General features: G+C 71.5%; 50 protein-coding genes and 1 pseudogene (1 of these 51 cut by a window edge). 26 read left to right on the top strand and 25 right to left on the bottom strand.

Annotation, left to right across the window (positions count from 1 at the left end):
* The coding region (locus ABD269_RS33365; protein ID WP_344124055.1) for a hypothetical protein at positions 1-286 on the bottom strand (286 nt) is incomplete at its 3' end.
* Between the two features lie 149 nt (positions 287-435).
* Entirely contained in the window at positions 436-1236 is an 801-nt protein-coding gene (locus ABD269_RS33360; protein ID WP_344124088.1) for a hypothetical protein, read from the bottom strand.
* Positions 1237-1520: 284 nt separating this feature from the next.
* Here ABD269_RS33360 and ABD269_RS33355 point away from each other — a divergent pair, with 284 nt between their 5' ends.
* From ABD269_RS33355 to ABD269_RS33345, 3 genes are all read left to right on the top strand, one after another.
* Positions 1521-2771, top strand: a complete 1251-nt coding sequence (locus ABD269_RS33355; protein WP_301888450.1) for a glycosyltransferase family 4 protein — start codon at positions 1521-1523, stop codon at positions 2769-2771.
* On the top strand, positions 2768-3775 hold the full coding sequence (locus ABD269_RS33350; protein ID WP_344124052.1) for a hypothetical protein: 1008 nt from the start codon (positions 2768-2770) through the stop codon (positions 3773-3775). The genes ABD269_RS33355 and ABD269_RS33350 overlap by 4 nt, the downstream gene beginning before the upstream one ends.
* A gap of 75 nt (positions 3776-3850) precedes the next feature.
* Entirely contained in the window at positions 3851-4021 is a 171-nt protein-coding gene (locus tag ABD269_RS33345) for a hydrophobic protein (RefSeq protein ID WP_301888454.1), read from the top strand.
* An 81-nt stretch (positions 4022-4102) separates the two neighbouring features.
* On the opposite strand, the gene ctaD is transcribed toward ABD269_RS33345, so the two are convergent.
* A complete protein-coding gene (gene ctaD / locus ABD269_RS33340; RefSeq protein ID WP_344124049.1) occupies positions 4103-5788 on the bottom strand; it encodes an aa3-type cytochrome oxidase subunit I in 1686 nt (561 codons plus the stop codon).
* Positions 5789-6266: 478 nt separating this feature from the next.
* On the opposite strand from ctaD, the gene ABD269_RS33335 reads away from it, so the two are divergent.
* On the top strand, positions 6267-6482 hold the full coding sequence (locus ABD269_RS33335; protein WP_301888458.1) for an I78 family peptidase inhibitor: 216 nt from the start codon (positions 6267-6269) through the stop codon (positions 6480-6482).
* Between the two features lie 81 nt (positions 6483-6563).
* Here the strand turns inward: ABD269_RS33335 and ABD269_RS33330 are convergent, their stop codons facing one another.
* Positions 6564-7577, bottom strand: coding sequence for a phosphatase PAP2 family protein (locus ABD269_RS33330; protein ID WP_301888460.1), 1014 nt, complete (start codon positions 7575-7577; stop codon positions 6564-6566).
* Between the two features lie 272 nt (positions 7578-7849).
* Positions 7850-9034 carry a hypothetical protein gene (locus ABD269_RS33325; protein ID WP_425573032.1) on the bottom strand — a complete coding sequence of 395 codons (1185 nt, stop codon included), beginning with the start codon at positions 9032-9034 and terminating at the stop codon, positions 7850-7852.
* Positions 9035-9200: 166 nt separating this feature from the next.
* Here ABD269_RS33325 and ABD269_RS33320 point away from each other — a divergent pair, with 166 nt between their 5' ends.
* Complete coding sequence (locus ABD269_RS33320) at positions 9201-10820, top strand: MFS transporter (protein WP_344124044.1); 1620 nt, start codon at positions 9201-9203, stop codon at positions 10818-10820.
* A gap of 221 nt (positions 10821-11041) precedes the next feature.
* Positions 11042-12235, top strand: coding sequence for an acyl-CoA dehydrogenase family protein (locus ABD269_RS33315; protein WP_344124042.1), 1194 nt, complete (start codon positions 11042-11044; stop codon positions 12233-12235).
* Between the two features lie 96 nt (positions 12236-12331).
* On the opposite strand, the gene ABD269_RS33310 is transcribed toward ABD269_RS33315, so the two are convergent.
* A complete protein-coding gene (locus tag ABD269_RS33310; protein WP_116211017.1) occupies positions 12332-12769 on the bottom strand; it encodes a cell division protein SepF in 438 nt (145 codons plus the stop codon).
* A 274-nt stretch (positions 12770-13043) separates the two neighbouring features.
* Between ABD269_RS33310 and ABD269_RS33305 the strand changes: the two genes are divergently transcribed.
* The 4 genes from ABD269_RS33305 to ABD269_RS33290 all read left to right on the top strand — a co-directional run bounded on the left by ABD269_RS33305 (position 13044) and on the right by ABD269_RS33290 (position 18968).
* Positions 13044-14258, top strand: coding sequence for a DUF5685 family protein (locus tag ABD269_RS33305; RefSeq protein WP_344124039.1), 1215 nt, complete (start codon positions 13044-13046; stop codon positions 14256-14258).
* Positions 14259-14691: 433 nt separating this feature from the next.
* The gene (locus tag ABD269_RS33300; RefSeq protein ID WP_344124037.1) at positions 14692-16584 is read left to right on the top strand and encodes an FAD/NAD(P)-binding protein; all 1893 of its coding nucleotides are present in this window, start codon (positions 14692-14694) and stop codon (positions 16582-16584) included.
* Positions 16585-16629: 45 nt separating this feature from the next.
* Positions 16630-17664, top strand: coding sequence for an LLM class flavin-dependent oxidoreductase (locus ABD269_RS33295; RefSeq protein WP_344124035.1), 1035 nt, complete (start codon positions 16630-16632; stop codon positions 17662-17664).
* The gene (locus tag ABD269_RS33290; RefSeq protein WP_344124033.1) at positions 17661-18968 is read left to right on the top strand and encodes an NtaA/DmoA family FMN-dependent monooxygenase; all 1308 of its coding nucleotides are present in this window, start codon (positions 17661-17663) and stop codon (positions 18966-18968) included. The genes ABD269_RS33295 and ABD269_RS33290 overlap by 4 nt, the downstream gene beginning before the upstream one ends.
* Positions 18969-18994: 26 nt before the next feature.
* On the opposite strand, the gene ABD269_RS33285 is transcribed toward ABD269_RS33290, so the two are convergent.
* The 11 genes from ABD269_RS33285 to ABD269_RS33235 form a co-directional block, all read right to left on the bottom strand.
* Positions 18995-19381: a hypothetical protein gene (locus ABD269_RS33285; protein WP_344124031.1), complete on the bottom strand. Its 387-nt coding sequence runs from the start codon at positions 19379-19381 to the stop codon at positions 18995-18997.
* Complete coding sequence (locus ABD269_RS33280; protein ID WP_301888475.1) at positions 19378-19644, bottom strand: hypothetical protein; 267 nt, start codon at positions 19642-19644, stop codon at positions 19378-19380. The genes ABD269_RS33285 and ABD269_RS33280 overlap by 4 nt, the downstream gene beginning before the upstream one ends.
* 131 nt (positions 19645-19775) lie before the next feature.
* On the bottom strand, positions 19776-20819 hold the full coding sequence (locus ABD269_RS33275) for a CinY protein (RefSeq protein ID WP_344124029.1): 1044 nt from the start codon (positions 20817-20819) through the stop codon (positions 19776-19778).
* A gap of 46 nt (positions 20820-20865) precedes the next feature.
* Complete coding sequence (locus tag ABD269_RS33270; protein ID WP_344124028.1) at positions 20866-21750, bottom strand: ABC transporter permease; 885 nt, start codon at positions 21748-21750, stop codon at positions 20866-20868.
* The gene (locus tag ABD269_RS33265) at positions 21750-22724 is read right to left on the bottom strand and encodes an ABC transporter ATP-binding protein (RefSeq protein ID WP_344124027.1); all 975 of its coding nucleotides are present in this window, start codon (positions 22722-22724) and stop codon (positions 21750-21752) included. Before ABD269_RS33265 ends, ABD269_RS33270 begins: the two co-directional genes overlap by 1 nt.
* Before the next feature lie 34 nt (positions 22725-22758).
* Positions 22759-23661, bottom strand: coding sequence for a Nif11-like leader peptide family natural product precursor (locus ABD269_RS33260; RefSeq protein ID WP_344124026.1), 903 nt, complete (start codon positions 23659-23661; stop codon positions 22759-22761).
* A gap of 41 nt (positions 23662-23702) precedes the next feature.
* Entirely contained in the window at positions 23703-26930 is a 3228-nt protein-coding gene (locus tag ABD269_RS33255; protein WP_344124025.1) for a type 2 lanthipeptide synthetase LanM family protein, read from the bottom strand.
* Between the two features lie 134 nt (positions 26931-27064).
* Positions 27065-27304 (bottom strand): cinnamycin family lantibiotic, encoded by a 240-nt coding sequence (locus ABD269_RS33250; protein WP_301888487.1) that lies wholly within the window; start codon positions 27302-27304, stop codon positions 27065-27067.
* A 26-nt stretch (positions 27305-27330) separates the two neighbouring features.
* Complete coding sequence (locus ABD269_RS33245) at positions 27331-27744, bottom strand: DurN family substrate-assisted peptide maturase (RefSeq protein WP_301888489.1); 414 nt, start codon at positions 27742-27744, stop codon at positions 27331-27333.
* A gap of 122 nt (positions 27745-27866) precedes the next feature.
* Entirely contained in the window at positions 27867-28517 is a 651-nt protein-coding gene (locus tag ABD269_RS33240; RefSeq protein ID WP_344124024.1) for a response regulator transcription factor, read from the bottom strand.
* Complete coding sequence (locus ABD269_RS33235; RefSeq protein ID WP_344124022.1) at positions 28514-29650, bottom strand: sensor histidine kinase; 1137 nt, start codon at positions 29648-29650, stop codon at positions 28514-28516. Before ABD269_RS33235 ends, ABD269_RS33240 begins: the two co-directional genes overlap by 4 nt.
* Before the next feature lie 132 nt (positions 29651-29782).
* On the opposite strand from ABD269_RS33235, the gene ABD269_RS33230 reads away from it, so the two are divergent.
* Entirely contained in the window at positions 29783-30610 is an 828-nt protein-coding gene (locus ABD269_RS33230) for a class I SAM-dependent methyltransferase (protein ID WP_344124019.1), read from the top strand.
* A pseudogene (locus tag ABD269_RS33225) lies at positions 30514-31077 on the top strand (DedA family protein); the annotation flags it as partial. The gene ABD269_RS33230 and the pseudogene ABD269_RS33225, both read left to right, overlap by 97 nt.
* A 169-nt stretch (positions 31078-31246) precedes the next feature.
* Here the strand turns inward: ABD269_RS33225 and ABD269_RS33220 are convergent.
* Entirely contained in the window at positions 31247-32056 is an 810-nt protein-coding gene (locus ABD269_RS33220; RefSeq protein WP_301888494.1) for an AfsR/SARP family transcriptional regulator, read from the bottom strand.
* Positions 32057-32294: 238 nt separating this feature from the next.
* On the opposite strand from ABD269_RS33220, the gene ABD269_RS33215 reads away from it, so the two are divergent.
* The 3 genes from ABD269_RS33215 (at position 32295) to ABD269_RS33205 (ending at position 35660) form a co-directional block, all read left to right on the top strand.
* Positions 32295-33212: a S1 family peptidase gene (locus tag ABD269_RS33215; protein ID WP_344124017.1), complete on the top strand. Its 918-nt coding sequence runs from the start codon at positions 32295-32297 to the stop codon at positions 33210-33212.
* Between the two features lie 176 nt (positions 33213-33388).
* Positions 33389-34216, top strand: a complete 828-nt coding sequence (locus tag ABD269_RS33210) for a slipin family protein (RefSeq protein WP_344124015.1) — start codon at positions 33389-33391, stop codon at positions 34214-34216.
* A 367-nt stretch (positions 34217-34583) separates the two neighbouring features.
* Positions 34584-35660, top strand: a complete 1077-nt coding sequence (locus ABD269_RS33205; RefSeq protein ID WP_344124013.1) for a S1 family peptidase — start codon at positions 34584-34586, stop codon at positions 35658-35660.
* Positions 35661-35745: 85 nt separating this feature from the next.
* Here the strand turns inward: ABD269_RS33205 and ABD269_RS33200 are convergent, their stop codons facing one another.
* Positions 35746-36207, bottom strand: coding sequence for a subtilase-type protease inhibitor (locus ABD269_RS33200; RefSeq protein ID WP_301888498.1), 462 nt, complete (start codon positions 36205-36207; stop codon positions 35746-35748).
* A 414-nt stretch (positions 36208-36621) separates the two neighbouring features.
* Between ABD269_RS33200 and ABD269_RS33195 the strand changes: the two genes are divergently transcribed.
* Genes ABD269_RS33195 through ABD269_RS33180 form a run of 4 tightly spaced genes read left to right on the top strand, consistent with a single transcriptional unit; the run spans position 36622 to position 42066 of the window.
* Positions 36622-37593: an ABC transporter permease gene (locus tag ABD269_RS33195; RefSeq protein WP_344124009.1), complete on the top strand. Its 972-nt coding sequence runs from the start codon at positions 36622-36624 to the stop codon at positions 37591-37593.
* A 48-nt stretch (positions 37594-37641) separates the two neighbouring features.
* Positions 37642-39429, top strand: coding sequence for an ABC transporter substrate-binding protein (locus ABD269_RS33190; RefSeq protein ID WP_344124006.1), 1788 nt, complete (start codon positions 37642-37644; stop codon positions 39427-39429).
* A 1-nt stretch (position 39430) separates the two neighbouring features.
* Positions 39431-40423 carry an ABC transporter permease gene (locus ABD269_RS33185; protein WP_344124004.1) on the top strand — a complete coding sequence of 331 codons (993 nt, stop codon included), beginning with the start codon at positions 39431-39433 and terminating at the stop codon, positions 40421-40423.
* Positions 40420-42066 (top strand): dipeptide ABC transporter ATP-binding protein, encoded by a 1647-nt coding sequence (locus ABD269_RS33180; RefSeq protein WP_344124002.1) that lies wholly within the window; start codon positions 40420-40422, stop codon positions 42064-42066. Before ABD269_RS33185 ends, ABD269_RS33180 begins: the two co-directional genes overlap by 4 nt.
* Here ABD269_RS33180 and ABD269_RS33175 read toward each other — a convergent pair.
* The gene (locus tag ABD269_RS33175) at positions 42046-42951 is read right to left on the bottom strand and encodes a terpene synthase family protein (RefSeq protein WP_344124000.1); all 906 of its coding nucleotides are present in this window, start codon (positions 42949-42951) and stop codon (positions 42046-42048) included. The genes ABD269_RS33180 and ABD269_RS33175 overlap by 21 nt on opposite strands.
* A 129-nt stretch (positions 42952-43080) precedes the next feature.
* The gene (locus ABD269_RS33170; RefSeq protein WP_344123998.1) at positions 43081-43527 is read right to left on the bottom strand and encodes a hypothetical protein; all 447 of its coding nucleotides are present in this window, start codon (positions 43525-43527) and stop codon (positions 43081-43083) included.
* A gap of 314 nt (positions 43528-43841) precedes the next feature.
* Between ABD269_RS33170 and ABD269_RS33165 the strand changes: the two genes are divergently transcribed.
* Together ABD269_RS33165 and ABD269_RS33160 are read left to right on the top strand one after the other, a co-directional pair.
* A complete protein-coding gene (locus ABD269_RS33165) occupies positions 43842-44669 on the top strand; it encodes a helix-turn-helix domain-containing protein (RefSeq protein WP_425573035.1) in 828 nt (275 codons plus the stop codon).
* Complete coding sequence (locus ABD269_RS33160; RefSeq protein WP_344123994.1) at positions 44666-44884, top strand: DUF397 domain-containing protein; 219 nt, start codon at positions 44666-44668, stop codon at positions 44882-44884. The genes ABD269_RS33165 and ABD269_RS33160 overlap by 4 nt, the downstream gene beginning before the upstream one ends.
* Before the next feature lie 266 nt (positions 44885-45150).
* On the opposite strand, the gene ABD269_RS33155 is transcribed toward ABD269_RS33160, so the two are convergent.
* The gene (locus tag ABD269_RS33155) at positions 45151-45588 is read right to left on the bottom strand and encodes an NUDIX hydrolase (RefSeq protein WP_344123992.1); all 438 of its coding nucleotides are present in this window, start codon (positions 45586-45588) and stop codon (positions 45151-45153) included.
* A 24-nt stretch (positions 45589-45612) separates the two neighbouring features.
* Positions 45613-45960 carry a sulfatase-like hydrolase/transferase gene (locus ABD269_RS33150; protein WP_344124084.1) on the bottom strand — a complete coding sequence of 116 codons (348 nt, stop codon included), beginning with the start codon at positions 45958-45960 and terminating at the stop codon, positions 45613-45615.
* A 179-nt stretch (positions 45961-46139) separates the two neighbouring features.
* On the opposite strand from ABD269_RS33150, the gene ABD269_RS33145 reads away from it, so the two are divergent.
* From ABD269_RS33145 to ABD269_RS33135, 3 genes are read left to right on the top strand one after another with little or no spacing between them, the layout of a single operon-like run.
* Entirely contained in the window at positions 46140-47285 is a 1146-nt protein-coding gene (locus ABD269_RS33145; protein WP_344123990.1) for a tyrosine-type recombinase/integrase, read from the top strand.
* The gene (locus tag ABD269_RS33140; RefSeq protein WP_344123988.1) at positions 47282-49804 is read left to right on the top strand and encodes a tyrosine-type recombinase/integrase; all 2523 of its coding nucleotides are present in this window, start codon (positions 47282-47284) and stop codon (positions 49802-49804) included. Before ABD269_RS33145 ends, ABD269_RS33140 begins: the two co-directional genes overlap by 4 nt.
* Positions 49801-50376, top strand: a complete 576-nt coding sequence (locus ABD269_RS33135) for a DUF6262 family protein (protein WP_344123986.1) — start codon at positions 49801-49803, stop codon at positions 50374-50376. The genes ABD269_RS33140 and ABD269_RS33135 overlap by 4 nt, the downstream gene beginning before the upstream one ends.
* Before the next feature lie 273 nt (positions 50377-50649).
* On the opposite strand, the gene ABD269_RS33130 is transcribed toward ABD269_RS33135, so the two are convergent.
* Both ABD269_RS33130 and ABD269_RS33125 read right to left on the bottom strand, forming a co-directional pair.
* A complete protein-coding gene (locus ABD269_RS33130; protein ID WP_344123984.1) occupies positions 50650-51219 on the bottom strand; it encodes a hypothetical protein in 570 nt (189 codons plus the stop codon).
* Between the two features lie 263 nt (positions 51220-51482).
* Positions 51483-54503: a CHAT domain-containing protein gene (locus ABD269_RS33125; RefSeq protein ID WP_344123982.1), complete on the bottom strand. Its 3021-nt coding sequence runs from the start codon at positions 54501-54503 to the stop codon at positions 51483-51485.
* Between the two features lie 58 nt (positions 54504-54561).
* Here ABD269_RS33125 and ABD269_RS33120 point away from each other — a divergent pair, with 58 nt between their 5' ends.
* Together ABD269_RS33120 and ABD269_RS33115 are read left to right on the top strand one after the other, a co-directional pair.
* A complete protein-coding gene (locus ABD269_RS33120; RefSeq protein ID WP_344123980.1) occupies positions 54562-55029 on the top strand; it encodes a hypothetical protein in 468 nt (155 codons plus the stop codon).
* Between the two features lie 2 nt (positions 55030-55031).
* Positions 55032-55898, top strand: partial view of a hypothetical protein gene (locus tag ABD269_RS33115; RefSeq protein WP_344123978.1) — the 5' portion only. It continues 69 nt past the right edge of the window; 867 of the gene's 936 nt are visible here — the first part of the coding sequence; its start codon is at positions 55032-55034; its stop codon lies off the right edge, out of view.

The following is a 55898-nucleotide window of genomic DNA, read 5'->3' as shown; positions in this document are numbered from 1 at the left end:
CATGCCCGCCGCGCTGCCGCCCGTAGTACGTGTCCCAGGCGGCGGTGTACCCCGAGTGGCCCGGATACGCGGGCTGGCCGCCGAGCTGGCCGAAATGGCCCTGCCCGCCGTACTGGCCGTAGGCGACCAGCTGGTGGCCGAACCCCGCGAACCTCAGTTCCTCCTCGCCCGAGCGGTCGAAGGGGAGCGCCCGGAACGAGCGACGGTACTCGGCGTAGAGCGCGTCGTAGATCGGGGTCACCGATGCGGTGTGGCTCTGCGGGGCGGTGTCGCGGGGTGGGCGCATACCGGGGATGTGATGGGGGTACGGGATCCGGGGGGCAGGCTCGTATGAGTGCACATCTGAGCCAACGAGTCCGTGGCCCGGGGGATGCGGGCCGGGCGGGGAATGGCCCGTGGCGGTGTGACGCATGGGCAGCGGGAGCACGGTGTGACTCACGTGCCCGCGAGCGGCATCGACGTGGCGACCAGCTGCCCCCGCGCGGCGGCGCGGTCCAGCGCCTCGCGGAGCAGGTCCTCCCGCGGCTGCTGCCCGATCGTGCCGACGGGCGCCGCGAAGACCAGCACCTTCTTCGACTTGTTGACCGCCGAGCGCCACTCCGGGGCGACCTCCATCGCCTGGTGCGCCTGCCACCACGCCGACGGGGTGCCCCCGCCGGTGCCCGGCTGGAGGATCGCGTGCAGCCGGCCCACGGCCAGCAGCACCGACCAGCCCGGGGTGGGCGTCGGCACCTGGTCGACGGCGGCGACCGGGGAGAAGCCCTGCTCGATCAGGAGCGGCAGGAAGACGTCGACCGGCCCGGTGGTGCCCGGCCGGGCGATGGGCGCGAGCGGCTCGACGACCAGCGCGGGGTGCAGCTCCCCGTCGATCAGGACCAGCCCGCTGGTCACCCCCAGCTCGGCCTGGACCGGCCCGTCGGTGCCGATGGGGACCACCGGCGGCCCCGCCGGGTTCTGCTCCGGGCCGCCCTCGCCGGTGATGGACCGGACGGCGCCCTGGAGCTGCTCCTCGGAGACCGGGACGACCTGGGAGGGGATGCAGGCCGCGTGCGCGAAGGCGAGCACGGCCGTCTCCTCGCCGACGAAGAGCACCGTGCTGGTGGGCTCCCGCTCGGTGTCGCCTGGGGTACGGCAGGAGGTGCAGTCGTAGCTGCCGGGGGCGTTGTCGCCGCCGAGCAGGCGGTCGGCTTCCTCGTCGCCGATCTCGGCGCGGACGTCTTCACTGACGTCGAGCATGCGAGGCACGGGTGGCTCCTCGAACTGGGTGCGTGTGCGCCGGGCGGTTCCCGGCTCTCGGGAAGACAACGGACGATCCGTGGCAGGGGTCACGCTCCGGCACCGGGTGCCCGGCGCGGCCCGGCGACGACGGCCGAAAGTTCCCGGTCCGGGCTACCGATTCGCCATCGCTTGCAGAACGAGTTGGTGATCGGGGCCAACCCCGGAGCCCTCCCCGCGGTCTAATGTCTCGGTAGGCGGGCTGCACCGAATGTCCGCGGCGAAACGGCTGCATACGGGGACGAATGCACATCTCATTCCTGATTCACAACGCGTACGGCATCGGTGGCACGATCCGCACCACGTACAACCTCGCGGGCACGCTCGCCGAGCAGCACGACGTGGAGATCGTCTCCGTCTTCCGCCACCGCGAGGAGCCCGTCTTCGCGCCGAGCGGCAAGGTGCGCCTGCGCCACCTGGTGGATCTCCGCAAGGGCACCCCGGGCTACGAGGGCGACGACCCGGAGTACGAGCGGCCCGCCACCGTCTTCCCCGCCGCCGAGGGCCGCTACAAGCAGTACAGCGCGCTCACCGACCGGCGGATCGCCGAGCACCTGCGGAGCCTGGACTGCGATGTCGTCGTCGGCACCCGGCCCGGCCTGAATGTGCACATCGCCCAGCAGGCCCGGCGCGGTGTCGCCCGGGTCGGCCAGGAGCACCTGACGCTCGGCACGCACTCCCCGCAGCTGAAGCTGGCCCTGCGCACGCACTACCCCCGGCTCGACGCCGTCACCACCGTCACCGAGGCCGACGCCGCGACCTACCGCAAGCTGATGCGGCTGCCCGGTGTGCGGGTGGAGGCCGTCCCCAACAGCATCCCCGCCCCCGCCCTCGCCCCCGCAGACTCCACCGGCAAGTGGGTGATCGCGGCCGGCCGGCTCGCCCCCGCCAAGCGGTACGACCTGCTGATCCGCGCCTTCGAGAAGGTCGTCGCCGAGCGCCCCGACTGGCGGCTGAGGATCTACGGCGCGGGCGCGGAGCGGGCGAAGCTGCGCGCGCAGATCGACAAGCGCGGCCTCTACAACCACGTCTACCTCATGGGCCCCGCCACCCCGCTCGACGCCGAGTGGGTCAAGGGCTCCATCGGCGCGGTCACCTCCAGCCTGGAGTCCTTCGGCATGACCATCGTCGAGGCGATGCGCAGCGGGCTGCCCGTGGTCTCCACCGACTGCCCGCACGGCCCAGGCGAGATCATCGACAACGGTGTCGACGGACTGCTGGTGCCCACCGGCAAGGCCGACGCGATCGCCGCCGGCCTGCTGAAGCTGATCAACGACGACGACCTGCGGCGGCGCATGGGACAGGCGGCCCTGAAGAGCTCCGCCCGCTTCGACCCCGCCGAGGTCGCCGGGCGCTACGAAGCGCTCTTCACCGACCTGGCCTCGCGCGGCGCCCTGCGCGGCTCGCTGCACCGCACCCGGGGAGCCCTGCTCAGCAGCGCGCTGCGGACCAAGGACAGGAGCCGCACCGCCCTGCGGAAGGGGCGGACCGCATGACGCCCCCCACCGGTCCCGCCGAGCCCCGAGAGCACACCTCACCCGACGAACCCACCGGCCCGTCCGGCACCCCGCACGCGGCCAGCACCCCCGAGGAGCCCACCATCGTGTCTGCCCCTCCCCAGCCCTTCGGCGTGGAGGACCCGAGCGTCGACTGCATCGCGGACTCCGCGGGCGGTCTCACCTTCGACCTCGACGCCCCCGGTCTCGCCGACACCCCGGGCGACTGGTCCGCGGCCCTGGTGCTGCGGCGCCGGGCCGGCGCCGCGGAGACCGGTGAGCCCGAAGAGGTCAGGCTGCCGCTCGCGCCCGACGGGGGCGGCCGGCTGCGCGCCGTCCTGCCCAGCACCGTCGCCCTCCCCGAGGGCCGCTGGGACGTCTACGCCGCCTGCGCCGACGCCGAGCCCCGGCGCCTGGTGCCCGGCCTCGCCGACCTCCGCTCGCTGGTCGACCGCAGACCCGGCCCCAGCACCTCCCCGCTGGCGGTCCGCATCCCGTACGCGACCAAGCACGGCAACCTCTCCCTGCGCAGCTGGCTGCGCGGACCGCACGCCGAGGCCGGTGACCTCGTCCTCGACGCCACCGGCATGACCCTGCACGGCCGTCTCTACCGGGCGGCGGACCCCGCCGCCTGGCTCGCCGGCGCCGTGGTCGAGGCCCGCCTGCGCCGGGACCCCGACCGGGTCCGTACGGTGCCCGTCGCCCCGGCCAAGGAAGAGGGCGCCGACGACCAGGACTTCACCTGCACGCTCCCCTTCGCCGCGCTGGCCGAGGAGTGGCAGGGCGGGCTCGACGTCTGGGACCTGTGGGTGCGCGGCGCCGACGGCTCCGCGACCGCCCGTATCGCCCGCATCCTGGACGACGTCGCGGACAAGAAGCAGATCTTCACCTACCCGGCGCAGACCGTCGACGCCTCGTACGCCCCCGCGCAAGCCGGCCCGTACTACACGGCCGACAACGACCTCGCGCTCCGGGTCGACGAACGCCCGCCCACCGTGCGCTGATCCACCGGCCCGCGGCCCTGTGCGGAGTGTGGCCGGAGGACGAGGGGGCACTCGCATCCATGGAGGTGCGAAATCATGGTTCCTGTCCTTCTCGTCCTGTTGCTGGCCCTGCTGCTCTTCGGAGCCGGCTTCGCCATCAAGATTCTCTGGTGGATCGCGCTCGCGGTCCTGGTGATGTGGCTGCTCGGCTTCCTCTTCCGGTCCACGGGGTCCGGGGGTTCGAGGGGCCGCTGGTACCGGTGGTGAGCAATGCCCCTTGACGCCTCACAGGGGCACGAACGCATCGCGGCCTGCCGCCGACGTCCTCGGCGGCAGGCCGACGCGCGTTCAGGGCCCGGCCGGCTCGGGCTCCGCCACGGCCGGCGACTGCGACTGCTCCACCGCGTCCGGGTGGTGGAGGTCGAAGGCCGGTGACTCCGAGCGGATCCGGGGCAGCGCGATGAAGTTGTGCCGGGGCGGCGGGCAGGACGTCGCCCACTCCAGCGAACGGCCGTAGCCCCAGGGGTCGTCGACCTCGACCCGCTTGCCGTACCGCGCGGTCTTCCAGACGTTGTAGAGGAACGGCAGCGTCGACAGGCCCAGCAGGAACGCCCCGATCGAGGACACCGTGTTGAGCGTGGTGAAGCCGTCGGCCGCCAGATAGTCCGCGTACCGCCGGGGCATGCCCGCCACGCCCAGCCAGTGCTGGACGAGGAACGTGGTGTGGAAGCCCACGAACAGCGTCCAGAAGTGGATCTTCGCCAGCCGCTCCTCGAGCATCTTCCCCGTGAGCTTGGGCCACCAGAAGTAGAAGCCCGCGAACATCGCGAACACCACCGTCCCGAACACCACGTAGTGGAAGTGCGCCACCACGAAATAGGAGTCCGTGACGTGGAAGTCCAGCGGCGGTGACGCCAGGATCACGCCCGTGAGCCCGCCGAAGAGGAAGCTCACCAGGAAGCCGACCGCCCACAGCATCGGCGCCTCGAAGGACAGCGACCCCTGCCACATCGTGCCGATCCAGTTGAAGAACTTCACCCCGGTCGGCACCGCGATCAGGAAGGACATGAAGGAGAAGAACGGCAGCAGCACCGCGCCGGTGGCGAACATGTGGTGCGCCCACACCACCACCGACAGCGCCGTGATCGCCATCGTGGCGCCGACGAGCATCACATAACCGAAGATCGGCTTCCGGGAGAACACCGGGATGATCTCCGAGATGATGCCGAAGAACGGCAGCGCGATGATGTAGACCTCGGGATGGCCGAAGAACCAGAACAGGTGCTGCCAGAGCAGCGCCCCGCCGTTCTGCGGCTCGAAGATCTGCGCCCCGAACCGCCGGTCCGCCTCCAGGCAGAGCAGCGCCGCCGCCAGCACGGGGAACGCCAGCAGCACCAGGATCGAGGTGAAGAGGACGTTCCAGGTGAAGACCGGCATCCGGAACATCGTCATCCCGGGCGCGCGCATGCCGATGATGGTGGTCAGGAAGTTCACCGCGCCCAGGATGGTGCCGAAGCCCGACAGCGCCAGGCCCATGATCCACATGTCCGCGCCGGTGCCCGGCGAACGGACCGCGCTGCTCAGCGGCGCATAGCCGGTCCAGCCGAACGCGGCGCCGCCCTCGGGCATCAGCAGGCTGCTCACCACGATCAGCCCGCCGAAGAGGTAGAGCCAGTACGCGAGCATGTTCAGCCGGGGGAACGCCACGTCCGGCGAGCCGATCTGCAGGGGCATGATCGCGTTGGCGAAGCCCGCGAAGGCCGGTGTCGCGAAGAGCAGCAGCATGATCGTGCCGTGTGCGGTGAACGTCTCGTTGAACTGCTCGTTCGACATGAACTGAAGGCCCGGGCGCGCCAGCTCGGCGCGCATCAGCATCGCGAGCAGCCCGGCCGCCATGAAGAAGCAGAACGACGTGATCAGATAGAGATGGCCGATCTTCTTGTGATCGGTGGTCGTCAGCCAGTCCACCACGATCCGGCCGGGCTTCCGCTCCCGGACCGGACCGGCGGCCGCGTGCGCGGTGTCCGTCCCCATCTGTGCTCCCTCGATGTCATCGTCGACGGGCTTTCGGGCTCACGCCATGATGCTCGCCGCGCGTCCGTAGCGCGAGGGTGCGTCAGGTACGGGTGGGGTGCCCCGTGCATGGCCGCCCGGCAAGGAAACCCCTGCGGAGCAATGCATTCCGGATAACTGGACACGGGCCGGAACGGGAGTGCGGAAGCCGGCCCGTAAATGCGGAGGAAGTATTTACGGGCGGCGGCGCCCGGGGGAATTCCCGGGGCGATTCCGGGAGTTGTCGAGGATATTCCGGGAAGGCGTTGTGCATTTACGGGCGAAGCCCTGTGAAGGCGGGGCGGCAGGGGCGGGAAGGCTCGTACGAGTGATACCGGGCCCGGTAAACAGGCGGGAGTTCTCTGTGACACAAGTGTGACCGGTGGCGGACCCGGAGCGCACGAGTCCGTGCCCGGGGGCGGCGCTACCGCGGCCGGGCCCCGGCGCCTACGGTGGCGTCATGGCACCTCTCCCGAACGTCCCCGCCGATCCCCACGACGACCTCGACGCCTATGTCGGGCTCGAGGTCGCGCGCGCCTCCGAGCGGGCCCGGACGCGCGGCTGGGCGACCGTCCGCACGCTGCCCCCCGGCTCGATCATCACCATGGAATACCAGGTCGGCAGGCTGAACTTCGAGGTCGTGGACGGCGCCGTACGGCGCTGCTGGAAGGGCTGACCGGTCCCGCGAACGCCACTGCGGCCCCGGAAGCCCCTGTCGGGGTTCCGGGGCCGCAGTGGTGGTGCGTACCCGCTTCGCTCAGCTGCCGACGGTGCGGCCGCGGCCCGTGGCCGGGCCGAGCGGTGCCGTCCGCGGCGTGCGGTCCGGGCTGGGCGGGCGCCGGCTGCCGCTGGGCGTGACCGGCGTCCGCTCGGAGCGGACCGTGTGCGGCTTGGGGGACAGGTGCGGCCGACCGTCGGGCACGCGCGCGGCGGAGCCCGCCGTACGGCCGCCGACGCCCACCGGCTCGCGGACGGGCCGCTGGTCGTCGGCCGCGGGGCGCGGGCCGCCGATCGCGACGGGAGCGAGCTGCGCGGGTGCGAGCGCGGTGCGGCGCAGCCGGTGCCAGACGGCCAGCAGCCAGGCCTCGGCGCGGGCCATCGGCGCCTCGAACCAGGGCAGGGCCAGCAGCACCAGCAGCCCCGCGCTCCAGCCGAGCGTCACATCGCTCATCCAGTGGGTGCCGAGATAGACGGTCGTCATCCCGACGCCGAGCGCCAGCATCGCGGCGATCACCGAGGAGATCCGGCGGGTCCGCGGCGTGGTGGCCAGATAGGCGAGGACGCCCCAGGTCACCACGGCGTTCGCGGTGTGGCCCGAGGGAAATATGTCGCCGCCCGCGAACATCTCGTTCGAGCCGATCGCGGTGGCGTAGTGCGGACCGAGGCGCCCCATGCCGATCTTGGCGGCGCCCACCGTGGCGTTGAGCAGCAGCAGCGAGGTGCCCAGCACCAGCAGCGGCCGCAGCGTCTTCTGCTTGTAGGTGCACCAGCCCAGCCAGGCGGCCACCGCGACGGCGGTCGGGCCGCGCTGGCCCAGGACCACGAAGTAGTCGAGGAAGGTGTGGATCTCCGGCCACTGCTTGTACGGGCGGAAGAGCATGACCTGCCAGTCGAACCGGACCGGCCAGGACGTGGTGAGCACGCCGACCACGATCGCCAGATAGACCACGGAGGTCGCCGCGAAGATCCCGAGACGGGTCCGGGTCATCCGCGGCCGCACGGGCTCGGTCGGGCGCTCCTCCAGGCGGACGAGCTCATCGTTGGTACGCACCCAATCGACGTTACATTGCGTGACAGGAGGGTTCGGCCGATCGAGGCTCTTTGTGATGACGATGTGATGTGGAATGCGTCTCAAACATGACTTACGGCACGTTTGATTCCACGGAATAAGAAGCGCTTAAAGAAGCCCGGATCCACGGCAGTTGACGGCGTCCTCGTATTGTTTCTTTTTGTACGCCGTCGTTTATCACCGATTGGCCGATGCGTTCCACGACGTTTCCCGCACCGCCGCCGGACAACCCGGCCGCGGCACGGGCGATTTGATCACGGCGGGCCCGAACCGTGCAGCCAGAACGCCCCGTACACAGCGGACACGAGAACCACAGGAGCCACCGTCAGCACCGCCCGCACCGTCCGCAGCCGGGCGACGGCCACCGCGAGCGGCAGCAGCAGCGGGAAGGCGGGCATCATCAGCCGCGGCTTCGAACCGAAGTAGCCCTTCGCCGTCAGCGCCAGCAGCAGCACCGTCCCCCCGTAGACGAGGAGCGGCAGCGGCTGGCGCTGCCGCACCCCCTTCGCGTACAGCCACACCACCAGGGCCACACCGATCAGCAGCCCGACGCCCGCGGGCCACGCCGGGCCCGCCAGCCGGCCCGCGACGAAGGAGCCGAAGGCCACGCCCCCGTCGAAGCCGTTGCCCCAGCCGCCCTGCACATCCAGATAGCCGGTCACGCTCCCGGTCCGTACGCCGACCCAGGCGACGTACGCGAGCCAGCCGAGCGGCGCGAGCACCGCACCCAGCAGCATCCGGGCACCGGGCTTGCGGCGCTCCCGCCACAGGACGGCCGCCGCCGTGATCCACACGGCCGCGACCACGGCCGCACCCACCGGCCGGGTCAGCCCGGCCAGCGCGGCGAGCGAACCCGCCCACACCCACCGCCCGGTGAGCACGCAGTAGACGCCCCACGCGGCCAGCGCGGTGAACAGCGATTCCGAGTACGCCATCGACTGCACGATGCCGACCGGCAGCGCCGCCCACAGCGCCGCCAGCGCGATGCCCGCGCGCCGGCCGTGGCAGCGGTCGCCGATCAGGAAGACCGCCCACGCCGCGCACAGCGAGGACACGGCGCTGACCACCAGGCCCGCGTCCGCCGCGGACAGCGGGAAGAGGGCCGAAAGACCCCGTTCCAGCCACGGCAGCAGCGGGAAGAACGCCAGATCCGAGTGGACCTTGTCACCCCCCAGATGAAGGGTGTAGCCGTAACCGTCCTCGGCTATGCGGCTGTACCAGAGCGAGTCCCAGCGCGCCGAGAGCAGCTGGTGCGGGTCCTTCCCGTCGACCGCGCCCCACACCGCCAGCACCACCAGGCCCAGCGCGCGCACCCCCGCGTACACCAGCAGGGCGGGGGCGGCGTGCCGCAGCGCCCCGCGCACCCGCGGAGCGGCCGCCACGGAGCCCGCCCCGGCGTCCGTACCGGCGGGAGAAACGAGATGAGTCACCCGGCCCATTGTCCAGCACGCGCGGCACGCCCCCCGCGGGCGGACCGCGGCGTGACCGGGCGCACGGATCCCTGCCCGGGACTCGCGTACTCTGTCGACTCACTCGCCCTCGATCCCGCCGGTCCACGTCCCCTCGGACCGCGGACGGGCGCGAGCGCACGACACGGAGGTGTGCATGTCCGGGACGACCACGGCCGGGCCCCGACGGGCCGCGGGCGTTCCCCGGCAACGGATCCGGCGCGGGCCCTGGCTCCCGCCGCGACCCGGCCGGGAACGCGGCGCCGGGGCCAACCGCTGGACCGTGCTCGTCGTCCTCTGCGTCAGCCTGCTGCTCGTCGCCGTCGACGCGACCGTGCTGCACGTCGCCGTCCCCGCCGTCACCGAGGACCTGCGCCCCGGCGCCGTCCAGCTGCTGTGGATCGTCGACGTCTACCCGCTCGTCTGCGCCTCGCTCCTCATCCTCTTCGGCACCCTCGGCGACCGCGTCGGCCGCCGCCGGGTGCTGCTGCTCGGCTACGGCCTCTTCGGCGTCGCCTCCGCGCTCGCCGCCCTCGCCACCGGCCCCGACGTGCTCATCGGGGCCCGCGCGCTGCTCGGCGTCGGCGGCGCGATGATCATGCCGGCGACGCTCTCGATCCTCCGGCAGGTCTTCCCCGACCGGCGCGAGCGAGCCCTCGCCGTCGGCGTGTGGAGCGCGGTCGCCGCCGTGGGCGCGGCCCTCGGGCCCCTGCTCGGCGGCTTCCTCCTCGAACACTTCTGGTGGGGCTCGGTCTTCCTCATCAACATCCCGCTGATGGCCGTCAGCCTGCCCGTCGGGCGCTGGCTGCTGCCCGAGTCCACCGGCGAGCGCAACGGGCCGTGGGACGTGCTCGGCGCGCTGATGGCCGCCTTCGGCCTCTTCGGGCTCGTCCTCGCCGTGAAGCGGCTGGGCGGCGGCGAGCCGCCGCTGACCCTCGCGACACTCGTGCCCGCCGTCGTCGGCGGGGGCCTGCTGGCGCTCTTCATACGCCGGCAGCGGCGGCGCGAGCATCCGCTCGTCGACCTCAGGATGTTCGCCAGGCCCGCCTTCGGCACCTCCGTGGGCTGCATCGTGCTCGCCATGCTCGCGCTCGTCGGGCTGGAGCTGATCGCCGCGCAGTACCTCCAGCTCGTCCTCGGGCTCACGCCCCTGGAGACCGGGCTGCGGCTGCTGCCGCTCACCCTCGCCGCGATGGCCGCCGGCCTCCTCGGCTCCCGCCTGCTGCACCTGCTCGGGCCGCGCACGATGGTCGGACTCGGCTTCGTCCTGACCGCCGCCGCCGTCGTCTCCCTCACCGCCATGGGCGCGGACGACCGCCCCACGCTCCTCTGCGCGGTCTTCGTCCTGCTCGGCTTCGGCCTGGAGACCACGCTCTTCGGGGCGTACGAATCGATGCTCAGCGAGGCGCCGCCGGAGTCCGCGGGCGGGGCGGCCGCGATCGGGGAGACGTCCTACCAACTCGGCGCGGGCATCGGCATCGCCCTGCTCGGCAGCGTCATGAACGCCACGTACGCGCCCGGCGTCGCCGGAACGCGGGGTGTGCCGTCCGAGGCCGCGACCGCCGCGAGCCACTCCCTGGGGGAGGCCTACGAGGTCGCCGACCGCCTGCCCGCCCCAGCGGGTCCGGCTCTGCGGGTGGCGGCGCGCGATGCGTTCGTTCACGGCCTGCATGTGACGCTGTTGCTCAGTGCGGGGCTGCTGTTGCTCGGGGCGGTGGCTGCGCTTCGCCTGCCGCGGGCGATGGATTGCGGGGGCGACTCCGTGGAGGAGCGGTAGGGGGCGCCGGTGCTCGGGTGCGGGTTTCGTTGCCGCCTGCGGCGGGAGCGGCCTGCGGCCGCGTCCTCAAACTCCCCCAGCTACCTCCCCCAGACTCCGTCCGGGGGTGCCCCCAGAGGTGCCCCCACGGGCTGAATTTGCGCACCCGGCAAGGGAGTCTGGACGGCCGACGGCAGGCGGAATAGCGTCGGGGCGACCCGATGATCACCCGGAGGCCGGTCATGTCCGTGAATGCAGCCGTACGCAAGCCCTTCGACCCCCGAGACCCCCTCGGCATCGACGACCTGCTGTCGCCCGAGGACCTCGCCGTCCGGAACACCATGCGGCAGTGGGCCGCCGACCGCGTCCTGCCGCACATCGCCGAGTGGTACGAGCGCGGCGAGCTGCCCGTCATCAGTGAACTCACCCGCGAGCTCGGTGCCATAGGCGCCCTCGGGATGTCGCTCACCGGCTACGGCTGCGCGGGCGCGAGCGCAGTCCAGTACGGCCTGGCGTGTCTGGAGCTGGAGGCCGCGGACTCCGGCATCCGCTCGCTCGTGTCCGTCCAGGGCTCCCTCGCGATGTACGCGATCCACCGCTTCGGCTCCGAGGAGCAGCGGCAGCGGTGGCTGCCCGGCATGGCCGCGGGCGAGATCATCGGCTGCTTCGGGCTGACCGAGCCCGACCACGGCTCGGACCCGGCCGGCATGCGGACGTTCGCCAAGCGCGACGGCACCGACTGGGTGCTGACGGGCCGCAAGATGTGGATCACCAATGGTTCGGTGGCGGGCGTCGCCGTCGTCTGGGCGCAGACCGACGCCGGGATCCGTGGTTTTGTCGTACCGACGGACAGCCCCGGCTTCTCCGCGCCGGAAATCACCCATAAGTGGTCACTGCGTGCCTCGGTCACCAGCGAGCTGATTTTCGACGAAGTGCGGCTTCCGGCCGACGCGGTCCTGCCGGAGGCGGAGGGGCTGCGCGGCCCGCTCAGCTGCCTGAGCCACGCCCGCTACGGCATCGTCTGGGGCTCGCTGGGCGCTGCCCGTACGAGCTTCGAGTCGGCGCTGGACTACGCGCGGACCAGGGAGCAGTTCGGCCGTCCCATCGGCGGTTTCCAGCTCACCCAGGCGAAGCTCGCCGACATGGCGGTGGAGCTGCACAAGGGTCTGCTGCTGGCCCACCACCTCGGGCTGCGGATGGACGCCGGGTCGCTGCGGCCGGAGCAGGTCAGCTTCGGGAAGCTCAACAACGTGCGCGAAGCGATCGAGATCTGCCGCACGGCCCGGACGATCCTCGGCGCGAACGGGATCTCCCTCGAATACCCCGTCATGCGGCACGCGACGAACCTGGAATCCGTGCTCACGTACGAGGGCACGGTGGAGATGCACCAGCTGGTGCTGGGCAAGGCGCTCACCGGCCTGGACGCCTTCCGGTGAGCACCGGCCAAGGAGCGGTGTCCCCCTGACACCTCTCCTCGGCTCGTCCCTCCCTCGGTTCCGGCCCCTCGGTTCCGGCCCCTCGGTTCCGGCCCCTCAGTTCTGGTTGAAGAAGCCCCCGTTCGCGCGGCGTCCCGCCTCGCCGCTGAGGACCTGGTAGTCCGCGGGGGTCAGCAGGAAGACGCGGTTGGCCACGCGCTCGATCGAGCCGCGCAGCCCGAACGTCAGCCCGGCCGCGAAGTCCACGACCCGCTTGGCGTCGTTGGGTTCCATGCCGGTGAGGTTCACGATCACCGGTACGCCCTCGCGGAAGAGCTCGCCGATGCCACGGGCGTCCCGGAAGCCGTCCGGGGTGACCGTGGCGATGCGGGTGCCCTGTTCCTGGGCCACCTCGTCCGCCACCCGCACCTTCGGGTTGGTCACCCAGGAGTCGCCGGGCTCGGGCCCCTCGGCGTAGTCGTCGTCGTAATAGCGCTCGTCATCGCTGTCGTCGACGAGGCCGAGCCAGGCACTCGCCTTGCGCACCGATCCCATGGACGCCTCCTCTCACACGCGGTGTGGTCCGACCGCTTCCCTATCGTCGTCCATGTTGTGGATGGTGTGCCAAGTGGATAGCCGCCAAGCGTGGATTTCGTGACGCATCTGGTGCAAAGCGCTTGGCGGTGCGTCAGATCGCCCGAGAGGTCCGTCACACGCTGCGGACCTGGGCATATGTGGGTTCCGGGGGTGGTCCGCGGGCTGCGGACCGGTGTGGTTGTCCGGTGATTAGGATGCCCGGGTCCATCCACACCACACACGGGGGCCGGAATTGTTCGGGATCGTCAGACCATGCCGTCATCGGCTGTCCGAGTCGATGCGCGCGGAGTGGATGGCCCATCTCTGCGGGCTGTGCCTGGCGCTGCGTGGAGATCACGGGCAATTCGCCAGAGTGGCCACAAATTATGACGGACTGGTGATTTCGGTTCTGGTCGAGGCGCAGTCGCCGCGCACCGGGGGCGCGGACGCGTGGCGGCGCACGGCCGGTCCCTGTCCGTTGCGCGGGATGCGGACCGCCTCCGTCGCGCGCGGCGAGGGTGCGCGGCTGGCCGCTTCCGTCTCGCTCGTCCTGGCGTCGGCGAAGATGCGGGACCATGTCGCCGACGGCGACGGGCTCTTGGCGCGGCGTCCGGTCGCCGCGGCCGCCCGCAAGGTCGCCGCGAAGTGGGACCGGGCCGGCGCCCGTACGGGTTCGGACCTCGGCTTCGACACGGCGGTGCTCGTGGACGCGGTCGAACGGCAGGCGGGGATCGAGGCCCTGGCCGGTTCCGGCACCCCGCTGTTGGCGATAACCGAGCCGACCGAGACGGCGACCGCCGCGGCCTTCGGCCACACCGCGGTGCTCGCCGGGCGCCCCGCCAACCGGGCGCCGCTGGAGGAGGCGGGGCGGCTCTTCGGCCGGCTCGCGCATCTGCTGGACGCCGTCGAGGACCTGGAGGAGGACGCCGCGGGCGGCGCGTGGAACCCGATCGCCGTGACGGGGACCGGCCTCGCCGAGGTGCGACGGCTGTGCGACGACGCGGTGCACGGCGTGCGGCTCGCGCTGCGGGAAGTCGACTTCGCGAGCAAGGGGCAGGGCAGGCTCGCACACCTGCTGCTGGCACACGAGTTGGAGCGCGCCGTCGACCGCGCGTTCGGCACGGCGGGGTGCGGTCACCGGCACGACGAGGACCCCGGCGGTGACGTACGGCACGGCGCGCAGGGCTGGTTCGGCCCGCCGCCGGTCATGCCGCCCGGCGCGCCGCCCGAGCCGCCGAGGCAGGGGCGGCGGCGCGGGCCGGTCCACGGCTGCGCGGTGTGGGCCGCGCTCTTCTGCACCTGCCAGGTGTGCTGCACGGACTACACCGACCCCTGGAACGGGAAGAAGCGCGACGCCTGGTGTGACAATTGTGACTGCGACTGCAGCGGCTGCGACGGTTGTGGCGACTGCTGCAATTGCTGTGACTGTTGCAGCAATTGTGACTGTGACTGCGGATGTGACTGCTGAGCGGCCCACGGCGGACGTGAGCGGGGCGGTGCGAGGGGAGGGGTGCGGCCTGACTGCCGCGGTGTGAAGGCGCGGGGCCCGCCCGGAGTGTCGGTCGGCCCCGAGGGGATCAGGAGGCGGTACGGGAAGCCGTACAGCGTCCTGCGAGGAGAACAGGGGAACACGGACACGAAGCGGACCACACCCGACCGAAGTCGATGTGGTCCCGAGTGACCAGCCGTTGCCCTGAGTGCATGCGACAAGTGGAACAGCCATCCGTTTCCGCGTCAATGCCGTTATGGCGCGCTGCCCGCATGCTGGACAGGGAAATGGACATGCTTGACAGCAGGCCAGGGACCCGGATTAGCCTCGGGGTCCGGTCGCGCTGAGGGGCGCGGCCCGGTGTGAAGGCGTCAACTCCCGTGTTCGATCCCCGCATCCACGGAGCCTTCGCATGTCCGCGCACCCGGATACCCCCATCGCCCCACCCGTCCCCTCCCTCGTCATCGTCGGCGCGGGACCCCGTGGCACCGGCCTGGTCGAACGGATCGCCGCCAACGCCCCCGAACTCCTCGCGGGCGCCCGCCTCGACCTGCACCTCGTCGACCCGCACCCGCCCGGCGGCGGCCGGGTCTGGCGGCGCGACCAGTCGCCGCTGCTGTGGATGAACTCCATGGCCGAGGACGTCACGATGTACACCGACGACACCGTGCGACAGCGCGGCCCCGTACGGCCCGGACCCTCGCTCGCCGAGTGGGCCGCCCTCGCCGCCGACGGCGTCATACCCGGACTCGACCCCGAAACAGTCGGCGAAGCCCGTGAGTTGACCGACCGCACCTTCCCCAGCAGGCGGCTCCAGAGCGCCTATCTTGGCTGGGTGTACGGACGGGCCGTGGCCGGCCTGCCGGCCGGTGTCGTCGTCCACGAGCACCGCCGGCGCGCCTTACGGCTCTCCGGACCCCGCGACGGACGCCAGCGCGTATGGCTGGAGGGACGGGCCGAACCCCTGACCGCCGACCTCGTCGTGCTCGCCCTCGGCCACCTCCCCGCCGCCCCCGACGCCGAACAGGCCGCGCTCGCCGACTTCGCAGCCCGGCATGAACTCACCTACCTTCCGCCCGAGTTCACCGCCGACAGCGACCTCGACGGGCTGCGCCCCGGCGAGGACGTCCTCGTCCGCGGCTTCGGGCTCGCCTTCGTCGACCTCATGGTGCTGGTCACCGAGGGCCGCGGCGGCACCTACACCGACGACGGCACCGGCACGCTCACCTACCACCCCTCCGGGCGGGAGCCCGTCCTGCACGTCGGATCGCGGCGCGGCGTCCCGTACCGCTCGAAGATCGACTACCCCTTGCGGGGCGAACAGCCGCCGCTGCCCCGCTTCCTGGGCCCCGCCGAGGTCGAGGAGCTGCGCCGCCGCCCCGGGCCGCCGGACTTCCGCCGCGACATCTGGCCCCTGGTCGAGAAGGAGCTGGGGTTCGCCCACTACCACCGGCTGTTCACCGCGCACCCGGAGCGCACCCGCGTCGCCTGGGCCGACTTCGAGGCCAAATACGCCCTGTGCGACCCCGGCAGCGCCGAACTCGACGCGCTCGTCTCCGCGTCGGTGCCCGACCCCGCCGACCGGCTCGACCTGGCCGCCCTCGACCACCCGCTGGCCGGGCTGCGCCACCCCTGCGCCGAGTCGCTCCAGGACGGCATCCGGGCCCACATCGCGGCCGACCTCGCCCGCCGCGAAGACCCCCGGCACAGCTCCGACCTGGCCGTCTTCCTCGGCCTGCTCTCCGCCTACGGCCAACTCCTGGACCTCGGCGACATCGGCACCTGGTGGCACGGCTTCTTCAACTACCTCGCCTCCGGGCCGCCCGGCCCCCGGCTGCGGCAGCTCCTCGCCCTCTCCCGGGCCGGATGCGTGCGCTTCCTCGGCGCGGACGCCGAGTTCACCGCCGACCCCGGGCGCGGGACCTTCCGCGCCCACAGCCCCGGCGTGCCCGGCGCGGTGACCGAGGCGCGGGTCCTCGTCGAGGCGCGGCTGCCCCCGCCCTCGGTCGCCCGCTCGGGCGACCGGCTGCTGCGCGGCCTGGCCCGCGAGGTCACCGTGACCCCCGCCGGGCTGCTCGCCGTCAGCCCCGACGACGGCCGGATCCTCGACCGGGACGGCCGCCCGCACCCACGGCGCTTCGCCCTCGGCCCGCACACCGACGCCCGCGCGAGCGGCGCCTTCACCCGGCCGCGCACCAACGGCCCCGCGTTCCGGCAGAACGACGCCACGGCACGGGCCGCGCTCGCCGCCGTACGGGAACTGCTCCCGCACGGCGCGCGGGAGCACCTCCCGGCCGGAGCCTGACCGCACACCCGCCACCGACACGTTCCTCACACCCCAGGGAACCCCATGTCCCCACTCGTGCCCACCCGGCCGCTCCACCTGGCCGTCGCCCTCGACCGGCCCGACGCCCGCGACGCCGAGCCGTACGCCCGCACCGCACGCCTCGCCGAGCACGGCAAGCTCGACTTCGTCACCCTCGGCGACACCCTCGGCCCGCCCCGGCGGGGGGAGCGCCGCCTCGACGCCCTCGCCGTGCTCGCCCGGATCGCGCCCGTCACCGAGCGGATCGGACTGGTGCCGACGGTCACCACCACCCACACCGAGCCCTTCCACGTCTCCTCGGCCGTCTCCACCCTCGACTGGGTCAGCGGCGGCCGGGCCGGCTGGACCGTCGACGTCTCCACCGGCGAGGCCGACGCCCGCCACTTCGGCCGCAAGGCCGCCGCGCCCGCCCCCGAACTGTGGCAGGAGGCCGACGAGGTCGCCGACGTCGTCACCCGGCTCTGGGACAGCTGGGAGGACGACGCCGAGATCCGCGACGTGGCCACCGGCCGCTTCGTCGACCGCGACAAGCTCCACTACGTCGACTACGAAGGCACCGCCTTCAGCGTCCGCGGCCCCTCCATCGTCCCCCGGCCCCCGCAGGGCCACCCCGTCATCGCCGTCGACGCCACCGACCCCCTGCCCCGCACCACAGCCGCCCGCCGCGCGGACATCGCCTACGTACGGGTCAAGGACACCGCGAACCCGGGCGCGGTCCGCGGCGTCCGCGACGAACTGCACCGGCGCGCCCGCGCGTTCGGCCGGGACCCCGGCCGGATCGTCGTCCTCGCCTCCCTGCCCGTCGCGCTCTACGCCGCGGCCGACGCCGTGGCCCTCGCCGACCTGGCCGGGGCCTGGTACGCGGACCGTGTCGTCGACGGCTTCCACTTCCGGCCGGAGAACCCCGACCGGGACCTCCCGCTGCTCGTCGACGGGACCGTCCCCGTGCTCCAGCACCGCGGACTGCTGCGCTCCTTCTACCCGGGCGGCACGCTCCGCGAGCACCTGTGCCTGCCCCGCCCCGCCAACCGCTACGCCACCGCGAGGGAGACCGCATGACCAGCCGCACGCGGCGCAGGCAGATGCACCTCGCCGCCCACTTCCCCGGCGTCAACAGCACCACCGTCTGGACCGATCCGGGCTCGGGCAGCCAGATCGACTTCGCCTCCTTCGTCCACCTCGCGCGCACCGCCGAGCGCGGCCTCTTCGACTTCTTCTTCCTCGCCGAAGGGCTGCGGCTGAGGGAGCACAAGGGGCTGATCCACGACCTCGACGTCGTCGGCCGCCCCGAGTCCCTCACCGTGCTCAGCGCCCTGGCCGCCGTCACCGACCGGATCGGCCTGGCCGCCACCGTCAACGCCACCTTCAACGAGCCCTACGAACTCGCCCGCCGCCTCGCCTCCCTGGACCACCTCAGCGGCGGGCGCGCCGCCTGGAACGTCGTCACCTCCTCCGACGCCTTCACCGGCGAGAACTTCCGGCGCGGCGGCTACCTCGACCGGGCCGACCGCTACACCCGCGCCGCGGAGTTCGTCGCCACCGCCCGCGAACTCTGGGACTCCTGGACGCCCGACGGCGTCCCCCGCCCCTTCGCCCACGCGGGCGAACACTTCGCCATCTCGGGGGAGTTCGACGTGGCGCGCGCCCCGCAGGGGCACCCCGTCGTCATCCAGGCCGGCGACTCCGGCGAGGGCCGCGAGTTCGCCGCGGCAGCCGCCGACGTCATCTTCACCCGGCACGGCACCCTGGAGGCGGGCCGCGCCTTCCACGCCGACGTCAAGGGCAGGCTCGCCGCGTACGGCCGCGCCCCCGACGACCTCAAGATCATGCCCGGTGTGACCGTCGTCCTCGGCGACACCGCCGCCGAGGCCCAGGAGAAGGCCGCCGAGATCCGCAAACAGCAGGTCTCCCCGCAGACCGCGCTGCTCACCCTGGAACAGGTCTGGGGCCGCGACCTCTCCGCCTACGACCCCGACGGACCGCTCCCCGACATCGACCCCGACCCCGGCGCCGAGCTCGCCCAGGGCCGGGTCAAGATCGGCGACCCCTTCGCCGTGGCCGCCCGCTGGCGCGCGGTCGCCGAGGCGAAGGGGCTCTCCATCCGGCAGACCGTGATCGAGACCTCCGGCCGGCAGTCCTTCATCGGCACCCCGGAGGCGGTCGCCGCGCAGCTGGACGAGTCCGTCACGACGGGCGCCGCCGACGGCTTCATCCTCATCCCGCACCTGACCCCGGGCGGGCTCGACGACTTCGTCGAGCGCGTCGTACCGCTGCTCCAGGAGCGCGGCGCGTTCCGTACGGAGTACACGGGCCCGACGCTCCGCGACCATCTGGGGCTCCCGCTGCCCGAAGAGAAGGGCTGACGGCTGTGAGCGTCGGCGCGTGGCCGTCAGCGGTTGAGGTCGAGGAAGGGCACTCCGTGCCCCGCGTACGCCTTCGGCTCGACCGTGGCGATCAGTGCGTCGGCGCCCCGGTCCGGGAGGTGGCCCACGGCGTGGATGGCGGCCGCGATTCCCGGGGCGACACCGTCCCTGCGCAGTCGGGCGACCATCAATAGTGCCGGGTAGTCGAAGCCGACGGTATGGATGACGTCGAGCCGGCCGATGTGCTCGGCGATCCCCAGAAGTTCCAGATCGGCCTCGAGAATCGACAGGACCGGTGCCCACAGCCGCGTCTCGGGCTCGAAATGGGCGCGGTGCACGAGTGCGGAGACCTGCCGGTTCCCGGAAAGGGCGAGCAGCGCGGGGGTGTCGAGGACGAGATGGTGCTGGATCACGCGGCGACATCCCGCTGCCGCTGCGCGAGAGCGTCGCGGAGCTTGCGTCCCATCGCGGCGCTCTCCTCGTCCGTCACCTCCACGCCGAAGTGCTCGGCCAGATAGGCGCGGGTCTGCTCCGCCCGCTCGTGGCGCTCCTCATCGGTGAGCGTGGTCTCCGCGAACTCCTGCACCAGGGAGCGGATCGAGGTCCCGCGGGACTCGGCGATGACCGCGAGGCGATCACGTACCTCGGCCGGGACTCGGATCATGGCATCAGACATGACTGGAGTATACGACGATGTATACGTCCTGGGCGTCACCCGGCCGTGTGACCGCGAGCCCCCTCCCCGGGCGCGGAGCGTTCGCGGCCCGGGCCGGGGGTGGTCCATCGGGCCATCAGGCCCGCGGTCCCTCACGCGCAGTCGCCCACCGGGTCGTCGTGGGTCAGGGCGCAGACGAGCTGTTTGCCGTGGGGCTGCTTCTCCAGCAGCTGCCGGAGGTCGTGCCACTGGCGGCGCGTCTCGGTGACGGCGCCCTGGACCGCGTGGCTGAAATTGTCCGACACCTTGCCGCGCGGGGTGGTGGGCGCGGAGGCGGCGCCCGTGGCCGGGTCGATCAGGCCGTTGTCCTTGTTCATGTCGTCGGAGTGCTTGATCCGGCCGTCGCAGCTGCCCAGCAGGTAGAAGCAGCCCGTCGACAGGTCGGTGGGCACCTCGGCGGGCGCGGGCGGGGCGGCCGCCGTCAGGTCGAACAGCGGGGACGGCGCGGTGCGGTTCAGCCCGGGCGGATTGTGCGGGCCCACCGGCCGGCCGCCGTCGGGCCGGTCGGTCCAGTTGCTGTGCGCGTAGAAGTCCTGCACGCCGTGCAGGGCGTTGCCGAAGGCGAGGATCGTCCTGCACTTGGCGCGCCGCTCCGAGGAGCTCTGGACGAAGTCGCAGTCCGAGGCGAGCCCGACCTGGTCGGGCCGGACCGCCCCGCCGCCGTCCACGAGGGCGCCGGCCGTGCCCGGGGCGTCCTGGAAGCGCTGCTGAAGATAGGCGATGCACGTCCGCAGCGCCTTGGTGGCGGCGTCGCGGCTCTGGGGGTAGGCCTTGCCGCCGTTGTACTTGGGGTCGAGATAGTCGGCGTTGTCGCAGTGCGCGCCCGCCTGCTCCAGCTGGGTCCGGTCCGGGGCGCCGACGGCCCCGAGGCCCTTGCCGCTGATGAGCTGCGCGTTGTCCCCGGCGAGCTGGGCCAGCGACGTGGGCTCGAAGCAGCTCCCGTCGGAGGAGGCGCCGGGGGCGCAGGCCAGAGCGGCGCGGGTGATCCGCTCGTGCTCGTGGTTCTGGCCCAGGGTGCCGTACGTGCCGAAGGCGTGGGCGGAGCCGGCCGGGGCGACCAGCAGGGCGGAGGCCGCGAGCCCCACCGCCGCGACCAGCCGGCCCGGCCGCCGCGCCGCCGTCGAGTTGTCTGCCATGGATGAACTCCTCGGGATTGTCGGATGGTTGGGGCCGGGGCGGCGCTCAGTCGGTCCGGCGGAAGCAGCGGCCCGCCAGGAGCAGCCCCACGAGGGTGGTGAGGGCCACCACGGCCAGCGACACGCCCGCCGGGACCTGCCAGCCGCCCCAGGTGACGTGGTCGAAGTAGTCGGCGGTGGGTCCGTGGTGGAAGGCCATCACCGTCTGCCGCATGCCGTCGACCGCGTACGTCAGCGGGTCGACCAGGGAGAGAGCCGCCATCCAGCCCGGCATCGCGCTCACCGGGAACATCATTCCGGACAGGAACGTCAGCGGCAGGAACAGGGCCGTGAGCACCACGTTGAAGGTCTGCACCCGCCGGACGCCGACGGCGAGCGCCGCCGCCAGGACGGTCATCGACAAGGAGACCAGCAGCAGTTCGGCCAGCAGGGCCGCGAACAGGTCGATGCGGTACGGCACTCCGGCCAGCCCGGCACTGGCCAGGACCACCAGGGCCTGGCAGGTGGAGACGGTGGCACCGCCCAGGCACTTGCCGATCAGCAGAGTGATCCGCGCGACCGGGGCCACGAGCATCTCCCGCAGGAAGCCGCTCTGCCGGTCCCAGACGATCGAGGAGCCGACCGCGACCGCGGGCTGCTGGATGGACATCACCAGCACGCCGGGGAAGAGGAACAGCAGGTAGTCGTCCGAGGTGTTGGAGCCGGCGACGAGGCGGGCGAGGCCGATGCCCAGGATGTAGAGGAACAGCATCGGCTGGACCAGGGAGGCCGCCACCCTCGGCAGGTCCCGCCAGAAGTGCTTCATCTCCCGGCGCCAGACCATGCGGCCCGCGCGCAGTTCGGCGGCGAGGCGGCGGGCGCGGCGGCCGGGCTCCGCCGCGGCGGCGGGCTCCGGGCGGCGGACGTCGCGGCCGGTCGTGGCATGGGTCATCAGTGCTCTCCTGCCGGGTCGGCGCCCGGGGGCGACGCGTCGTCGCGAAGGCCGCGACCGGTGTGGTGGAAGAACACGTCGTCCAGGGTGGGCCGGATGACGGTGACCTCGTGGACGAGGACGCCGAGCCCCGAGCACAGGGCCGGCACCGCCCGGGCCCCGTCCTCGGCCCGGACCCGCAGGCCGCCCTGGAACGCCGTCGCCTCCAGGCCGAAGCGCTCCCGCAGCGCCCGCGCCGCAGCCGTGTCGTCCTCGGTGCGCAGCTCGATCCGGTCGGCGCCGACCACGGACTTCAGCTCGGCCGGTGTGCCCTCGGCCACGATCCGGCCGCCGTCGATGATGGCGATCCGGTCGCAGCTCTCGGCCTCTTCGAGATAGTGGGTGGTGAGGAAGATCGTGGTCTCCTCGCGCGCCCGGATCTCCGAGAGGTACGTCCACACGTGCGCCCGGGTCTGCGGGTCGAGCCCGAGGGTGGGCTCGTCGAGGAACAGCAGCCGGGGCTGGTGCAGCAGCCCGCGGGCGATCTCCAGCCTGCGCCGCATCCCGCCGGAGAACGTGCGCACCAGGCTGTCGCGGCGCTCGGTCAGCCCGACGAGGCCCAGCATGGCGTCGACGCGCGCCGGGAGCGTGGCCGTGGGCAGGGCGTAGAGGTCGGCGTGGAAGCGCAGGTTCTCCGCCGCGGTCAACTCGCCGTCGAGCGTGCTCTCCTGGAAGACCAGCCCGATGGCGCGGCGCACCTCGTGCGGGGCGCCGCGGGTGTCGTGGCCGGCTATCTCGATGCGCCCGGCGCTGGGCGCGGCCAGGGTGCACAGCATCGCGATCGTGGTGGTCTTGCCCGCGCCGTTCGGGCCGAGGAAGCCGAAGGTCTCGCCCTGGGCCACGGTCAGGTCGATCCCGCGCACGGCCTGCACGTCCCCGTACGTCTTGGTCACCCCGCGCGCGTGGACGGCGGGCGGTGCGGATCCTGCCGGCACCTGTTCTCCTCACTTCGTTCGCGGATCGGTTCCGTCAAGCGGGCAGTCGCAGGCGGTGCATCCAGTCGTCGGGGACGGCGAATCCGAAGCTCCAGCGGTGGCGGTCCGTGGGGTTGACGATGCAGTGCCAGAACAGCTTCTCCGGGTCCTGCTCGATCCTGAAGAAGCGGACGGTGCGGGGGCTCTCGGGGAGCGTGACCACCTCCTGGGTCCGCGGGTTCATATAGCGGAAGAACGAGGACTGCGCGGGATCGCCGAACGGCCGGTCGGTGTCGATGACGTACATCCGCCAGCCGGGCTGGTCCTCATTGGTGTGCCACAGCCGGTAGCCGGACGGCGGGTACCACAGCGAGCCGGAGAACCGCACCTCGCCGCCGAAGACGCGCTCCAGGGCCGTGACGACCCGGTTCTTGGCGGCCAGGTAGTCCCCGTAGCCCGGGTGCGCCACGTGCTCGTCGAGGTTGACGAGGTGGAAGCCGCGGTTGACGGGCAGGCCCGAGCCGTTGAGCCGCGCGGGCTCCGCCGTGGCCTTGCGGTACCAGGCGCGGAAGCGGGGGTCCGCGGGCGAGAGGGAGGTGGACCACATGTCCTCCTCCCGGAAGTCCGCGGCGAGTTCCGCGAGGTCCACCGAGGGCGGCCGGATCTTCAGCCGGGGGAGCTCCGCGGCGACCGGCTCGAAGCCCGGCAGGTCGGCGATCCGGTACTCGTAGTGGAGGAAGGAGGTGTCGGCCGGGGGCGGGCCGGGCCGCGCGGGCGCGGGCGCGCCGTCCGCCAGGGAGGCCGACGCCGCCATCAGCTCCTTGGCGCTGAAGGAGTATCCGTTGCGCCGGCCGAGCAGCACGATCTCCTCCAGCCCCGTCATCGCCTTCAGCTGCTGCGCCAGGTCCCCCGGGTCCCGGGTCGACAGGAGGAACTCCGTGCAGGATTCGACGGACATGCGGGCTCTCTCTTTCTCTCTGCTCCGGTGACGAGGGGCGGTCAGGGGGTGGCCGGCGGGTCGAGAAGCAGGACGGAGGGGACGCGTTCCGGTGCCGCGAGCCGCAGGCAGTGCATGCCGAACCCGGAGATCCCCAGCATCAGCCCGGGGAAGAAGTTGGCGCTGCCGTCCGCCGCCCCGTCCCGGGTGCTGTCGAAGTCGCGCCACAGGGCCTGCACTTGGACGTTCGCCTCCATCCGGAAGGTCGGGTCGCCGCGGAGCGCGGCCATCCGCAGGAGCAGTTCGGCGTTGCCCGACCTGCCGTGGCACAGGGTGTGGTTCCGCAGCCGCGGGAAATTGCGGATCGTGGCCTTCAGCGCCCGGTAGGCGTCCCGCAGCACGGTGTCGTCGGTGCCGCCGAGCGCCGCCCAGCTCGCGATCCGGCTCAGCCCGATGCCCGCCGCACCGTTGCACCAGGCGTTCGCGTAGTGCCGGCCGCTGCGGGACACCCCTCCGGAGCCCGTCCGCAGGTCGTACCAGTCCTGCTCGGCGCCGTCGAAGTGCCGGGACTCGTACGCGAACGCCTTGAGCCCGGCGGCCACGCAGTCCTCGCGGCCGGTGCGCCGGCCCAGGGTGATCAGGGCCCAGCCGATGCCGCCCGCGCCGTGCGCGAACCCGGTGAGGTTCGCGTGCGCGATCCCGGCGGGGAAGGGCCGCCAGCTCAAGGTGTCGCCGTCGGCCTCGGCGTGCCGCAGCACGTGGTCGGCGCAGTGGTGTGCGAGCTCGACGCCGTGCCCGCCGGTGGCGTCCGCGAGGCCGAGGAGGACGGGGATGAGACCTGCGGCCCCCTGGAAGACGTCGAGGTGCCGGTCCTCCTCGATCAGCGCGGGCAGCTCGCCGGTCAGCCGCACCGCCTGGTCGAGGAGGCGCTCGTCCTTCCACAGGTGATGCAGGTGGGTCAGGAGGTAGATGGTGCCGCCGATGCCGCCGAACGCCCCCGGGCGCGCGCGGTGGCGGTGGGTGACCGCGTGCTCGGCGGCCCGTTCGGCGGCCGCCCGGAACTCCTCGCGGGGCACCGCGTCGTGCAGATAGGCCAGGAAGAGGGCGATGCCCGCGGTGCCGAGGTAGAGGTCCGCCTCGATGTCGACCGCGGTCACGGCGCCGTCGGCCAGTTCGTAGGAGGTCCACGGCGAGGCGGCGCCGGGCGCGCGCAGCTCCCCGTGGAGCCGGTCGCCGATCCTGGCCGCGTAGTCCGTCGCCGCGCGGACGAAGGACTCGCCGGCCACCCCGTCGGCGACCAGACTCGCGGTGATGTAGTGCGTCTGCTGCACCCGGTTGTCGTCGGTGAGCCGGCCGATGCGCGCGATCGCCTGGTCGAGCGGGGAGAGTTCGAGCGGGGAGGACAGCTCGTCGGTGTGGTCGTGGACGAGGCGGGTGCCCCGGGCCCGCGCGGAGAACAAGGGGATGTCCAGCTGCCACAGGGACCGGCTCTCGCGCTCCGCCAGAACGTTGTCGTGGTCCCAGGTGCGGGGGAAGGTGCGCACGGTGTCGGCCAGCAGGTCGATCTCCAGCGGCTCGGACAGGCACTTCGGGTGCCGGGCCGCGACCAGGAACTGCTGGTAGATCTGGGTGCTCCAGTTCACGAAGCGCACCGGGACCTCCCCGAAGGCCCCCGCCACCCGGCGGGCCGCCTCCTCGGGGCGCCGCTGGAACCACGCGTAGACGCGCTCGAAGCCCTCGGTGACGGCGGCGGCGTGGTCCTCGGGCCGCACCAGCTCCCCGTCCAGGAATACCCGGTTGGCGGGGTCGGCCGGTACCCGGACGCCGGTGACGTGGCCCACGGACGCCCGGAAGCTGAGCCGGTCGCCGCCGATCCGGGGCACCGGCATCGGTATCTCGTACTCCTCGCCGCCGCCGTAGCCGCTGATCCGCATGGCGTCCGGGCCGTCGGACAGGGCGGCGTCGCGGGGGCGTTCGAGCAGTCCCGTCTTGAACACGGAGTCGATCAGTGTGCCGTCGGGCTGCCCCTGGCCCCTGGGGGTGACCCCGAGGACGGTCTCGGCGTCGCAGACGAAGGCGTGCCCGTCGGCGACCATGATGTTCTCGTGGTGGAGGTCGCTGCCGCCCAGCACATAGAAGATGCCGAGGTATCCGCCCAACTCGCGGTAGACATCGGCCGCTTCGCCCGCCGTCGCGACCTCGTTGCGCCCGGAGGGGATCAGCGCCTCGTAGCCGTATCCGTCCATCGGGAGCACCGGGCGGGTGGCGAAGCCGAGCACCCCGTCGGCCGCGAGGGAGCCGAGCAGCTCCTGCAGACCCGCCTCGGCCCGGACGCTGCGCGGTTTGTAGCAGAACGTCGCGGCGGAGCCGTCGTCGAGCGTCACCCCCACCCGGGCGACGCTGCGCCCTCCCGCGTGGTAGTCGCCGCCGCCCGGCTCGAACGAGGTGAACGCGGTGATCCGGCGGCCGAAGAACGCCCCGGAGATCCGGCCGGCGTCGGCGGCGAGACGGCCGGACACCTCCTCGCCGTACGCCCCCAGCAGCGCCGTCACCCGGGCCAGCCAGCGCCCGAGCACCGGGTATCTCAGATAGAAGTCGTGGTACGCCGCGCGGCCGTCGAACGTCGCGTCCAGATAGGCGAGATACTCCTCGCGCGTGGCCGTGGCGCTGTCGATGCCCTTCAGCTCGCAGTGGACCTTGGCGTCCGCCTCCACGGCCCACGCCAGCGCCATGTCGAAGCGGTTCAGCAGATGCTGCTGGAAGTCCGTCACGAGCCGGTCGCCCAGCAGGGCCCGGTCGCGCTCGGGGAGGGCTGCGCGCGCCGCGCGCAGCCGCCGGCCCAGCTCGGTGAGGAACGGCGCGCACGCGATGCCCAGCCGGCCGTAGTACACCTCGGGCTCGCGCCAGAACCCGTCGTCGCCCGGGCCGGTGCCGAGGCCGTCGAGGGCCGCCCGGTAGGCGGGCAGCCAGGAGGAGTGGAGCGTGGCGAGCAGTTCGCGCACGCCGTCCGGCGCGCCCGACGGGTCGAGTTCGTGGCGGCGGTAGGCGGTCAGGACCGCGACGAGTTCGTCCTTGGAGTACCGCGGCGGCACCGACCGGTGGCGCGACTCCTGGAGGAACTTGTCCGCCAGCTTCCCGGCGAGCCGCCCGATCCGCCAGGTGTCGAACGCGTCCGGCCCGCCGGGCGGGGCCGCCCCGGCCGGCGGGCCGGACGCGGCCACCACCCGTACGCGCTCGGTGAGATTGCAGGCCCGGGCGGCGAGGTCCAGCGGATATGCGGCAGTGACCATGCGGCGAGTACTCCTGAAGGCAGAGGGAGCCGGGGAGGGGCGCGGCGCGGTGCGGTGGGGCGGACGTGCCGCCCCACCGCACCGCCGGAAAATCACGGGGCCGAAGGCCCCGGGTCACCGGAGCGACGGACCGGCTACTGCTTGGTGGAGCCGTCGCACAGGATGGTCAGCGGGCCGGAGCTGCAGGTGGTGCTGCAGGCGGCGGCGTCCATCGTCGCGGCGCCCTCGGTCCAGAAGTCCAGCGACTCCTGGTCGAAGTCCTCGACCGCGGCGGGCAGGGACTCGGCCGACAGCCCGAACGCGGCCGGGTCGGCGAGCACGGCGGCGCGGAACTCCGCGTCCACCACGGCCTGGCGGAGCATGGTTGTGGTCATGATGTTCTCCTCGGTGTGAGTAGAGATCACGCTGACGGCTGGTCCGCCCGGCCCTGCCCGGCGTTCAGGTGGTGCAGGTCCTTCTCCAGTTTCTGGGCGATCAGCACGAGGCCGGTCCGCTCCTCGGCGTCCTGCAGTTCACGCAGGGCCGCGCCCATGTTGTCGTTGTCGTTCTGCCAGGCGACCAGCTCCCTCTCCGCGGCGGAGAGGTCCTCCCGGATCCACAGGGATTCGAGCCAGGACTTGACCTCGAACGGATGCAGCCCGGTCGGCCGGGTGGTCCGCGCGAGCAAGGGCTCCTCGTGCAGGGCGAGCGCCTTGTCCAGCACCTCGCGCAGCCTGCCGTCGGGCGGCAGCAGCGCGCACAGGACCACCAGCTCCTGAATGCGCCGGATGGTGTCGACTCCCGGGTAGATCGTCTCTTCCTTCGCGCTCTTCATGGACCACCCCAACTCCGTTCGACGTCCCGGTGGCACGACGTTAGGCGGGGGCACTTGCAGGGTGGTCACACAAGGGTTTCGCGGCGCCTTCGCGCCGCTTTCACCGCGCTTTCACGGCTCTTTCAGCCGGTGAGCCCGGCGTCGCGGGCGAACAGCGCGGCCTGCACCCGGTTGCCGACCTCCAGGGCGGCCAGGATGCGGCTGACGTGGGCCTTGACCGTGCTCTCCCGCATGCCGAGCCCCGAGGCGATCTCGGCGTTGGACGCGCCGCCCGCGAGGAGCACCAGCACCTCGGTCTCCCGCGGCGTCAGCCGGTCCAGGCGCGAGCGGGCCGCGGAGGTCCTGCCGCGGCCCGTGCGGTGGCAGTGCTCTATCAGCCGCCGCGCGGCGGAGGGGTGCAGCATGGCCTGGCCGTCCGCGACGACCTCGACGGCCCGGACGATCTCCGCGGGGTCGCTGTCCTTGAGCAGGAAGCCGACGGCCCCGGCGGCGAGCGCGTCGTAGACGTACTGGTCCAGGTCGAAGGTCGTCAGCATCACGACCTTGGGCGGGTCGGGCAGGGCGAGCAGCCGCGCGGTGGCCTCGATGCCGTCCATGCGGGGCATGCGGACGTCCATCAGGACGACGTCCAGGCCCTGCGTCCCGGCGCGCGCCACCGCCTCGGCCCCGTCGGACGCCTGGGCCGCGACGGTGATGCCGGGCGCGTCGTCCAGGATGTCCACGAGCGCCAGGCGCACCAGGCTGTCGTCGTCCACGATCATCGTGCGGATCATGCCGCCCCCTCGGTCCGTCGTCCGTCCTGCGGGAGCCCGGCCGTGACCGCCCAGCCGCCCGCGCCCGTGGGCCCGAACTCCAGCCGGCCGCCCAGCGCGTCGACCCGCTCGGCCAGCCCCACCAGGCCGTAGCCCGACCCCGTCGCCGCGGTCTCGGACCGCTCGCCGCCCGGGTTGCGGACCGCGACGGTGGACTCCGGCGGGCCGTAGCACACCTCCACCCGCACCCGGGCTCCCGAGGCGTGCTTGCGCGCGTTGGTCAGCGCCTCCTGGACCAGGCGGTGGATGGCGAGGCGGTGGCTGGCCGGCACGGCGTCCGCGTCGCCCTCGACGGCCGCGTCGACCTCCTGCCCGGCCGCCCGCGCCTCGTCCAGCAGCGTCGACAGCGCCCGCAGGCCCGGCTCCCGGGGGCCCGCCTCCCCGGCGGGGCCGTGCCGGCGCAGCGCGCCCAGGACGTCCCGCAGATCGTCCAGGGCGTCCGTCGAGGCGGTGCGCAGCAGGCCGATGCGGTCGGCCACCGGCCCGGGCAGGGCCGCGCCGCGCCGCTGGAGGGCGCCGGTGTGCAGGGCGATGACGGTCAGCCGGTGCGCGAGGACGTCGTGCATCTCCGCGGCGATCCGGGTGCGCTCCTCCAACCGTGCCGTCTCCGCGCGCAGTTCGCGCTCCACCCGCAGGTGGTCGACCTGCTCGGCGAGCGAGGCGACCAGCCTGCGCCGGCCGCCGGCCCACAGCCCGAGTACGAGGGCGAACAGGAGCACCGCGAGCGGCCCGTAGGAGCGGGTCACCCACAGGTTCTGCTGCGGATGGACGATCGCGCTGCCGGCCATCGCGGCGGCCACGCACACCGCCCCGAGGGCGAGCCGGCCGCGGGAGGCGAGCTGGAAGACCACGACCAGCAGCGGGTAGTCCGATCCGAGCGCGACCGCCCCTGCGACCGCGCAGGCCGCGGCGAGCGCGGGCCACCGGTAGCGCAGCGCGACCGACAGGCCGAGCGCCGCGGCCAGTGCCACGCGCGGGCTGGCCAGCGTGCCGCCGGCCGCCACGTACGCCTCCTGGACCGTTCCCCAGGCGACGACGCCGACCAGCGGCACCTCCGCCCACCACGGCCAGATCCGGCCCGCCGACTTGCTCATCCGGACATCCTAGGCGGGCAAGTGCCCCTGCCACCCGGGACAGTTGTCGATCACGGGCCCCTACTTTCGTAGGGGGTGAACATCGCAGGAATGCCGATGGTGCGGGCCCCGCCGCTGCCTAGCGTCACTGCCATGAACGGCAACCACACCCAGAGCGCGCCCACGGCCCCCGCCTCCGCCGCGGCCGAACCGCCCCCGCCCGGACGGAAGTCCGGCGCCCTCGCCCTCCGCCCCTTCCTCCGCGAGGCCTCCCGCACCATGCGCACCACGGGAGCGATCGCGCCCAGCAGCAGCAGGCTCGGGGCCGGTCTCGCCGCCCCGCTCCCGGCGTCCGGCACCCGTGGTCCGGTGCGCGTCCTGGAAGTGGGCGCCGGGACCGGCACGGTCACCCGGGTGCTGGCCGGACGGCTGGGGCCGGGGGACCGGCTGGAGGCCGTCGAGGTCAACCCCCGGTTCGTCCGGTTACTGCTGGCGGCCCTGCGCTCGGACCCGGTCATGGCCGCCGCGTCCGAGCGGATCCGGATCGTCCCCCAGTCGATCACCGAGCTGCCGCTGGCCGAGCACGGCTACGACATGATCGTCTCCTGTCTGCCGTTCACCAACTTCGAGCCGGATCTGGTCCGTTCGCTGCTGGAGCGCTATCTGACCGCGCTGGTGCCCGGCGGGCACCTGACCTACTTCGGCTACCTCGGCACCCAGGCGACCCGGACCCTGGTCAGCAGCCGCGCCGAGACCGCCAGGCACCGCGCGGTCGCCGCCGTCCTCGCCGAGTTCTCCGCCCGGTACGGCAGCGGCGGCGGCCACCGCGTCGTATGGCGCAACCTGCCGCCCGCCAGGGTCCACCATCTGCGCTCGCCCGAGCGGTGCGCGGTGCCCCGGGGGGCCTTCGGCGAGGAGAACGTGCTGTACGGACCGGCCGGCGCGCGGGAGCCCGCGGAGCGGTCGGCGCCCCGGTGGTGACGCTGCCCGCCGGACTGCTGGCGGACGTGCCCCCGGCGGCCGCGTACGCGGTGATCGGCGGCCTGGTGGCGGTGGAGTCGGTCCTGCTGCTTGCGCCCTTCGTGCCCACGCTCGGGCTGCTGCTGGTCGCGGGCGGCCTCGCGCACTCCGGTGCCCTGGCGCTGCCGGCCGTCATCGGCGGCGCGGCCGCCGGCGCCGTCGTCGGGGACCTCGTGGCCCACGGCACGGGGCGGCGCCTCGGCGACGGGCTGCGCACCGGCCGGCTCGGCCGCAGGATCCCGGCCCCGGCCTGGGACCGGGCCTGCGCCGCCGTCCGGCGGCGGGGCGGCCCGGCCCTGCTGCTCTGCCGCTTCGTGCCGGTGGTGCGGGGCCTCGCCCCGCACGCCGCCGGCGCGGCCGGGCTGCCCTACCGCCGCCTGGCCCCCTACAGCGCCGTGGCGGGCACGGCGTGGGCGTGCGCGGAGTCCGGAGCGGGCTACGCGGGCGCCGCCTCCCTCCGCCGGATGGCGGCGCCGCTGCACGGCGTGGGCGGCGCGCTGCTCGCGGCCGGGGCCGTGGTGGGCGCGGTGCTGCTCGTGGCCGTGGCCCGGGCGCGGTGGACCGGGAAGGGAGGGGAGGGCGAAGAGCCGGAGGAGGTCAGCAGGCCTGATGCCCGTACCGCTCCATCGGCCCCCGTGGAACGGGCTCCGCTTCGTCCCGCAGAAGCGCGACATGCAGTCGCCGCAGCCGCTCGCCCGGCTCCACCCCCAGCTGGTCGCGGAAGGCGTGGCTCACGGCGGCGTACGCCTCCAGCGCCTCACCGGTGCGGCCGCAGCGATGCAGCGCGATCATCAGCTGGCTCCAGCGATGCTCCTGGAACGGGTACTTGACGGTCAGCGTGCGCAGCTCGCCGACGATCTCGTGGTGCCGCCCGAGGGACAGGCACACGTCGTGGTAGCGCTCGCTCGCCTTGAACCAGCCCTCCAGGAGCTGGGGCGTGGCATCGCGGCGTACGCAGTCGGACTCGATGTCGGCGAGCGGCTCGCCGTGCCACAGGGCCAGCGCCTCGGTCAGCAGACCGGCCTCCGCGCCCGTGTCGCCGCGGTCGGCCGCGGCCTGGGCGCGGCGGGTGAGCTCGGCGAAGCGCATGTGGTCGAGGTGGTGCGGGGCGATCTCGATCGTGTAGCCGCCCGGGGTGGTACGGATGTGCCGGCCCAGCCCCGCGCCGGTCCCGTCCAGGCTCCGGCGCAGTCGGGTCAGCAGGGTGTGCAGGGCGCGCCGGGGCCGGTCCGGCAGGTCTTCGCACCATAATCGGTCGACCAGCTCGCCGACCGGGACGACTTCGTTCGCGTTCACCAAGAGCGTGGCGAGCAATGCGCGTTGCTTCCCCGCGGGAATGGAAACCGTCTGCCCGTCGGCCGTCACTCGTAACGGCCCCAGCACGCAGAAACAGCCATCGCCGTCCATCTGCCTCCTTCCGGGACGTAATGCCGAAAGCCTTCAACTACCCAGGAGCAGCAAGGAATAAGAACAACTGCCGGAGTTCAAGGGGTAGTTGGTGGTAGGTCGTCCGAAAGATGCTCTTGCGCGGCGCGGCGCGATCCCCGAATACTCGCCGGAAGCGCTTGTCAGGGGCACGTCGAAAGCGGAATGGCCGTGCCCGATTGGCTGCGCCTCACCAGACCCCCCACGGGAGGAAGACAACGTGAGGATCAAGCGCACCACCCCCCACACCCCCACCCGCCGCACCCGCCGAATCGCCGTCGCCACCGGCCTCCTCGCCGCCACCGCGCTCGTCGCCGGCCACGCCCACGCCTCCGACCGGAGCGCCACCGTCGCCACCGCCGCCCAGCTGTCCGCCGCGAGCGCGGCCGTGCAGTCGGCGGACGTCGCGGGCACCGCATGGGTCACCGACAGCAGCAGCGGCACCGTCGTCGTCACCGCCGACTCCACCGTCTCCGCCGCCTCGATAGCCAAGATCAGACAGCAGGCCGGCCCGAACGCGGACGCGATACGGGTCGAGCGCACCCCTGGCAAGATCACCAAGTACCTCGCGGGCGGCGACGCCATCTACGCGCCGTCCTGGCGCTGCTCCGTGGGGTTCAACGTCCGCAAGGGCAACACCTACTACTTCCTGACCGCGGGCCACTGCACCCAGGGCAAGCCCCCGTACTACACCGACGCCGGGCACCGCACGAGCATCGGCCCGACCACCGGCACCAGCTTCCCGGGCAACGACTACGGCATCGTGCAGTACACCAACGGCTCCGTCGCCCACCCCAGCGCCGTCGACCTCTACAACGGCAGCACCCAGCGCATCACCGCCGCGGGCAACGCGTCCGTCGGTCAGTCCGTGCAGCGCAGCGGCTCCACGACCCATGTGCACGGCGGCAAGGTCACCGGCCTGAACGCGACCGTGAACTACGGCAACGGCCAGATCGTCCGCGGTCTGATCCAGACCAACGTGTGCGCCGAGCCCGGCGACAGCGGCGGCTCCCTCTTCGCGGGCTCCACGGCCCTCGGCCTGACCTCGGGCGGCAGCGGCAACTGCACCTCCGGCGGCACGACCTTCTTCCAGCCGGTCGGCCCCGCACTCAAGGCCTACGGCGTGAGCGTCTTCTGATCCGCCCGGCCCTCCCGATCCCCTGACCGTGAGCGAGCACCGACCCCTTCCCCAAGCCTCGCGGCCAGCAGCACAGGAGCCCCCGGCCCGGACCCCCGGGCCGGGGGCTCGACCTTGGTCCGGTACGGGCCTACCGTGGGATGTGACACCCGACACGCGGGACAAGGGGTCATGCCATGGTCGAGGAACTGGTAGTGGCAGCGGCGGGCGCCGGATCCGCGTGCGCGGTGTACGCGGTGGCGGCGGCACGCGTGGTCAAGCAGTACGAGCGCGGCGTCGTGCTCAGGCTCGGCCGGCTGCTCCCGGAGGTCAGGAAACCCGGCTTCACCATGGTCATTCCCGGTGTCGACCGGCTGCGCAAGGTCAATATGCAGATCGTGACGATGCCCGTGCCCGCACAGGAGGGCATCACCCGGGACAACGTGACCGTGCGCGTCGACGCCGTCGTCTACTTCAAGGTCGTCGACCCCGCGGAGGCCGTGATCCAGGTCGAGGACTACCGCTTCGCCGTCTCCCAGATGGCCCAGACCTCCCTGCGCTCGATCATCGGCAAGAGCGACCTCGACGACCTCCTCTCCAACCGCGAGAAGCTCAACCAGGGCCTGGAACTGATGCTCGACAGCCCGGCCATCGGCTGGGGCGTGCACATCGACCGCGTCGAGATCAAGGACGTCTCCCTGCCGGAGACGATGAAGCGGTCGATGTCCCGCCAGGCGGAGGCGGAGCGGGAGCGGCGAGCGCGCGTGATCAACGCGGACGCGGAGCTGCTGGCTTCGAAGAAGCTCGCGGAGGCGGCGGAGACGATGTCGTCCCAGCCTTCCGCTCTTCAGCTGCGGCTGCTCCAGACGATCGTGGCCGTGGCGGCCGAGAAGAACTCGACGCTGGTGCTTCCGTTCCCGGTCGAGCTCTTGCGCTTCCTGGAGCGCGCGGGTCATGAACCGCAGCCGGCGAAGCCGGTTCGCCCGGAGGGCGAGAGCGACGAGACGGGCACGGGCTCGGCGTAGGCTGACGGCTATCTTCCCCTATCCCGCCCCTTCCCGAAACTGGGGGCAAGCCCCCAGACCCCCCGGGGTGCGCAAATTCAGCCCGTCCGGCGTTTGAGGACGCGCCCGCAGGGCGCTCCCGCCGCAGGCGGAAACGGACCCGCACCCAAAGCCGTACCCCAACCCGCACCCATCCATAGGGGCGCGCAAGCGCGAGGCGCTCGCAACGCGAAGTACGCCTTGTGCGCGCCCACTTCACATCGCCATACTCGACGAGAACTTGGCATGGACGCGGCTTTCGTAAAGGGACCCCTCAAGTCCGTGCCTTTGTCCTTCGGGCCCCCGGGCGCCCCACCGCCCCGCCCGACCCCCCACCGGAGGTGCCGAGTTGAAGCCTTCCCGGATTCGGGTGCGCGCCACCCTGGCCGCCGCGGCGATGACCGCGCTCGCGGCAGTGACCCTCAGCCCACAGACCGCCGACGCCTCGACCGCGGAGGCTCCGCGAGAGCTCTCCGTCTCGTCGGCCGGGCAGCTCGCGAAGACGCTCGTCGACCGGCTCAAGGGCGAGGAAGCCGGTTCGTACTACGACGAGGGGGCGCACAGACTCGTCGTCAACGTCGTCAGCCGCGCGGCGGAGGGGCTGGTCCGCGCGGCGGGCGCCCAGCCGAAGGTCGTGAAGTACTCGCAGGCCGAACTGAACTCGGCGCACGCCGCGTTGAACGCCGGTGAGGCCATCCCCGGCACCACCTGGGTTTCGGATCCGCGGGTCAACCGCGTCGTCGTCACCGCCGACCCTACGGTCACGGGCGCGAAGCTGACGCGGCTCAACAAGACCGTCAAGTCCCTCGGTGACGCGGTGCTGGTGCGGAGATCGGCCGCGAAGCTCACCCGGTACATCGCGGGCGGCGACGGGATCTACGGCGCCAAGTACCGCTGCTCGCTGGGGTTCAACGTACTCGACGCCAACAACAACGCGTTCTTCCTCACCGCCGGGCACTGCGGCAAAGTCGAACCGCAATGGGCCGCGAGTCAGGGCGGCCCGTGGATCGGGAAGACCGTCGCCTCGACGTTCCCCGACCAGGACCACGCCCTCGTCCAGTACACCGACCCGACCGTCGCCCACCCCAGCCAGGTGACACTCCCTCTCGGCGGCCCCCAGCCCATCACCCGGGCCGCCGGCGCCACTCTCAACGAGAGCGTGCAGCGCAGCGGCTCCACCACGGGAGTGCACGGCGGGCAGGTCACCGGGCTCGACGCCACGGTGAACTACGAGGAGGGCACGGTCCGCGGGCTGATCCAGACCAATGTGTGCGCCGAGGGCGGTGACAGCGGCGGCGCCCTCTTCGACGGCGACACGGCGCTGGGCCTCACCTCGGGCGGCAGCGGCAACTGCCTGACGGGCGGCACGACCTTCTACGAGCCGGTCACCCGCGCCCTCGCGGCGTACGGTGTGCACATCGGCTGAAGCCCCCACGAACGGGCGGCCCCCGGACACACCTCCACGGTGTCCGGGGGCCGCCTCATGCACGGGGCTCCTGCGGGTGCCGGTCTCAGAACTCGAAGACCGTGCCCTGGATCGCCCGCTTCATGCACGGGTTGGCGAAGGTGTGCTCGTAGCTGACCCGCTTGCCCTGCCAGACGCCTTCCGCGGTCACGACGATCGGGTTCCACTCCTTGGTGCAGAACGTGTCGGCCTTGAACGCGATGGTCTTGTCGAAGTCACCGTCGGCGGCACGCAGCTGGTCGCACGCGCTCTTGGCGTCCGGGTGGCTGCCGTTCGCCCTGGGTGTACAGGTCAGTGTCACGGCGCGCTGTACTCCGGAGCTGTCCCTGTTCTCGCCCTGGCCGATCGTCAGGACCAGCGAGGAGGGTGCGAACAGGCTCGTCGGGAACAGGCTCTGCGTCTGAGCCGCGGGGGCGGGTGCGGCGTTCGCGGCCGTTGTCCCGGCCGCCACCAGGCCGCCCAGTGCCAGCGCGGCTCCCAGTGCGAACCCTCCAGTGATGTACCGCATTCCGAACGCTCCCTTGTTTGTGGTTTCGGATAACGGACCGGAGTCTTGCCCAAGTTGAGCATGAACGCACCCCCGGCGAACACTTTCAGTCGCTGGTTGAAAACCCTGAGTAGTGGCCTGAACTGGTGTGAGGCAGGTCTCGCGGGAGTCACCCCGAGCGGGGTGGGGCCCGATCGCATGTCCGGCTTGCGGGGGAAAGGTGGGAATTAACGTTACAGGGATGTTGACCAGCGAGGATTCCTTGTAATCAACGATGAATTATCCAAGCTGCCTTCAAAAAGATGATTTGCCGTACCTGAAACCATCGGATCTAATGAGCCGCACCCCGGGGCGGGAGACCCCCGCACCCCGGCCGAAAAGAGGCCCGCCAAATGACCGAGCGGCGGCCGGAGTGATTCAGGAGCGCGGCAGCAAATGGCCGAAGTGCACTCAGGAGGACCCCCCGTAGCGCCGTCCAAGGGCCCTCTCGCCACCGCCTGCCGGGCTTTCCGGCGCGACCGCACCGGCATGGCCGCCCTCTGTGTCGTCGTCCTCTGCGCCCTCCTCGCGCTCGCCGCGCCCCTCCTCGCCGCCCTCTACGGCAAGAACCCCACAGACCATTACGGCCAGAACGAACCCGGTCTGCTGAGCGCCGAGGGCCTGCCCGTACTGCCCAACGGGGGCATGTCCGCGGACCATTGGTTCGGCATCGAGCCCGGCCTCGGCCGCGACGTGCTCACCCAGCTCCTCTACGGCATGCGCACCTCGCTGCTGGTCGCCCTCGCCTCCGTCGCCGTGATCGCCGTCGTCGGCATCGTCCTCGGCGTGACCGTCGGCTACCTCAGCGGCATCGCCGACCGCGCCTTCACGTTCGTATGCAATGTGCTGCTCGCTTTTCCGACACTTCTGCTGCTGCTCGCGCTGAGCCCCGTCATCCAGACGCGCTTCGTCGACCCCGGCGAGAACGAGCCCGCCTGGATGCAGTTCACCTCGCTCATCCTGGTCTTCGCCGCCTTCGGCTGGGTGCCGCTCGCGATGGTGCTGCGGACGTCCGTACGGAGCCTGCGCGAGCGGGAGTTCGTCGAGGCGGCGCGGGCCGTCGGCGCGAGCCGCCGCCACATCGTCTTCCGCGAGCTGCTGCCCAACGTCTGGGCGCCGGTGCTCGTCCACATCACCCTCGCCGTGCCGGGCGTCGTCACCGCCGAGGCCGCGCTGTCCTTCCTCGGCGTCGGCATCAACGAGCCCGTCCCCGACTGGGGCCGCATGATCTCCCGCGGCTCCGAGGTCTTCTACGACGACCCGACCTACATGGTCTTCCCCGGCGTGGCGATCCTCGTCTTCGTCCTCGCCTTCAACCTCCTCGGCGACTCCGTACGCGACGCGCTCGACCCGCGTACCAGCCGCTGACCCCCAGCCGTAACCCCGCACCACATCCGCCGATCAACGGAGTTCACCATGCCCCGCTTCAGCACGCGCACCGCAGCCCTGCCGGCTCTCGCCACCGCCGCCGTCATGCTGATGTGCTCCTGCTCGGCCGGCGCGGGCTCCGGCGGGGCGGGTGGCGAGAAGGACGGCGGCGCGAACGCCGTCAAGAGCGGCCAGCGGCTCACCGCGACCCTCGGCACCGCCGAGGACAGCCGGGGCCCGGCCCCCGCCGACCCGGACGCGCAGTCCGGCGGGACGGTCAGGATCGCCAACCTCAACGACTACAGCCACCTCGACCCGCAGAAGATCTACGCGGGCGAGTCGTACAGCACCTCCCTGCTGTGGGGCCGACAGCTGACGCAGTATCAGGTCGTGGACGGCAAGCCCAAGCTCGTCGGCGACCTCGCCACCGACACCGGGCAGTCCTCCGACGGCGGCCGCACCTGGACGTACCACCTCAAGGACGGCATCGCCTGGGAGGACGGGCAGCCGATCACCGCCGAGCACGTCAAATACGGCATCGAGCGCACCTTCGGCCCCGGCTTCGAGCTCGGCCCGACCTACTGGCCCGAGTGGCTCACCGGCTCCGAGGACCGCACCGCCGCCGTCAAGAAGTACGGCGGCCCCAAGGACGGCGACCTCAAGGCGATCGAGACCCCGGACGACAAGACCATCGTCTTCCACTTCCCCGAGCCGCAGTCCGACGTGCCCTACATGGCCGCCCAGTCCTCCTCGTCCCCCGTCCGCAAGGACAAGGACACCGGCACCGACTACGACGTCAAGCCGTTCGCCACCGGCCCGTACCGGATCGCCGAGCACAAGCAGAACCAGAGCCTGACCCTGGAGCGCAACCCGCACTGGAAGCCGGAGACCGACTCGATCCGCCACCAGTACCCCGACCGCTTCGAGTTCACCTTCGGCAAGAAGATCCTCAACACCGCGCAGGAGGTCTTCAACAGCCGCGGCGCCGGCGCCGACACCGTCTCCACCAAGAACGAGGTCCCGCCGGAGCTCTACGCCGAGGCCCAGCGCGACCCCAAGAAGAAGGACCTCCTCGTCGCGGGCAGCCAGGGCGCGTACACCGAGGACCTCTACATCAAGAACAGCCGCGTCACCGACCCCGAGGTGCGCAAGGCCATCCACTACCTCTTCCCGCGCGAACAGGCCCGCCAGGTACTCGGCGGCCCCCGCCTCGGCGACTTCGCCACCACCCTCTCCTCGCCCGCCGTCGTCGGCTGGAAGAAGTACGACCTCTACCCGGTCGCGCCCAGCGGCGACATCGAGAAGGCCAAGGAGCACCTCGCCAAGGCGAAGGACAAGGTCACCACGCTGACCTACGCCTACGAGAGCGACGCCCCCGAGAAGGACCGTCTCGCCCAGGTGCTCGTCGACGCCTTCGCCAAGGCCGGCATCAAGCTCGTCACCAAGCCGATGGACAAGGCCGCCTTCAACGACCAGGTCTTCCGCGGCGACGCCCCCTACGACCTGTGGATCTCCACCAACTCCGTGGACTGGCCCACCCCCTCCACGCTGCTGCCCGACAGCTACCACAGCAAGCTCGACGCCCTCGCCAACTCCACCCGCTACAGCAACCCCCAGGTCGACAAGGAACTGGAGCGCATCGCCACGATCGGCGACGCGCAGCAGAAGGCCGCCGCCCTCATCGACCTGGAGCAGGTCGTCATGAAGGACGTCCCGGTCGTGCCCTTCCTCTACACCAGCGTCACGCAGTTCCGGGGCAAGAACATCGGCGGTGCCGCCATCCACCCGATCTACGGCTCCATCGCGGCCGCCGGGCTGTACGTGAAGAAGTCCTGACGTGATCGCCTACCTGCTCCGGCGGGCCCTCCAGGCAGCGGTGGTGCTCCTCGCGATCACCGCCGTCGCCTTCGGGCTCTTCTACGCCGCCCCCTCCGACCCGGCCCTCATCGCCTGCGGCCCCAAGTGCGACACCGGCCAGGTCGAGGCCGTACGCCACAGCATGGGCCTCGACCAGCCGCTGACCGGGCAGTTCACCGACTACCTGCGCGGACTCGTCGCCGGCCGCACCATCGCCGACGTCGACGGCAGCCCCATCGACTGCTCGGCGCCCTGCCTCGGCTACTCCTACGCCCTCCACCAGCCGGTGCTCGACGCCATCGGCGACCGCTTCCCGGTGACCCTCTCGCTCGCGGGCGGCGCGCTCGCCGTGATCGTCGTCCTCGGCATCGGCGCGGGCTTCGTCGCCGCCCTGCGCCGCGGCACCGCCACCGACCGGCTGCTGTCCGGCTTCACCCTCGTCGGCGCCAGCGTGCAGATCTACTTCCTCGGCTACGCGCTGCAGTACCTCCTCGTCTACAAGACGGACGTGCTCTCGGTGCCCGGCTACACCCCCTTCGCCGACGACCCCGCCGCCTGGGCGGCCGGGTTGGCGCTGCCCTGGCTCGTCCTCGGCTTCGTCAACGCCGCCGTCTTCGCCCGCCTCTCCCGCTCCCAGATGCTGGAGACGATGCACGAGGGGTACGTGCGCACCGCGCGCGGCAAGGGGCTCGGCGCCCTGCGGGCCCACGCGAAGTACACGGCGCGCGGCGCGGCCGCACCGCTGGTGCAGCTCCTCGGGCTGGAGGCGGGCGCCCTGTTCGGCGGGGCGTTCATCACCGAGACCGTCTTCGGCCTCGGCGGCGTCGGCAAGCTCGCTGTCGACTCCGTCGTCCAGAACGACCTGCCGACGGTCGTGGGCACCGTCCTGCTCGCCGCCTTCTTCGTGGTGCTCTTCGTCGCCCTCGCCGACCTGGTGGTGGCCTGGCTCGACCCGAGGGTGAGGCTCGCATGAGCGTGCTCGACGTACGCGATCTGACCGTCTCCTTCACCGGCAGGGGCGCCACGGTCACGGCCGTGGACAACGTCTCCTTCGGCCTCGAACGCGGCGAAGTCCTCGGCCTCGTGGGGGAGTCGGGCTCCGGCAAGTCCACGGTCGGCCTCGCCGCGATGGGCCTGCACGACGCGGCCCGCACGACGGTGACCGGCAGCATCACCGTGGGCGGCACGGAGATCGTCGGCACGCCCGACTCCGCCCTGCGCAAGCTGCGCGGCGCGCGGATCGCCATGGTCTTCCAGGACGCGCTGGCCGCGCTGTCGCCCTTCCATACGGTGGGGGCGCAACTGGCGGAGGCGTACCGCCTGCACGCGGGGACCGGCCGGGCCGAGGCGCGCGAACGCGCGGCCACCATGCTGGACCGGGTCGGCATCCCGGCCGCCCGCGCCCGCGACTACCCGCACCAGTTCTCCGGCGGCATGCGGCAGCGCGTCATGATCGCCATGGCGCTGATCAACGCGCCGGACGTACTGATCGCGGACGAGCCGACGACGGCGCTGGATGCGCGCGTCCAGCGTCAGGTCCTCTCGCTCATGTCCGAGCTGGCGAAGGAGAGCGGCACGGCGGTGCTGCTGATCACCCACGACGTAGGGGTCGTCGCCGAGATGTGCGACCGCATGCTGGTCATGCGGGGCGGGCGGGACATCGAGTCGGGCCCCACCCGCAAGCTGCTCACGGACGCGTCGCACCCGTACACCCGCGCCCTGATCGGCGCGGCGCCGACGCTCTCGACGGTGCCGGGGTCGCGGCTGCCCACGGTGGACGACCCGGAACCTGCCCATGCGGTCAGGGGTACGGAACGCGCCTCCGGCGAGGGGGCCGTACTGGCCGAGGTCGCCGATCTCACGGTCGAGTTCCCCGGCCGCCGCGGCCTCTGGGGGCGCAGGGCGCAGCCCGTGGCCGCCGTCCGCGGTGTCAGCCTGCGCGTGCGGCGGGGGGAGACCCTCGGGCTCGTGGGGGAGTCCGGGTCGGGGAAGTCCACCACCGCCCGTGTCCTCGCCGGGCTGCAGCGGCCCACCACCGGAAGCGTCCGCTTCGACGGGCGGGACATCGGCCGGGCCTCCGCCGACACCGCGCTGCGCCGCGAGCTGAGCCGTGACGTACAGCTCGTCTTCCAGGACCCGTACGCCTCGCTCAACCCCCGTCGCACCGTCGAGGAGATCGTCACCCTGCCCCTGCGCGTGCACACCACGCTCGACGCGGCCGCCCGCCGCGAGCGCGCGGCCGAACTGCTGGGCCAGGTGGGGCTGGACGCGGCACACCTGTCCCGCTACCCGCACGAGTTCTCCGGCGGCCAGCGCCAGCGCATCGGCATCGCACGGGCCCTCGCCCCGCGCCCCCGGCTGATCATCGCGGACGAGCCGGTCTCCGCGCTCGACGTGTCCGTGCAGGCCCAGGTGCTCAACCTGCTGATGGACCTCCGGGACGAGCTCGGGCTCTCGCTGCTCTTCGTGTCGCACGACCTCGCCGTCGTACGGCACTTCTGCGACCGCGTCGCCGTCATGCGGGCCGGGACCGTCGTGGAGAGCGGCCCGCGCGACGAGGTCTTCGACGACCCGAAGGCCGACTACACGCGTGAGCTACTCGCGGCCACCATGTAGGGCCCCCGTGCCGCCGCCCGGGGAGGGGACGGGCGGCGGCGCGGGGCGCCGGGGGCGGAGGAGGTCCACGGGGGAGCCGGCGATGTCCTCGGCGAGGCTGATCCTGTGCTCCTCCGCCGGGCACTCCGGCCCCCGGGGCAGGCCGTCCAGCCAGGCGGCGAGGGCCGCGGCGTAGGCCGCGGCGCCGGGCGGCAGGGCCCTGCCCGACAGATCCGCCTCCAGGCCGGCGCGCGCGATCCGCAGCGCGTCCGCGCGGGAGGCGAGGAACTCGGCGGAGAACTCCCGCTCGCCGGGGAAGGAGAGCACGGCGGCACGAGTGATCTTTTGGATCGACTCCAACTCACCGGCCCCCGGCGGCAGTTCATGCCCGCACGTGTACTCGACGAGGTCGAGGAGCGGCAGGGCCGGGCCCTCCGCCTTGAGAAGCCACGCGTCGATGAACTCGCCGAAGTGCGTACGGAACCTGCGCCGCCACTCCGGCGACATCACCGGGGCCACCATCCGCCAGGCGTCGGCCAGGGCCCGCTCCAGGGCGGTGCGCGGCGGCGGGGTACGGCCGAGATCCATGGGCAGGAAGTCGAGCAGGGCGTACGCGTACGGCGGGGGCAGCGGTGGGGGCTGCCCGCTCGTCCCGCACTCCTCCGGCCGCCCGTCGAGGATGAAGAACCACACCAGCCACGCCGCCCCCCGCTGTAACCGCCCGCATTCGGCATCCGGCATCACCCGCGCCGCGAACGCCGCGCACCCCGCCCTCCTGAACCGCCGCTGCGCGGAGAACGACTGCATGAGCCCCGTCCGCCGCACCCAGCGGTCGATGAACGCCGCGGCCTCCGCGGCACACGGATTGACGCGGAGGCGGGGGGTGGGCGCCGGACTGCTGGGCATGCGGTTCCTCACCGGGTAGTGCGCTCGGGGTGGACATGTTCTACCCGGCGCCGTACGGGAACCACGGCTTGTCAGCGCACTCGGGGGAGCGCGCTCGCGGGCGCGCGCCGCTGTTCCGGGACCGGGCGCTCACTTCCCCCAACGCTCGGCGGCGTTGACCTGCCGCACCTTCGCACTGAGCAGCTCGGAACGGGTGACGGCCCGCACGGCGTCGGGACGCGCCTCCCACTCCTTCCCGCCGCGCGGCGGGCGGAGCTGGAGGTTGGGTCCTTCGTTGCCCATGACCTGTCCGACGCGGTCGGTGCGGGTGTCGATGACGAACGTCCCTGTCTCCGGTGGCGGTTGATGCCCGTAGCAGTCGCAGGAGGCGAGGGGCGAGCTGGGCTTGATGTCGATCCCGTGGGCGGTGGCCCAGATGTAGACGCCGCAGGTGTTGTTGCTTTGGGGCTGGGCGGTACGGGGTGGCTCCGGCGGGGTGGTGGGTTGGGGTTCCCTGGTGGGGAGGTCCGGGGTTTCGTCTGCGGGCGCGAATACCTTCCGTACCCGCTCGAAGCAGCGGGAGATAAAGTGACGCATGTCGACGCTCCTTTGTCAGCGTTGGCCATGCCCCGGGGCCGTGTCAGCGGTCGCCGGGGTCAGCTGTTCCTGCCTTCGGCATGGGGCAGGGCATACGGGTGCTCTCTGTTGGCCCTGACGCGGTTGCTGAACGCATCGGCCGGGCCACTCCACGTAGCATGCACATCCGCGCTCGCCTCGGCAACGCAATCCACGGAAGTGCATATGAACGCGTGAATGTTGAGTGCATGCGTCGCTCTTTGCGGGACACTGTGAACTCACGCCGCCGCTCCGGGAGGTTCGAAGTGCCCGCGCTGCCCACCGTTCGCCGCCGCATGCTCGGTGCCGAACTACGCCAGATCCGTGAGGGTTTGGGGATCACGGTCAACGAGACAGCCGGACTCCTCGGATGGCATCAATCCAAGGTGAGCCGGGTGGAGAACGGCCGCTCCGGCATCCGCCCCGACGAGGTCGAGGCAGTGCTGGACGCCTACCGGGTCGCCGACCCGGAGACGCGGGCGGCCCTGGCCGCCCTGGCCGGGGAGGGCAGGCAGCGGATGTGGTGGACGCCCTACTCCGATGTGATCACGCAGCGGTACGCGTCGTACATCGCGCTTGAGGCGGAGGCGACATCCATGCGGAACTTCCGGGAGGTGCTGGTCCCTGGCCTGCTCCAAACACCGGAGTACACCCGCGCGGTGACCGGCGCGCTTCAGCCGGACTCGCCCCCGGACGCACTCGACGCCTTGGTGAACGTTCGGCTCGCCCGACAGAACGCCACCCTCCGCCGCGCTGATCCACTCGAGCTGTGGGCGGTCCTGGACGAAGCGGCGCTGCGCCGAGTGATCGGCGGAGCCCGGACCATGGCCAAGCAGCTCCACCACCTTCTGCGGGCGTCGGAGGAGCCTCACATCACCTTGCAGGTCCTGCCTTTCGCGGCCGGTGCCCATGGCGGGTTGATGGGGTCGTTCGCGATCCTCCAGTTCCCCGTTCGAAGCGATCTCGACGTGGTGTACACGGAATCCCACACGAGTAACATTCAACTGGAGCGAAAAACCGACCTGATGACCTACAGCCGGATGTTCGATGAGCTCTCGTCGGCGGCGCTCGACGCGGCATCGTCGCGCGACCTCATCTCGTACGTCGTAAAGGATCTCGAATGAGGCACACCGACTGGCGAGCCCTGGATCTCGACAACGCCGTGTGGCGCAAGAGCACCTACAGCGGGCACCAGAGCGACTGCGTACAGGTCGCGGACGGCTTCCCCGACCTGATACCCCTCCGCGACAGCAAGGCACCTGGCGGCCCCACCCTGCTCGTCCCCACCGACGCCTGGGGCGACTTCATACGTAACGTCAAGGACGAGCGCTTCGGTTGATGCGCCAGGGGGGTTAGCCCTACCCGGAGCCGTGCGGGTAGCAGGATCGCTCCAGGCGGCCGCATGCGGGAACGCTGGGCCCAGCACATGCCACTGATCTTCCAGCGATTCTGTAGGAGTTGACTCGTAAGCGAAGGCACGGCACAAGTTCCGTTCCTCCAGACGACAACAAGGCGGCCGGCTCAGAGCTGCGTCGGCCCCGGCCGAAGCTCGTGCAATCGGCACGACCTTCGCCCCCACCTCCAGACGCTACGAATATGACCCGGCTACGAGCGCTCAGCCAGCAGCAGGGCAAGGGGCCCGGCTGGAAGGAGGAAGCGTCCTTCCGTGGCAGCGGTGATGGTGTCGGCCAGGGGCCACCAGGACAGCTTGAAATCCGCCTCGGTAGGGGTGAGCTGCTGTGACCCCAGGATCAGGTCCTGGGCTTCATACAGGTGCACGCGAGCAGTGGACTCCAGAGTGATGGCGTACGAACCCAGGGATCGCCACAGGTTCGCGGTAATTCCGGCTTCCTCTTGTAGTTCTCGCCGGGCGCATTCCTCGGGCGTCTCGCCGTCCTCGCGTCGTCCGCCGGGCAGGAACAGGTACTCGCCGGCGTGGCGGGGGAAGCCAGCGGTCAGGATAGCGACGAGGCCCTGGTCGTCGCGGGCCACCACTACGGCGGCGTCGCGGGCCGGGCCTCGTCCTTGAACGTCATCGCTCATGCCGAGCGAGCCTAGCGGCGGCCCTCAGAGCACCGTGGCCGCATACGGAACATTCATCACGGCGGGGTGGGCGATGCCCCGGCCCTGGTAGCCGTCGTCTCCGTAGGCATCGCCGTGGTCGGCACACATGATGACCAGCCAGGGGCGCTTGGCCGTGAGGGCGGTGATCAGGCGGCCGAGGTGTTCGTCGGCATAGGCGAGCGCGGCCCGCTGGGACTTCACGGTGTCGGTGCTCTGGCCGAGGTAGTGGCCGTGGGGGACGTGGGTGGCGGAGACGTTGAGGAACAGGAACAGCGGCCGGTCCGCGTGCTTGTCGGCGATCTCAAGGGCGTGGTCCGTCTGGTGGCGGGTGGAGTCTGGCGGTTGCTCAATTCCCCTGGCCCGTACCGATCAGCAGCCGACTCCTACGACTCGTACGCCCACGCGCGGCCGGTTAACTACAGGAGCTTCTTCCCCTCTGGCACCTCTGATTCTGGAGGGGATCTTCATGTTCCTGAAAGGTATCCGAGGGTTTGCAAGGCATATCAGTCACATCTGGCACGTCGACAGCGGTGTACCGCGCAGAGAGGGCGATCTCACCGACAGACGGGTCGGTCTCCTGGGTCGTGGTCGACTACGGCACCTTTGAACTTCACCGTGAGGCGTCGTCGTACATCGACTCGCTTCGGGCCCGCAGCTTGTCGTGGAACACGGAGCGTCTCTACGCCAGCCGGTCGGCCCTCTACCTGACGGCGTGCGCGGCGTCGGGCGTGGACTGGTCCCGTCCCTCTCTCGGGCAACTCGCCCGTTTCATGCGGTGGCTGGTGCAGGAACCGCTCCCGTCGAGGCGCCGCAACGGCGGCGGCAAGGTGCGCTTCCGGTCCGAGAAGACGGTGAACGCGGTGATGACCACCGTGTGCGAGCTGCTGCGGTTCGGTGCCCGCTACGGCTGGGTTCCGCAGGACGTGGCCAACCAGCTGACTCAGCAGAAGTACCTCGCCTATCTTCCGCCTGGCTACAACGCCGGCGAGGACGGACAGTTCCGGACCGTGCGGGCCCGCGAGCTGAAGTTCATCGTGGTCGACGACGGCATCGACTGGCTGACCTTCGAGGACGTCGAGCAACTGCTCGCCGTCACGGGGCACGCCCGGGACCGGTTCCTGGTGGCGCTGCTGTGGTGCACAGCTCTGCGCATCGGGGAAGCCCTGGGCCTGCGCCGGGAGGACATGCACTTCCTGTCCAACTCCCGCGCCCTGGGATGCCAGGTCGAGGGCCCCCACGTCCACGTCCGGCGACGGATCAACGAGAACGGAGCCTGGGCGAAGTCACGGCATCCACGAACGGTGCCGGTGACCTGGGAGCTGGTCGCGCTGTATGCGGAGTACGTCTACGAGCGCGAGCAGGTACCCGAGGCGGTCGACGGCGACATGGTGTTCGTCAACCTCTTTCGCGGCGTCTTGGGCCGGGGCATGACCTACTCCACGGCCAAGGACCTCTTCGACCGGCTCGCCAGGAAGGCGAAGCTGACCGCTCGGCCGCACATGGTGCGGCACGGCGCCGCGACAGCCTGGATCAGGGGCGGACAACCCCGCGACGTGGTCCAAAAGCTCCTGGGCCACCAGTCGCAATCCTCGATGGTGCCGTACATCCATGCGAGCGAGGCCGACAAACGCGCTGCCGTGGAGAAGGTCGGGGCCGGCCGAGGCGGTGCTGCATGACCGCGGCAGTACCGATCCGGCCTACAGCCGTCATTCCCATCTCCCATGCAGGCGACGACGCCTGGGTGGCGTGGCTTCAGAAGGAACGTTGGCCAGAACGTCTTGCATCCTGGCGCCCACAGGAGTGGGACGGTGAGAACTGGTTGTTCCGCGGCGACCTGCTCAACGACACGACGTGCGCGTGGCCGTGCTCCGTGGCCACCTGCGGCATCGGCATCACCACCCGAAACGGGCTCTGCATGACCTGTCGCGCTTCCCATAAGCAGAGCGGGCTGAGTCAGGACGAGTTTGTGACCACTCATGTGGCGGCCGCGGCCAGGAGGGCACCGATGCGGGACCGTGCCTGCTCGGTCGTTGCCAGCGGAGACCCTTGTCCACGAGCGGCTACCCAGCGGGGCTTGTGCTCGGCCCACGCGGACTCGTGGAAGCGCCACGCTCGCCGCGGTTCCGCGATATCCCGTGCCGAATGGGCCCACTCCGCTGCCCAGGCGCTGCCGCCGCTTCCTGAATGCCGGGTACGCGGTTGCGGCACAGCGTCCGACTCGCCCACCGGCCTGTGCCCGAACCATCGCACGCAATGGCGGAAGGCCCAGGAGAGCGGACTGACCCTGGGCGCCTTCGAGGTCTGGGTCGACCGGCAAGCGCCCTGGCTGAGCATGGCGGACTTCTCCCTGAGTCCGCTTGCCCCGGTCGTGCGCCACGAGGTCCTCTACGCGCTGCAGCAGCGTGATCTCCGAGGGGTGCGCATGGACCCCGGCACCGTACGCCGGTTGGTCAAGGTCTGGGCAGGCTTCGAAACCCTGACACAGCTCGACGGCGAGGACTGCCCGGTCAGCGGATTCAACGCGGCCTCGCACTGGCGTGAACTCATCGGCTGGGTGAAGGCCGCATACGATCGCCACCGCGGCATCGATCCGGCCACGATCACCGAACTCAACCTGACCACGGCTGGCGTCACGTCCCTACTGACCAAATCCGGCCGACGTGGTCGCGCCAGCACCACCGTCGACCTGACACCGGTCCGGCAACCGTGGCTTCGTCGCCTGTTGTGGGAGTGGGTCCACGCAGTGCAGCCGAACTCACACGGGTTCCGCTCCACACTCCAGGCGTGCACCCTGGCAGCCACCGCGCTGTCGCTGAAACCCGGCGGTGGCCAGGATCCCGCAGCACTGCGGCTCACCGACATGGACGCCGTCATCGCCTCCTTCGGCGACGCCCGGCAGCTGGACGGCACCCTCTACAGCTACGGCGTGCGCACCGCTCTGCGGCGGCACTTCTTCGACCTCCTGGACTTCGGCCGAGGCGAAGGGCTGCTGGACGACCTGTCCATGCGCTTCGCGGCCAACGCCGGCCACACGATCCCCCGAGTTGAAGAGGACGAGGACGAAGCCGCCAAGGCAATCCCCGAGTTCGTGATCCAGCAGCTGGACACCTACCTGGAGTCGTTCGGTGTGAACGACCCGCGCTTCCCCCGCAGCGGGCTGTCCGAGAGCGATCTCGCATGGATGCTGCAGACCGCCTACATGGTCATGCGCGACACCGGACGTCGCCCCCGGGAGTTCTGCGGACTACGGCTGGACTGCCTCAAGTACGACCAGGGCGAGCACCACCTGATCTGGGACAACTTCAAGAAGAAGCGCATGCGGCGGCTGTTGCCGATCACTCGGCAGACCGCGGAAGTGATCCAACGATGGCAACGACACCGACGCGAGCTCCGTGCCACCCTGGCAAGCCGCGACTACCTCTTCCCTGCGTCGACCAGCGACCGCAAGTACGCGCACATGGACTCGGGGGACTTCTCCCGGGCACTGCGGTTCTGGGTCGACGGCTTGCCGAATCTTGACTCCGACGTGCCCGACGAAAACGGGACGCCGCTGCCGTTCGACCGCAGCAGAATCTTCCCGTACGCCTTCCGCTCCTCGTTTGCGCAGCGGCATGCCGACGCAGGCACCGACATCGACGTGCTGATGGACCTCATGGACCATCGCTCTCCCGACGTGACGATGACCTACTACAAGGTGACGATGGAGCGGAAACGATCGGCGGTGACAACACTGCGGCTTCACTCCGTCGACCGCGAAGGGCATCCGGCTCCCTTCTCCTCGAACCTGTCGTACGAGTCGAAGTCCGTCGCTGTCCCGTTCGGAAACTGCATCGAGCCCTCGAACGTGAAGGCCGGCGGAAAGAAGTGCGCCATCCGATTCCAGTGCGCAGGCTGCGGCTTCTACCGCCCCGACCCCTCCTACCTGCCCGCGATTGAGGACCACATCCGAGCCTTGAAGGCCGACCGAGAGATGGCCGAGGCCATGGACGCCGACGCCTTCGTCATCCGCAACCTGAACGACCAGATCGAGGCATTCCAAGGCGTCATCGAGCGCATGAACGCCCGGATGACGGACCTGCCGGAAGAGCTCCAGGCCGAGGTCAAGGAAGCCAGCAGGGTCCTGCGGAAGGTCCGGGCCGGAGGGCGCACCCTCTTGCCGCTCACCGTCGTCGAGACGTCGGGAGCGTCGGCGTGAACAGCCGCAGGAAGCCCGCCGAGGTTCTGGCCGAGTCACGCCGGCAGGACAGCCGCGCCAAGCGACAGCGCGTCCTCGCCACCGTGGACCAGATGCTCGCTCAGGGGGATCCGGTCACCTTCGCGGCCGTCGCACGCACGGCCAGGGTATCGAACTGGCTGGTCTATGCCGACGGAGTCCGGGAGCACATAGAGAAGGCCCGTGGCCAACAGGCCAGCCGACCCGCTCAGGAACGGCTCACCAGAGCCACGACGAGCAGCTCGAGCATCCGCACGGACCTGGAACTCGCACGCGCCGAGATACAGGCCCTGCGCCAAGAGCGCGATCAGCTCAAGGGTGTTGTGCAGCGCAGTCTCGGGCAGCAGCTCGAGCAAGTCGCCTCCAAGGACCTCGTCACGCGGATCGACGAACTGACTCGCCACAAACACGAGTTGACCGCGCGACTCAATCAGGTTCAAGGAGAGAACAGCGAACTCCAACGACGTCTCCGTGAATCAGAAGATGACGTCGCGGCGGTCCGCAGCAACCTGCGCCGGATGATCCGGTCGGGTGTGCAGGCCGAAGTCTCCTGATTGGTTGCGCCTGGTGCCCCGTCTCGTACTCTCCGAGGCGGGACACCACGCAACGTCGCTCCGTTAGCAGTGAGCGGCGAGCCGCTGACCTGCGAGGACGCCAGGCCCGAGGCAGCTTCGGCGTCCTTTAACCGAGCGGCGTTGGGCGCGGAAGCAGTCCCGGAGTCGGTAACCGTCTTACTTACCCCATAGTCAGGTGACAACGAAAATGGCGCGGTGCCGGTCGTGCCCCTGCCGCTCGACTCACACCGTAGACAAGGTCGGATTTGCACGCTAGGCCCCATGGTGGCGAGTGAGGCACGTGTAAAGGACCTCGCCTCTCCAGCCGCTCATCTCGTCGAACGACACCACGGCGGGGCGCGTCGGCGCCGCACACTCGGGGGCCTGCGTCCTGAACGCCCCCGTGTCCGGGTTGTAGGGCAGCAAGTCGTGGCACTCGCCGGCGGGTGCGTTCATCAGCAGGATGGCGTCGCGTACCGGACCGGAGGAGGTACCCGTGTAGACGAGGCAAAACGAGACGCTGGGATCTCCTCCCGTCGCAGGTGCCTGGATGACCTGCACCTGTTCCAGCATAGGAGCACTCGGCGTGACGGCCAGTGCGCTCGGCGAGACTGTGGGCTCAGAAACGGACGCCTTCGACGCGATGGGCGGTGCAGTCGAGGAGACAGCGGGACCGTTCGCGGCACGCCCCGCCCCCGACTTCTTGCCGCCGTCGAGAAGCATGACGATGCCGACAGCCGAGAGGCTGCCGACGACAGCTGCGGCAATGACTACCACTGTGGCTATCAGTAGCCCGCGATGTCGCTCTGGCTGGACTGGCAGCGGCTCGGGCAGCCGCGCCAAGGGGATGTTGTCGAGCGTGTCGGCGTTGTGGAACCGGACGGCATTCTCGTCGACGTCCTGCTGGTTGTCGGTTGTCGGCCATGGTGTACCCCCACGCGTTACGACTGCGAGTAGGTGAGTTTCCTCCGCCGGCCGGGAACGTGTCGGGCGTACGAGGAGATAGCGTCCGAAGCGGTACGTCGGTAGGGAAGAGGTACGGGTGGGCCGAGTGACGCCGTCCGCCGACCGGACAGCTCCTGAGCCCGTACGCCGACACCAGGACGCTAGGCGCCGGAGTGGAGATAGCCCGCCCAGAGGGATGGTGTGGCCGGGAAGCGGTCGCGCGTATCTTTGACGGTTCGGTGCAGGGCCGTCGCGGCCCGTGCGGGATCGGGCGTGCCGGTCGGGCCGGCCAGGTTGGTGTAGAACGACTCGGCGACGTCGGCGGCCAGGCGGTCGTCGATGGTCCACATCGTGCCGATGACGTGGGAGAAGCCTGCGAGTTGACAGGCGCTGGTGAGGTGGATGGCCTCACCGAGCAGCCGGGGGTTGCCGGGGTGCGCGGTGCGGCAGGCGGAGAGATAGGCCAGCTGGGCGTGGGCGAGGTGGGCCCGGGACAGCGCGGAGACCGTCAGCGGCGTCTCGGCGTGGTCCTGGAGAAGCAGCTTGCTCTGCGAGGGGTCGGTCAACTCGGTGATGCCGTGGCAGGCGAAGTGGGCAATGGCGCAGTGCTCGAGTTGGGCGAGGACGGTGGCCGTCGTCGCGGGCCGTTCCCCTGACGCGCTGAGGACGACCGGGTCCTTGAGCACGGCCCGGAGTCGGTCGGTCTCCTGGGCCGCGTGCGGCAGGGGTGGGTGGCCAGGTGTGGTCGGCATGGAGACGATCAGGGGCCGCGGCCGGTCGGTGGCGGCGGGGCGGCGGGCGCGGGCGTGGCGCAGGGCGCGGATGGTTGGCGTGTAGGAGGAGACGACGCGGTCGAGCACGGTGCGCCGGCCCTGCACGCGGCCGGGGTCCCGGTGGAACCCGGCCGCGTGCAGGGGCAGCAGGCCGAGCATCCCGCCCGGCGCCCACCACACATGGGGCAACGCGCCCTGCCCGTCGGGGAGTTGACCCAGGGCATCGAGTGCGGTCAGGACCGGTTCGGCGGCCGCCTCCCATAGCCATTCCAGCACCTCGTGCAGGATGCGCTGGGCGGCGATTCGGTCGGCGTCGGGGGCAGTCGCCGCGACCAGCGCGAGGTCGAACTGGCCGATCCGGCGGACGACTTCCACGAACGCCAGCCCCGGAAGGGGGCAGACGGTGACGCCGTCCGGGGTGAGGATCAGGGCGTCGCTGCGGTAGCGGCTCACGTTGAGCGTGACGACGGGGCCGCGGCCGGCCTGCGCGGCCAGTTCGTCGAAAGTAGGAGGCAGCCCGAAGCGGACGAAGCCGTCGTGGGCGCGGATGCGACCCAGGAGCACCTCCATCTCTTTGGCCAGCCTCAAGCGTGCAGAGTGCGAGGGTGCCCCCGGCACGGCGGCTGACGCTCCGACCGTGTCGGTGTCCTGATCGAGCCGGTCGCGCAGGTCGACAAACTCTCGTGCCAGGTCCGGGTGTTGTTCCCGCAGATCGGTCACGTCGCCCCGGATGTCGAGGGACTGGGCGAGCAGGATCGCGCGTCCGGCCTCCGCGAGGCGGAGCGCTCTCGAGGCCCGCTCCGGTGCGGACACCCCGGTGTCGGACAGGGCAAGCGCGATCGCGTCCGCGGTGAGCCAGTCGCCGTGGGCGCCCAGTGCGCGCTGCTGGTCGCCTCGGCGCAGTCGGCGCGGGGCCACCTCGGGCAGCAGCAGGATGGCCTGCTCGAGGAACCGGGCCGCGCGCCCGGGCTCGGACGGCGCGGCTAGCTCGGCGGCCAGCCGGGCGGTGCCGACCCGCAACAGCGGCAGGGCCGTCCTCATCGCGACGGTGCGTTCCCACACCCCCAACGCCTCGTCACGGTCCTCGCTCGTGCCGTCGCGCTCGTACCGCTGCTGCAGCACGCTCCCCAGCGCACTCATGACCATCGCCTGGTCCGGGTGGTCGAGTTGGGCCGCCCCCCGGGCCGCCGCACGGCAGACCGCCACCGCTTCATCGAGGTCGCCGAAGTCACCCAGAGCGTCGAAGCGGTCCCGCAGCGCCCGGACGAGCCCGATCTGGTACGGGGTCCGCTCGGGATCACCGGCGGGCGTAGCCCGCACCGCACGGTAGCCGTACTCGATCGCCTCGTTCACGTCCTCGGGGTTCTTGGTGTGCGCGAAGAGCAGCCGCAGCACCTCGCAGGCGTTAGAGAGGTACCGGGCATACTCGAAATGGGTGCGCGGCGCGATCCGGACGACGAAGCGGTTGGCCCGTGCCGCCTCCACGATGTCGTCGGCCTCTCGGTAGGTTGCGTACCGCGCGACGAGCGCGTTGGCGTGGTTGGTCAGGAGCATGGTGTGGTCGGGATGCCGCTCGGGCGCACGCGCGATGGCCTCACCGGCGGTCTGCAGTGCCGCGCCCAAGTCGAGGCGGTCTCCCATGCGGGAGTAGCGAGTCAGTAACACCCTGGACAGGCCCGTCAGGTAGACGCAGCGATCGCGGTCGTCATCCGTCGCGGTACGGACAGCCTCGCGACCGGCCTCAACGGCGCCGTCCAGGTCCTCGACGTCCTCTCCCTGTTCGAAGCGCAGGCTCAGGGCGGTGCTGAGGTGGAACCAGTAGGTGGCCCGACCCGGCCGGCCGGCGGGCAGGGTTTCGGCGATCTCACGGGCGACCTCCACAGCACAGTTCAGGTCGACAGGATCGCCCGCGATCTCCCACCTGCGCCGCCAGGCCAGGCCCAGGCAGCTCAGGCCCGAGTAATACGCCACGTGGTCCTCCGGCAGATGGAGGGTGATCTTGCTCCACACCGCCACGGTCAGGGCCGCATCCCGCACGCCCACGGGCGTCCGCAGGGTGCGTACGAGCATCTTGGTGGCTTCGGGGATCGCCGACTCGGCCAGGGGCAACAGCAGTGGTTCCGGCAGCAATTGCTCGCCGCCGAGGAACGGGATCGCGAGAAGCTGGAGCGCGACCCCACGCTCCGCCTCGGCACGCGGCTCGGGAAGCTCCTGGGAGCGCCAGAAGTAGAACCAGCCCAGGGCGACTAGGACTTCAGCATCCACCGCCGTCTCGTTCACCCCGTACTGCATGAGTTTCATGGCATCGCCGATCGCGGCCTGTTCCATGACGGGCGATCGGTCACCGGTAGCCACCACCTCGTTGAGCCTGGCGCGGATCGACTCCAATAATGCGTCACGCATACTCATCCGTGCTCCCTGCGGCGGCCGAACGGTCACGAGGTACCGGAACTGAAGGTTGCCCGGTGTGGTCCTTCTCCCACATCATGACGGCACAGGTCCGCTTCCAGTTCCGCCGGAGCGGGCTTCGGCGATCGGGGATGCGATGGACGACCGGCACGACGCGCGGACCGGGGGCACGGGCGACGACATCGCCTACGTGTGCACCCAGTTGGACCACATGCGCGAGGGCCTCCAGGCTTGTGGGCCGCAGGGCGCCGAGCCGTTGGAGCGGGTGGTGGCGGCAGTGCGCGCCGGACAGGATCCCACCGCGCCGCTAGACGCGCTGCACGAGGCGCTGCTGTTCGCCGGGGACGCGACGGGGGTGCGCGGTCAGGGGCGTGGCCTGTTCCCGATCGGGGTCGGCGCCCAACGTCCCCACGGCTGGCTGCTGCTATGCCCCACCGGGCAGTGCACACGCCATGCCTGGCCGGACGCTCAGGAGCCGTCCGAGTGCCGCATCACCGGTCAGCCGTTGCGCCGCGAACGGCTGTAGCGGTGGGCGGATTCCTCACTGCCCTGGGGCAGAAGCTCGCCGAGCGTTGGCTGACGCTTCTGGTGCTGCCCGGAGCCCTCTTCCTGGCCGTCGCGACCGCCGCACACACCCTCGGCCAGTCCCACGCCCTTGACCGCCGACTGCTCGTCTCCCGTGTCACGAGGTGGGCCGAGGAGCCCGCGGCGAGCACGATCGGCGGGCAGGTCGTCCTGCTCGGCGCAGTCCTCGCAGCCGCGGCGGCCGCCGGGCTAGCCGCGCAGGGCGCGGGCACGCTGGTGCAACGCACCGTACTGGCCGCCGACTGGCACTCCTGGCCGCGTCCGCTGCGCCGGGGAGCTCGCGCCCTGGTCGCCCGCCGCCGTGCCCGCTGGACCTCTACCGCCGCCCGCTACCATCGGCAACTGGACTACGACGCTCTGGAATTGGCACACAGTGGCCGACGTGCCGACCCTGGCGTCCGGCATGCCCTGCACCGGGCGTTGCTCCGCGTCGCCGCCGAGGAACCAGACCGGCCCACCTGGAGCGGCGACCGCCTGCACTCCGTGGTCGTCCGCCTGGAGCGCGACCATCATGTGGATCTGCCCCTGGTGTGGCCGCACTTGTGGCTGACCCTGCCCGAAACCGCTCGCGCCGAGATCACCGCCGCTGAACAGGGGCTGACCCACGCGGGCACGCTGGCCGGGTGGGCGCTGTTGTATGCCCCGCTGACCATGTGGTGGTGGCCCGCCGCTCCGTTAGCCGTGGCGCTCGCGCTGGTCGCCAGGCACCTCATCCGCACCGCCACGGACGCCTACGCCCAGCTCCTGGAGGCCGCAGCCCATCTACACGTCGGCGACCTGGCCGACCAGCTCCGGATTGAACACCCAGGC

It is taken from the genome of Streptomyces blastmyceticus, from assembly GCF_039521185.1.
GTDB classification, from domain to species: Bacteria; Actinomycetota; Actinomycetes; order Streptomycetales; family Streptomycetaceae; genus Streptomyces; species Streptomyces blastmyceticus.
The sequence above is the reverse complement of the archived record's forward strand: the minus strand, read 5'-3'. Positions and strand labels throughout refer to the sequence as shown.

Excerpts from the sequence above, each read along its gene's own strand:
- ABD269_RS33360 (WP_344124088.1), bottom strand. The coding sequence starts at position 1,236 with ATGCTCGACGTCAGTGAAGACGTCCGCGCCGAGATCGGCGACGAGGAA.
- ABD269_RS33355 (WP_301888450.1), top strand. The coding sequence starts at position 1,521 with ATGCACATCTCATTCCTGATTCACAACGCGTACGGCATCGGTGGCACG.
- ABD269_RS33350 (WP_344124052.1), top strand. The coding sequence starts at position 2,768 with ATGACGCCCCCCACCGGTCCCGCCGAGCCCCGAGAGCACACCTCACCC.
- ABD269_RS33345 (WP_301888454.1), top strand. The coding sequence starts at position 3,851 with ATGGTTCCTGTCCTTCTCGTCCTGTTGCTGGCCCTGCTGCTCTTCGGA.
- ctaD (WP_344124049.1), bottom strand. The coding sequence starts at position 5,788 with ATGGGGACGGACACCGCGCACGCGGCCGCCGGTCCGGTCCGGGAGCGG.
- ABD269_RS33335 (WP_301888458.1), top strand. The coding sequence starts at position 6,267 with ATGGCACCTCTCCCGAACGTCCCCGCCGATCCCCACGACGACCTCGAC.
- ABD269_RS33325 (WP_425573032.1), bottom strand. The coding sequence starts at position 9,034 with ATGGGCCGGGTGACTCATCTCGTTTCTCCCGCCGGTACGGACGCCGGG.
- ABD269_RS33320 (WP_344124044.1), top strand. The coding sequence starts at position 9,201 with ATGTCCGGGACGACCACGGCCGGGCCCCGACGGGCCGCGGGCGTTCCC.
- ABD269_RS33315 (WP_344124042.1), top strand. The coding sequence starts at position 11,042 with ATGTCCGTGAATGCAGCCGTACGCAAGCCCTTCGACCCCCGAGACCCC.
- ABD269_RS33310 (WP_116211017.1), bottom strand. The coding sequence starts at position 12,769 with ATGGGATCGGTGCGCAAGGCGAGTGCCTGGCTCGGCCTCGTCGACGAC.
- ABD269_RS33300 (WP_344124037.1), top strand. The coding sequence starts at position 14,692 with ATGTCCGCGCACCCGGATACCCCCATCGCCCCACCCGTCCCCTCCCTC.
- ABD269_RS33295 (WP_344124035.1), top strand. The coding sequence starts at position 16,630 with ATGTCCCCACTCGTGCCCACCCGGCCGCTCCACCTGGCCGTCGCCCTC.
- ABD269_RS33290 (WP_344124033.1), top strand. The coding sequence starts at position 17,661 with ATGACCAGCCGCACGCGGCGCAGGCAGATGCACCTCGCCGCCCACTTC.
- ABD269_RS33280 (WP_301888475.1), bottom strand. The coding sequence starts at position 19,644 with ATGTCTGATGCCATGATCCGAGTCCCGGCCGAGGTACGTGATCGCCTC.
- ABD269_RS33275 (WP_344124029.1), bottom strand. The coding sequence starts at position 20,819 with ATGGCAGACAACTCGACGGCGGCGCGGCGGCCGGGCCGGCTGGTCGCG.
- ABD269_RS33270 (WP_344124028.1), bottom strand. The coding sequence starts at position 21,750 with ATGACCCATGCCACGACCGGCCGCGACGTCCGCCGCCCGGAGCCCGCC.
- ABD269_RS33260 (WP_344124026.1), bottom strand. The coding sequence starts at position 23,661 with ATGTCCGTCGAATCCTGCACGGAGTTCCTCCTGTCGACCCGGGACCCG.
- ABD269_RS33255 (WP_344124025.1), bottom strand. The coding sequence starts at position 26,930 with ATGGTCACTGCCGCATATCCGCTGGACCTCGCCGCCCGGGCCTGCAAT.
- ABD269_RS33250 (WP_301888487.1), bottom strand. The coding sequence starts at position 27,304 with ATGACCACAACCATGCTCCGCCAGGCCGTGGTGGACGCGGAGTTCCGC.
- ABD269_RS33245 (WP_301888489.1), bottom strand. The coding sequence starts at position 27,744 with ATGAAGAGCGCGAAGGAAGAGACGATCTACCCGGGAGTCGACACCATC.
- ABD269_RS33240 (WP_344124024.1), bottom strand. The coding sequence starts at position 28,517 with ATGATCCGCACGATGATCGTGGACGACGACAGCCTGGTGCGCCTGGCG.
- ABD269_RS33235 (WP_344124022.1), bottom strand. The coding sequence starts at position 29,650 with ATGAGCAAGTCGGCGGGCCGGATCTGGCCGTGGTGGGCGGAGGTGCCG.
- ABD269_RS33230 (WP_344124019.1), top strand. The coding sequence starts at position 29,783 with ATGAACGGCAACCACACCCAGAGCGCGCCCACGGCCCCCGCCTCCGCC.
- ABD269_RS33220 (WP_301888494.1), bottom strand. The coding sequence starts at position 32,056 with ATGGACGGCGATGGCTGTTTCTGCGTGCTGGGGCCGTTACGAGTGACG.
- ABD269_RS33210 (WP_344124015.1), top strand. The coding sequence starts at position 33,389 with ATGGTCGAGGAACTGGTAGTGGCAGCGGCGGGCGCCGGATCCGCGTGC.
- ABD269_RS33200 (WP_301888498.1), bottom strand. The coding sequence starts at position 36,207 with ATGCGGTACATCACTGGAGGGTTCGCACTGGGAGCCGCGCTGGCACTG.
- ABD269_RS33195 (WP_344124009.1), top strand. The coding sequence starts at position 36,622 with ATGGCCGAAGTGCACTCAGGAGGACCCCCCGTAGCGCCGTCCAAGGGC.
- ABD269_RS33190 (WP_344124006.1), top strand. The coding sequence starts at position 37,642 with ATGCCCCGCTTCAGCACGCGCACCGCAGCCCTGCCGGCTCTCGCCACC.
- ABD269_RS33180 (WP_344124002.1), top strand. The coding sequence starts at position 40,420 with ATGAGCGTGCTCGACGTACGCGATCTGACCGTCTCCTTCACCGGCAGG.
- ABD269_RS33175 (WP_344124000.1), bottom strand. The coding sequence starts at position 42,951 with ATGCCCAGCAGTCCGGCGCCCACCCCCCGCCTCCGCGTCAATCCGTGT.
- ABD269_RS33170 (WP_344123998.1), bottom strand. The coding sequence starts at position 43,527 with ATGCGTCACTTTATCTCCCGCTGCTTCGAGCGGGTACGGAAGGTATTC.
- ABD269_RS33165 (WP_425573035.1), top strand. The coding sequence starts at position 43,842 with ATGCTCGGTGCCGAACTACGCCAGATCCGTGAGGGTTTGGGGATCACG.
- ABD269_RS33160 (WP_344123994.1), top strand. The coding sequence starts at position 44,666 with ATGAGGCACACCGACTGGCGAGCCCTGGATCTCGACAACGCCGTGTGG.
- ABD269_RS33155 (WP_344123992.1), bottom strand. The coding sequence starts at position 45,588 with ATGAGCGATGACGTTCAAGGACGAGGCCCGGCCCGCGACGCCGCCGTA.
- ABD269_RS33140 (WP_344123988.1), top strand. The coding sequence starts at position 47,282 with ATGACCGCGGCAGTACCGATCCGGCCTACAGCCGTCATTCCCATCTCC.
- ABD269_RS33125 (WP_344123982.1), bottom strand. The coding sequence starts at position 54,503 with ATGAGTATGCGTGACGCATTATTGGAGTCGATCCGCGCCAGGCTCAAC.